This is a genomic window from Burkholderia pseudomultivorans (genome assembly GCF_902499075.1).
GTDB classification, from domain to species: domain Bacteria; phylum Pseudomonadota; class Gammaproteobacteria; order Burkholderiales; family Burkholderiaceae; genus Burkholderia; species Burkholderia pseudomultivorans.
The window spans coordinates 1-56,232 of record NZ_CABVPP010000013.1 but is presented as its reverse complement, the minus strand read 5'-3'; the positions used below and the strand labels follow the sequence as shown (position 1 = coordinate 56,232).

52 protein-coding genes and 1 tRNA gene (1 of these 53 only partly in view) are annotated in these 56,232 nt (G+C 68.9%); 24 read left to right on the top strand and 29 right to left on the bottom strand.

Annotated elements, in window-relative coordinates:
• The 11 genes from sugE to BST28156_RS11780 all read right to left on the bottom strand — a co-directional run.
• A protein-coding gene (gene sugE, locus BST28156_RS11830; RefSeq protein ID WP_060240825.1) for a quaternary ammonium compound efflux SMR transporter SugE crosses the window boundary here: on the bottom strand, positions 1-25 show its start. Its footprint begins 296 nt before the window's first position; only the first 25 of its 321 coding nucleotides appear in the window; the start codon lies at positions 23-25; its stop codon lies off the left edge, out of view.
• 151 nt (positions 26-176) lie between these two features.
• On the bottom strand, positions 177-464 hold the full coding sequence (locus BST28156_RS11825) for a putative hemolysin (protein WP_174902252.1): 288 nt from the start codon (positions 462-464) through the stop codon (positions 177-179).
• A 143-nt stretch (positions 465-607) separates the two neighbouring features.
• Positions 608-1,306 (bottom strand): two-component system response regulator KdpE, encoded by a 699-nt coding sequence (kdpE, locus tag BST28156_RS11820; RefSeq protein WP_040127870.1) that lies wholly within the window; start codon positions 1,304-1,306, stop codon positions 608-610.
• Positions 1,299-4,154, bottom strand: coding sequence for a DUF4118 domain-containing protein (locus BST28156_RS11815; RefSeq protein WP_174902251.1), 2,856 nt, complete (start codon positions 4,152-4,154; stop codon positions 1,299-1,301). Before BST28156_RS11815 ends, kdpE begins: the two co-directional genes overlap by 8 nt.
• A 151-nt stretch (positions 4,155-4,305) precedes the next feature.
• Complete coding sequence (gene kdpC, locus BST28156_RS11810; RefSeq protein WP_174902250.1) at positions 4,306-4,887, bottom strand: potassium-transporting ATPase subunit KdpC; 582 nt, start codon at positions 4,885-4,887, stop codon at positions 4,306-4,308.
• 22 nt (positions 4,888-4,909) lie between these two features.
• A complete protein-coding gene (gene kdpB / locus BST28156_RS11805) occupies positions 4,910-7,021 on the bottom strand; it encodes a potassium-transporting ATPase subunit KdpB (RefSeq protein ID WP_174902249.1) in 2,112 nt (703 codons plus the stop codon).
• 37 nt (positions 7,022-7,058) lie between these two features.
• Positions 7,059-8,864: a potassium-transporting ATPase subunit KdpA gene (kdpA, locus tag BST28156_RS11800; RefSeq protein WP_174902248.1), complete on the bottom strand. Its 1,806-nt coding sequence runs from the start codon at positions 8,862-8,864 to the stop codon at positions 7,059-7,061.
• Positions 8,861-8,953, bottom strand: a complete 93-nt coding sequence (gene kdpF / locus BST28156_RS11795) for a K(+)-transporting ATPase subunit F (RefSeq protein ID WP_017331558.1) — start codon at positions 8,951-8,953, stop codon at positions 8,861-8,863. Before kdpF ends, kdpA begins: the two co-directional genes overlap by 4 nt.
• 313 nt (positions 8,954-9,266) lie before the next feature.
• Complete coding sequence (locus BST28156_RS11790) at positions 9,267-10,241, bottom strand: quinone oxidoreductase family protein (protein WP_060240831.1); 975 nt, start codon at positions 10,239-10,241, stop codon at positions 9,267-9,269.
• Between the two features lie 198 nt (positions 10,242-10,439).
• Positions 10,440-10,826: a methylglyoxal synthase gene (locus BST28156_RS11785; protein WP_059519545.1), complete on the bottom strand. Its 387-nt coding sequence runs from the start codon at positions 10,824-10,826 to the stop codon at positions 10,440-10,442.
• A gap of 49 nt (positions 10,827-10,875) precedes the next feature.
• Positions 10,876-11,655 carry an SDR family oxidoreductase gene (locus BST28156_RS11780; protein ID WP_174902247.1) on the bottom strand — a complete coding sequence of 260 codons (780 nt, stop codon included), beginning with the start codon at positions 11,653-11,655 and terminating at the stop codon, positions 10,876-10,878.
• A 183-nt stretch (positions 11,656-11,838) separates the two neighbouring features.
• Between BST28156_RS11780 and upp the strand changes: the two genes are divergently transcribed.
• The 9 genes from upp to rng all read left to right on the top strand — a co-directional run bounded on the left by upp (position 11,839) and on the right by rng (position 19,709).
• Positions 11,839-12,489, top strand: coding sequence for a uracil phosphoribosyltransferase (gene upp, locus BST28156_RS11775; RefSeq protein ID WP_060240832.1), 651 nt, complete (start codon positions 11,839-11,841; stop codon positions 12,487-12,489).
• Between the two features lie 219 nt (positions 12,490-12,708).
• Positions 12,709-13,437: a YebC/PmpR family DNA-binding transcriptional regulator gene (locus BST28156_RS11770; protein ID WP_060240833.1), complete on the top strand. Its 729-nt coding sequence runs from the start codon at positions 12,709-12,711 to the stop codon at positions 13,435-13,437.
• A gap of 104 nt (positions 13,438-13,541) precedes the next feature.
• Positions 13,542-14,822: a phosphoribosylamine--glycine ligase gene (gene purD / locus BST28156_RS11765; protein ID WP_009691792.1), complete on the top strand. Its 1,281-nt coding sequence runs from the start codon at positions 13,542-13,544 to the stop codon at positions 14,820-14,822.
• A gap of 116 nt (positions 14,823-14,938) precedes the next feature.
• The gene (hemF, locus tag BST28156_RS11760) at positions 14,939-15,862 is read left to right on the top strand and encodes an oxygen-dependent coproporphyrinogen oxidase (RefSeq protein ID WP_174902246.1); all 924 of its coding nucleotides are present in this window, start codon (positions 14,939-14,941) and stop codon (positions 15,860-15,862) included.
• Between the two features lie 10 nt (positions 15,863-15,872).
• Positions 15,873-16,604, top strand: a complete 732-nt coding sequence (locus tag BST28156_RS11755) for a nicotinate-nucleotide adenylyltransferase (protein ID WP_244131456.1) — start codon at positions 15,873-15,875, stop codon at positions 16,602-16,604.
• Positions 16,605-16,608: 4 nt separating this feature from the next.
• Positions 16,609-17,058, top strand: a complete 450-nt coding sequence (gene rsfS / locus BST28156_RS11750) for a ribosome silencing factor (protein WP_174902245.1) — start codon at positions 16,609-16,611, stop codon at positions 17,056-17,058.
• A gap of 18 nt (positions 17,059-17,076) precedes the next feature.
• Positions 17,077-17,547, top strand: a complete 471-nt coding sequence (rlmH, locus tag BST28156_RS11745) for a 23S rRNA (pseudouridine(1915)-N(3))-methyltransferase RlmH (protein WP_060240836.1) — start codon at positions 17,077-17,079, stop codon at positions 17,545-17,547.
• A 51-nt stretch (positions 17,548-17,598) separates the two neighbouring features.
• Positions 17,599-18,231, top strand: a complete 633-nt coding sequence (locus BST28156_RS11740) for a Maf family protein (RefSeq protein WP_174902244.1) — start codon at positions 17,599-17,601, stop codon at positions 18,229-18,231.
• An 8-nt stretch (positions 18,232-18,239) separates the two neighbouring features.
• On the top strand, positions 18,240-19,709 hold the full coding sequence (rng, locus tag BST28156_RS11735) for a ribonuclease G (protein WP_009691303.1): 1,470 nt from the start codon (positions 18,240-18,242) through the stop codon (positions 19,707-19,709).
• A 78-nt stretch (positions 19,710-19,787) separates the two neighbouring features.
• Here the strand turns inward: rng and BST28156_RS11730 are convergent, their stop codons facing one another.
• From BST28156_RS11730 to BST28156_RS11700, 7 genes are all read right to left on the bottom strand, one after another.
• Positions 19,788-20,174: a BON domain-containing protein gene (locus BST28156_RS11730; protein ID WP_174902243.1), complete on the bottom strand. Its 387-nt coding sequence runs from the start codon at positions 20,172-20,174 to the stop codon at positions 19,788-19,790.
• Positions 20,175-20,205: 31 nt separating this feature from the next.
• Positions 20,206-21,327 (bottom strand): porin, encoded by a 1,122-nt coding sequence (locus BST28156_RS11725; protein ID WP_174902242.1) that lies wholly within the window; start codon positions 21,325-21,327, stop codon positions 20,206-20,208.
• Positions 21,328-21,472: 145 nt separating this feature from the next.
• Positions 21,473-22,774 carry an MFS transporter gene (locus BST28156_RS11720; protein ID WP_174902241.1) on the bottom strand — a complete coding sequence of 434 codons (1,302 nt, stop codon included), beginning with the start codon at positions 22,772-22,774 and terminating at the stop codon, positions 21,473-21,475.
• Between the two features lie 78 nt (positions 22,775-22,852).
• On the bottom strand, positions 22,853-23,824 hold the full coding sequence (locus BST28156_RS11715; protein ID WP_174902240.1) for a quinone oxidoreductase family protein: 972 nt from the start codon (positions 23,822-23,824) through the stop codon (positions 22,853-22,855).
• A 17-nt stretch (positions 23,825-23,841) separates the two neighbouring features.
• Positions 23,842-24,408: an RBBP9/YdeN family alpha/beta hydrolase gene (locus BST28156_RS11710; protein ID WP_174902239.1), complete on the bottom strand. Its 567-nt coding sequence runs from the start codon at positions 24,406-24,408 to the stop codon at positions 23,842-23,844.
• Positions 24,409-24,410: 2 nt separating this feature from the next.
• Positions 24,411-25,469 (bottom strand): beta-keto acid cleavage family enzyme, encoded by a 1,059-nt coding sequence (locus tag BST28156_RS11705; protein WP_174902238.1) that lies wholly within the window; start codon positions 25,467-25,469, stop codon positions 24,411-24,413.
• Between the two features lie 33 nt (positions 25,470-25,502).
• Positions 25,503-26,351: a TauD/TfdA dioxygenase family protein gene (locus tag BST28156_RS11700; protein ID WP_174902237.1), complete on the bottom strand. Its 849-nt coding sequence runs from the start codon at positions 26,349-26,351 to the stop codon at positions 25,503-25,505.
• A 143-nt stretch (positions 26,352-26,494) separates the two neighbouring features.
• Here BST28156_RS11700 and BST28156_RS11695 point away from each other — a divergent pair, with 143 nt between their 5' ends.
• Both BST28156_RS11695 and BST28156_RS11690 read left to right on the top strand, forming a co-directional pair.
• Positions 26,495-27,487: an AraC family transcriptional regulator gene (locus tag BST28156_RS11695; RefSeq protein ID WP_060240844.1), complete on the top strand. Its 993-nt coding sequence runs from the start codon at positions 26,495-26,497 to the stop codon at positions 27,485-27,487.
• A 3-nt stretch (positions 27,488-27,490) separates the two neighbouring features.
• Positions 27,491-28,522 carry an AraC family transcriptional regulator gene (locus BST28156_RS11690; RefSeq protein ID WP_174902236.1) on the top strand — a complete coding sequence of 344 codons (1,032 nt, stop codon included), beginning with the start codon at positions 27,491-27,493 and terminating at the stop codon, positions 28,520-28,522.
• Between the two features lie 101 nt (positions 28,523-28,623).
• On the opposite strand, the gene BST28156_RS11685 is transcribed toward BST28156_RS11690, so the two are convergent.
• Together BST28156_RS11685 and BST28156_RS11680 are read right to left on the bottom strand one after the other, a co-directional pair.
• A complete protein-coding gene (locus BST28156_RS11685) occupies positions 28,624-29,688 on the bottom strand; it encodes a beta-keto acid cleavage family enzyme (protein WP_174902235.1) in 1,065 nt (354 codons plus the stop codon).
• 80 nt (positions 29,689-29,768) lie between these two features.
• A complete protein-coding gene (locus BST28156_RS11680) occupies positions 29,769-30,611 on the bottom strand; it encodes a TauD/TfdA dioxygenase family protein (RefSeq protein WP_174902234.1) in 843 nt (280 codons plus the stop codon).
• A gap of 280 nt (positions 30,612-30,891) precedes the next feature.
• Between BST28156_RS11680 and BST28156_RS11675 the strand changes: the two genes are divergently transcribed.
• From BST28156_RS11675 to BST28156_RS11650, 6 genes are all read left to right on the top strand, one after another.
• Positions 30,892-30,968: transfer RNA gene (locus BST28156_RS11675), tRNA-Met, on the top strand.
• Positions 30,969-31,261: 293 nt separating this feature from the next.
• On the top strand, positions 31,262-31,597 hold the full coding sequence (locus BST28156_RS11670; RefSeq protein ID WP_060240848.1) for a YggL 50S ribosome-binding family protein: 336 nt from the start codon (positions 31,262-31,264) through the stop codon (positions 31,595-31,597).
• 456 nt (positions 31,598-32,053) lie between these two features.
• Positions 32,054-33,292, top strand: a complete 1,239-nt coding sequence (locus tag BST28156_RS11665) for a collagen-like triple helix repeat-containing protein (RefSeq protein WP_060240849.1) — start codon at positions 32,054-32,056, stop codon at positions 33,290-33,292.
• Between the two features lie 410 nt (positions 33,293-33,702).
• Positions 33,703-34,668 carry a PRC-barrel domain-containing protein gene (locus BST28156_RS11660; protein WP_060240850.1) on the top strand — a complete coding sequence of 322 codons (966 nt, stop codon included), beginning with the start codon at positions 33,703-33,705 and terminating at the stop codon, positions 34,666-34,668.
• On the top strand, positions 34,665-35,927 hold the full coding sequence (locus BST28156_RS11655) for an MFS transporter (protein ID WP_060240851.1): 1,263 nt from the start codon (positions 34,665-34,667) through the stop codon (positions 35,925-35,927). Before BST28156_RS11660 ends, BST28156_RS11655 begins: the two co-directional genes overlap by 4 nt.
• A gap of 26 nt (positions 35,928-35,953) precedes the next feature.
• Positions 35,954-36,520 (top strand): FUSC family protein, encoded by a 567-nt coding sequence (locus BST28156_RS11650; protein WP_060240852.1) that lies wholly within the window; start codon positions 35,954-35,956, stop codon positions 36,518-36,520.
• 60 nt (positions 36,521-36,580) lie between these two features.
• Here the strand turns inward: BST28156_RS11650 and BST28156_RS11645 are convergent, their stop codons facing one another.
• Complete coding sequence (locus tag BST28156_RS11645; protein ID WP_060240853.1) at positions 36,581-36,955, bottom strand: RcnB family protein; 375 nt, start codon at positions 36,953-36,955, stop codon at positions 36,581-36,583.
• 94 nt (positions 36,956-37,049) lie between these two features.
• Complete coding sequence (gene msbA / locus BST28156_RS11640; RefSeq protein WP_060240854.1) at positions 37,050-38,801, bottom strand: lipid A export permease/ATP-binding protein MsbA; 1,752 nt, start codon at positions 38,799-38,801, stop codon at positions 37,050-37,052.
• A 225-nt stretch (positions 38,802-39,026) separates the two neighbouring features.
• Here msbA and BST28156_RS11635 point away from each other — a divergent pair, with 225 nt between their 5' ends.
• The 3 genes from BST28156_RS11635 to BST28156_RS11625 all read left to right on the top strand — a co-directional run bounded on the left by BST28156_RS11635 (position 39,027) and on the right by BST28156_RS11625 (position 42,157).
• On the top strand, positions 39,027-39,779 hold the full coding sequence (locus BST28156_RS11635; RefSeq protein ID WP_174902233.1) for a glycosyltransferase family 2 protein: 753 nt from the start codon (positions 39,027-39,029) through the stop codon (positions 39,777-39,779).
• Positions 39,780-39,898: 119 nt separating this feature from the next.
• Positions 39,899-40,741 (top strand): glycosyltransferase family 2 protein, encoded by an 843-nt coding sequence (locus BST28156_RS11630; RefSeq protein WP_174902232.1) that lies wholly within the window; start codon positions 39,899-39,901, stop codon positions 40,739-40,741.
• A 135-nt stretch (positions 40,742-40,876) separates the two neighbouring features.
• Positions 40,877-42,157, top strand: a complete 1,281-nt coding sequence (locus BST28156_RS11625; RefSeq protein WP_174902231.1) for an O-antigen ligase family protein — start codon at positions 40,877-40,879, stop codon at positions 42,155-42,157.
• Between the two features lie 130 nt (positions 42,158-42,287).
• Here the strand turns inward: BST28156_RS11625 and BST28156_RS11620 are convergent, their stop codons facing one another.
• The 3 genes from BST28156_RS11620 to dnaE all read right to left on the bottom strand — a co-directional run bounded on the left by BST28156_RS11620 (position 42,288) and on the right by dnaE (position 48,621).
• Positions 42,288-43,463 (bottom strand): glycosyltransferase family 9 protein, encoded by a 1,176-nt coding sequence (locus BST28156_RS11620; RefSeq protein WP_174902230.1) that lies wholly within the window; start codon positions 43,461-43,463, stop codon positions 42,288-42,290.
• 298 nt (positions 43,464-43,761) lie between these two features.
• Positions 43,762-44,832, bottom strand: coding sequence for a glycosyltransferase family 9 protein (locus BST28156_RS11615; protein WP_174902229.1), 1,071 nt, complete (start codon positions 44,830-44,832; stop codon positions 43,762-43,764).
• A 255-nt stretch (positions 44,833-45,087) separates the two neighbouring features.
• Positions 45,088-48,621, bottom strand: a complete 3,534-nt coding sequence (gene dnaE / locus BST28156_RS11610; RefSeq protein WP_174902228.1) for a DNA polymerase III subunit alpha — start codon at positions 48,619-48,621, stop codon at positions 45,088-45,090.
• 236 nt (positions 48,622-48,857) lie between these two features.
• Here dnaE and BST28156_RS11605 point away from each other — a divergent pair, with 236 nt between their 5' ends.
• Both BST28156_RS11605 and gluQRS read left to right on the top strand, forming a co-directional pair.
• Positions 48,858-49,712 carry a sulfurtransferase gene (locus tag BST28156_RS11605; RefSeq protein WP_060240861.1) on the top strand — a complete coding sequence of 285 codons (855 nt, stop codon included), beginning with the start codon at positions 48,858-48,860 and terminating at the stop codon, positions 49,710-49,712.
• A gap of 22 nt (positions 49,713-49,734) precedes the next feature.
• A complete protein-coding gene (gene gluQRS, locus BST28156_RS11600) occupies positions 49,735-50,628 on the top strand; it encodes a tRNA glutamyl-Q(34) synthetase GluQRS (RefSeq protein WP_174902227.1) in 894 nt (297 codons plus the stop codon).
• 126 nt (positions 50,629-50,754) lie between these two features.
• Here the strand turns inward: gluQRS and BST28156_RS11595 are convergent, their stop codons facing one another.
• The 4 genes from BST28156_RS11595 to purT all read right to left on the bottom strand — a co-directional run bounded on the left by BST28156_RS11595 (position 50,755) and on the right by purT (position 54,480).
• The gene (locus tag BST28156_RS11595; protein ID WP_481967625.1) at positions 50,755-52,218 is read right to left on the bottom strand and encodes a DEAD/DEAH box helicase; all 1,464 of its coding nucleotides are present in this window, start codon (positions 52,216-52,218) and stop codon (positions 50,755-50,757) included.
• Positions 52,219-52,602: 384 nt separating this feature from the next.
• Positions 52,603-52,983, bottom strand: a complete 381-nt coding sequence (locus tag BST28156_RS11590) for an MliC family protein (RefSeq protein WP_174902225.1) — start codon at positions 52,981-52,983, stop codon at positions 52,603-52,605.
• Between the two features lie 76 nt (positions 52,984-53,059).
• Positions 53,060-53,245 (bottom strand): DUF6726 family protein, encoded by a 186-nt coding sequence (locus BST28156_RS11585; RefSeq protein WP_060240865.1) that lies wholly within the window; start codon positions 53,243-53,245, stop codon positions 53,060-53,062.
• Positions 53,246-53,265: 20 nt separating this feature from the next.
• Positions 53,266-54,480 carry a formate-dependent phosphoribosylglycinamide formyltransferase gene (gene purT / locus BST28156_RS11580; RefSeq protein WP_060240866.1) on the bottom strand — a complete coding sequence of 405 codons (1,215 nt, stop codon included), beginning with the start codon at positions 54,478-54,480 and terminating at the stop codon, positions 53,266-53,268.
• A gap of 208 nt (positions 54,481-54,688) precedes the next feature.
• On the opposite strand from purT, the gene BST28156_RS11575 reads away from it, so the two are divergent.
• Both BST28156_RS11575 and BST28156_RS11570 read left to right on the top strand, forming a co-directional pair.
• Positions 54,689-55,234, top strand: coding sequence for an META domain-containing protein (locus tag BST28156_RS11575; RefSeq protein ID WP_060240867.1), 546 nt, complete (start codon positions 54,689-54,691; stop codon positions 55,232-55,234).
• A gap of 177 nt (positions 55,235-55,411) precedes the next feature.
• A partial coding sequence (locus BST28156_RS11570) for a DNA translocase FtsK 4TM domain-containing protein (protein ID WP_496350113.1) occupies positions 55,412-56,232 on the top strand: 821 nt, incomplete at its 3' end.

Below are 56,232 nucleotides of genomic sequence, written 5' to 3'. Positions count from 1 at the left end.
CTATAAACAACCATACCCACGCCATCTCGACGTACTCCGTATCGGATGGGGCCGTCCCCGTTGAAACGAATGACCCGGGGTCGTCCCCGGGCGGCGCGAGTATAACAAGTTGCTTACGAATGCGCCGCGCGTGCGGCCGATCGGTACGGCAGCCGCACGCGATCGGCCGCGCAAGGTCAGTTGGACACGCGCTTCGGCGCGACGCCGCCGACGCAGCGGTCGTCGCGGTACAGCGCCCACTCCTCGCATACGCGGCCGTCCTTGAATACGCACATGCCGACCTGCCCGCGCGGCAGGCTGCGGATCACGTGCCGGCCGCCGAGCTTCTCGCAGTTGACCGACGCGGGGTTGGCCAGCGCCGGCCGGGACGTCTGCGCGGGCTGCTGCCCCGGCGGCAGCGGTTGCGCAAGCGCGCCGGACACGGCAGATGCCAGTGCGCAGGAGACAGCGAAACGGACGAGCATGGCACGCTCCTCGTTTATTGTTCCGGAACGGTCAGCATAACGGGGAATGCGCGCCGGGTGTGGGGATCCGAGCACGTCGATGCGCGGCGGACCCGGCGCCGCGGAAGTCGAGCAAAATCCGCGCCGTGCCGCCGCGCCGCCCGTCACGCGGCGCCGACGAGCCGGTAGCCGACGCCCGTCTCGGTGACGATATGCTCCGGCTGCGCAGGATCGCGCTCAAGCTTCTGGCGCAGGTGCGCCATGTAGATGCGCAGATAGTGATGGCTCTCGACATGCGACGGCCCCCACACGTCGCGCAGCAGCTGGCGGTGCGTGAGCACGCGCCCCGCGTGCCGCACGAGCGTCGCGAGCAGCCGGTATTCGAGCGGCGTCAGGTGCACGATCTCGCCGTCGCGCCACACCTGGCGCAACGCGAGATCGACGCTCACGGTGCCGAAGCTCACCTTCGGCGATTCGTTCGCGCCGCCCTGGTTGCGCCGGCGCAGCTGCGCACGGATCCGCGCGCGCAGCTCGGACACGCCGAACGGCTTGGTCAGGTAGTCGTCCGCGCCGGCGTCGAGCGCGGCGACCTTCTCCTCTTCCTGCGTGCGCGCGGACAGCACGATCACCGGCACCTCGGACCAGCCGCGCAGTTCGCGGATCACGTCGAGCCCGTCGGTGTCGGGCAGGCCGAGATCGACGATCACGAGATCGGGCTTGCGCGTCGCCGCGTCGATCAGCCCCTGCTTGCCGGTCTCGGCCTCGAACACGGCGATGTCCTCCTCTTCGAGCGCGGCGCGCACGAAACGGCGGATCTGCTTTTCGTCCTCGATCAGGACGACGGTCAGGCTCGGTTCACTCATGGTCTGGCGATGATTCGGAGGAGGATGGCGCGGGCAGCGCGTCGGCTTCGTCGTCGGGCGCGGCGGGCGTGTCCGGCGGCGTGTCGACCGGCAGCGTGAACCAGAAGCGCGCGCCGCTTACGCGGCCGTCGGGCGCGGTGCGGTTGAGCGCGCCGATTCTACCGCCGTGCGCCTCGACGATCGCGCGGCAGATCGCGAGGCCGAGCCCGATGCCGGGCGTCGCCGATTCCTTCTCGCCGCGCGTGAACTTGTCGAAGATCCGCGTTTCCATGCCGGCCGGCAGGCCGGGGCCGTAATCGTCCACATGCACGCGCACGAACGGTCTCCCGTCGGGCTCGCCGTCGTCGGTCACGCGCTCCGCGCCGATCTCGATCGGCGTGTCGGGCGGCGTGTACTTCGCCGCGTTCTCGAACAGGTTGGTGAACAGGCGCTCCATCAGCACCGCGTCCATCTGCAGCAGCGGCAGGTCGGGCGGCAGCGCGACGCGCGCCGGATGGCGCGCGAGCACGCGCCTGCATGCGGCGAGCGCCGCGCCGACCGTCTCCTCGAGCAGCGACCACTGGCGCTTGAGCTGCAGGCTGCCGGCCTGCAGCCGCGCCATGTCGAGCAGGTTCGTGACGATGCCGGTCATCCGCAGCGCCTCGTCGTGGATCGCGTCGACGAGCTCGCCCTCGCGCTGCGCGAGGCGCCCGGCCGCGGCCGCGTCGCCGGCCGGTGCGGCCGCTCGACCGTTCGCGAGCATCGACGAGAAGCCGACGATCGTCGTGAGCGGCGTGCGCAGGTCGTGCGAGATCGCCGACAGCAGCGAGTTGCGCAGCCGCTCGGATTCCATGCTGACGAGCGCGTCGCGTGCGATCTCGACGTAATGCACGCGTTCGAGCGCGAGCGCGATCTGCGCGGCGAACGCATCGAGCATCCGCTGCTGCTCGGGCACCTCGAGCTCGCGCGGCTCCTTCGACGCGACCGCGAGCACGCCGCGCGTGCGCATCGGCGCCTTCAGCGGCAGGTACAGCGCGGTCGTCGCGGGCAGCGTGTCGGTGCCGCGGCCGGCCGGCTTCTGCTGGTCGTACACCCACTGGCCGACGTCGCTGTCGAGATCGGCGCCGGTCAGCGTGACGGCCGCGTCGGGATCCTCGATCTTCTGCTGCACCTGGTCCGCGCTGTCCGGCAGCAGGATCGCGACGCGCGCGCGGAACACCTCGCCCACGTGGCGGCTGCCGATCTCGACGATCTGCTCGGTCGTCAGCGCGGCGCCCAGCTCGCGCGCCATCGCATAGATCGCGCCGGTGCGGCGTTCGCGGCGCTGCGCGAGGTCGGCCTCGCGGGTCAGGCTCGACGTCAGGTGACTGATCACGAGCGACGTCAGCAGCATCCCGAAGAAGGTCAGCAGGTACTGCGTGTCGCTGACCGACAGCGACATGCGCGGCGGCACGAAGAAGAAATCGAACGCGGCCACCGACAGGAACGACTGCAGCACGCCCGGACCGCGGCCGAGCCGCACGGCCGAGAACACCACGCCGAGCAGGTACAGCATCACGAGATTGGTCAGGTCGAGCCGCTCGGCGACGAAGCTCGCGACCACCGTGATCGCCGCGCAGATCGCGGCCGCGTACGCATAGTGGCGCGGCGGCGAACGATGGCCGCCGAGCCGCGCGAATGCGTCGCGCCAGTCGCGCACGCGCGCATCGAGCGGCGCCGCGCGCACCTCGTCGCTCGCCGACGCGCGGATCAGCATCAGGTCGACGTCGCCCGCGCGCTCGGCGAGCCGGTCGCCGAACGGCCGTGCGAACCAGCGCGCGAGACCGGTCTTCTGCGAGCCGCCGGCGACGACCTTCGACACGTTGCGCACCTTCGCATAGCCGATCAGCGCGGCGACCGCGTCGCTCCCGGCGAGCGTGGCCGTCTCCGCACCGAGTTCCGCCGCGAGCTTCAGCGCGTCGAGCGTGCGCTGCCGCTGCGCATCGGGCAGCCGCTGCAGGCGCGGCGTCTCGACATAGACGGCGATCCAGTCGGCCTTCAGGCTCGCGGCGAGCCGCGCGGCCGCGCGCACCAGCGTCGGCGCCTCGGGGCCCGGCCCGACGCAGACCAGCAAGCGCTCGCGCGCCTGCCAGATGCGCTGGATCGAGCGGTCCGCCCGGTACTCGCGCATCTGCGCGTCGACGCGATCGGCAGTGCGCCGCAGCGCGAGTTCGCGCAGCGCGATCAGGTTGCCCTTGCGGAAGAAATTGCGCACCGCGCGCTCGGCCTGCTGCGCGAGATAAACCTTGCCGTCGCGCATCCGCGCGAGCAGTTCCTCGGCCGGCAGGTCGACCAGCGTGACCTCGTCGGCCGCGTCGAACACGCGGTCGGGCACGGTCTCCCACACGCGAATGCCGGTGATCGCGCCGACCACGTCGTTCAGGCTTTCGAGATGCTGGACGTTGACGGTCGTATACACGTCGATGCCCGCATCGAGCAGTTCGTACACGTCCTGCCAGCGCTTCAGGTGCCGCGCGCCCTGCACGTTCGAATGCGCGAGCTCGTCGACGAGGATCAGCTGCGGCGCGCGCGCGAGCGCGGCGTCCAGATCGAATTCGGCGAGCGTGCGACCGCGATAGTCGAGGCGCGCGAGCGGCAGCACGTCGAGGCCGTCGAGCAGCGCGGCGGTTTCGCCGCGGCCGTGCGTCTCGACGATGCCGACCACGACGTCGACGCCGTCCTGCTTGCGCTGGCGTGCGGCCTGCAGCATCGCGTAGGTCTTGCCGACGCCGGCCGATGCGCCGAAGAAGATCTTGAGCTGGCCGCGCCGCTGCTTTTCTTCGTCGCGTTGCAGCTTGTCGAGCAGTTGGTCGGGATCGGGGCGGTTCATGCTGGCGGAAGGCGGAGCGCCCGGGGACGCGCAAGTGAAAGCATTGTCGATCCAAATCGCCACAAAAGGCAAAGACGGCGCGCGCGCCGTCGAAAAACCCGCGTCCGGCGCGGCGCGGGCCGCACCGGACGGCTCGTGCCGCGCCGCGCGCTCAGTGCGCGGCCTGTGCCGCGTCGAGCGCGAGGTTCAGCTTCAGCACGTTCACGCGCGGCTCGCCGAGCACGCCGAACTGGCGCCCCGTCGTGTTCGCGGCGACGAGCCGCGCAACCGCGTCGGGCGCCAGCTTGCGCACCTTCGCGACGCGCTCGACCTGGTAGGCGGCGGCGGCCGGCGTGATCTCCGGATCGAGGCCGCTGGCCGACGCCGTCACGAGGTCGACCGGCACCGGCTGCGACAGGTCGGTGCCCGCGTCGCGCAACGCGGCGATGCGCGCCTTCACCTGGTCGGCAAGCGACGGGTTCAGCGGGCCGAGGTTCGAGCCGCCGGAGCCGGTCGCGTTGTACGGCATCGGCGCGGTGGCCGACAGCCGCCCCCAGAAGTATTTCGGCGCGTCGAACTGCTGGCCGATCAGCGCGGAGCCGACGACCTGGCCGTTGCGCTCGATCAGGCTGCCGTTCGCCTGCGACGGGAACACGGCCTGGCCGAACGCGGTCAGCGCCGCCGGATACGCGAGCCCCGTGACCGCGGTCAGCACGGCAAAGATCACGACGAGCGGACGAATCAACGATTTCATGATGGTTCCTTCGAGTGGCGCATCAGGCCCAGCCGAGCGCGGCGAGCGTCATGTCGATCAGCTTGATGAACGGGAACGGCAGCAGCACGCCGCCGAGGCCGTACACCAGCAGGTTGCGGCGCAGCAGCGAAGCGGCGCCGAGCGGCCGATAGGTGACGCCCTTCAGCGCGAGCGGAATCAGCGCGACGATGATCAGCGCGTTGAAGATCACCGCCGACAGGATCGCCGACGCCGGCGAGCTCAGATGCATGATGTCGAGCACCTTCAGCTGCGGATAGGTCGTCACGAACGCGGCCGGGATGATCGCGAAATACTTCGCGATATCGTTCGCGATCGAGAACGTCGTCAGCGAGCCGCGCGTCATCAGCATCTGCTTGCCGATCTCGACGATCTCGATCAGCTTGGTCGGGTTCGAGTCGAGGTCGACCATGTTGCCCGCTTCCTTCGCGGCCTGCGTGCCGGTGTTCATCGCGACCGCGACGTCGGCCTGCGCGAGCGCCGGCGCGTCGTTGGTGCCGTCGCCCGTCATCGCGACGAGGCGCCCGGCCGCCTGGTGCTCGCGGATCGTCGCGAGCTTGGTTTCCGGCGTCGCTTCCGCGAGGAAGTCGTCGACGCCCGCCTCCGCCGCGATCGCCGCGGCCGTCAGCCGGTTGTCGCCCGTCACCATCACGGTCTTGATGCCCATCTTGCGCAGCTCCGCGAAACGCTCCTTGATGCCGCCCTTCACGATGTCCTTCAGCTCGATCACGCCGAGCACGCGCGCCGCGCCCTGCTGCAGGTCGGCGACGACGAGCGGGGTGCTGCCGCGGCGCGCGACGTCGTCGACCGCGCGGCGCACTTCGTCGGGAAAGCGCCCGCCGTGCGTCTCGACATAGCGCTTGATCGCGTCGGCCGCGCCCTTGCGGATCTCGCGGTGCGGCGCCCCGGAGGAAGTCCCCTTGGGGGACAGGTCGACGCCGCTCATGCGCGTCTGCGCGGAGAAGCCGAGGAAGGTCGCATGCAGCTGCGCCATGTCGCGCTGGCGAATGTTGAAGCGCTCCTTCGCGAGCACGACGATGCTACGGCCCTCAGGTGTCTCGTCGGCGAGCGACGACAGCTGCGCGGCGTCGGCCAGCGCCTCCTCCGTCACGCCGGGCGCCGGCACGAACAGCGACGCCTGGCGATTGCCGAGCGTGATCGTGCCGGTCTTGTCGAGCAGCAGCACGTCGACGTCGCCCGCTGCCTCGACCGCGCGGCCCGACGTCGCGATCACGTTCGCCTGCATCATCCGGCTCATCCCGGCCACGCCGATCGCGGACAGCAACCCGCCGATGGTGGTCGGGATCAGGCACACGAGCAGCGCGACCAGCGCGGTGATCGTCACTACATGGCCGGCCTTCATCGCGTCGACCGAGAACATCGAGAACGGCAGCAGCGTCGCGGTCGCGAGCAGCATCACGATCGTCAGCGCAACCAGCAGGATCGTCAGCGCGACCTCGTTCGGCGTCTTCTTGCGCTTCGCGCCTTCGACCATCGCGATCATCCGGTCGAGGAACGCCTCGCCCGGGTTCGCGGTGACCTGCACGACGATCCAGTCGGACAGCACGCGCGTGCCGCCCGTGACGGACGAGAAGTCGCCGCCCGACTCGCGAATCACCGGCGCGGATTCGCCGGTGATCGCCGATTCGTCGACCGACGCGACGCCGTCGACGACTTCGCCGTCGGCCGGAATCACGTCGCCGGCCTCGACCAGCACGACGTCGCCCTTGCGCAGGTCGGACGCGGTCGTGATGCGGATCGGCGACTTCGGATGCGGCTCGTTGAGCTTCTTCGCCATCACGTCCTTCTTCGCGCTGCGCAGCGACGCGGCCTGCGCCTTCGAGCGCCCTTCGGCGAGCGCCTCCGCGAAGTTCGCGAACAGCACCGTGAACCACAGCCACAGCGCGATCGCGAGGATGAAGCCGGCCGGCGCCTCGGCCTGCCCGGTGAGCGCGGCGATCCACAGCACCGTCGTCAGGATGCTGCCGACATAAACGCAGAACATCACCGGGTTGCGGAACTGCGTGCGCGGCGTGAGTTTCTTGAACGACTCCACGATCGCCGGGCGCACGAGCGCCGGGTCGAACATGGAGCGGGTAGCGGAATGTTGAGTCATTGCGATCTCTTCGATGCCTTGTCGTTTCGGCCGCGCGTCATGCGCCCAGCCACATCATCAGATGCTCGACGCCCGGGCCGAGCGCGAGCGCCGGCACGTAGGTCAGCGCGCCGACCAGCAGCACCGTGCCGAGCAGCAGCACGACGAACAGCGGGCCGTGCGTCGGCAGCGTGCCGCTCGTCGCCGCGATGCGCTTCTTCGCCGCGAGCGAGCCGGCGATCGCCAGCACCGGCACGATCGTGCCGAAGCGGCCGAACCACATCGCGATCGCGGTCATCCAGTTGTAGAACGGCGTGCCGACCGTCAGGCCCGCAAACGCGCTGCCGTTGTTGTTCGCAGCCGAGCTGAACGCGTAGAGGATTTCCGAGAAGCCGTGCGGGCCGGGGTTCGCGATGCCGGCCCTGCCCGCGCCGGCAAGCACGGCGATCGACGTGCCGACCAGCACCAGCAGCGGCGTGAGCAGCACGACGATCGACACCATCTTCATCTCGTACGACTCGATCTTCTTGCCGACGTACTCGGGCGTGCGGCCGATCATCAGCCCCGCGACGAACACCGCGAGCAGCGCGAATACGAGCATCCCGTAGAGCCCCGAGCCGACCCCGCCGAACACCACCTCGCCGAGCTGCATCAGCAGCATCGGCACGAGGCCGCCGAGCGGCGTCAGCGAATCGTGCATCGTGTCGACCGCCCCGCACGACGCGGCCGTGGTCGCGACCGTGAAGATGCCGGTCTGCGCGATGCCGAAGCGCGTTTCCTTGCCTTCCATGTTGCCGCCCGGCTGCAGCGCGCTCGTCGACTGGTCGACGTGCAGCGCGGCCAGCGTCGGATTGCCGGCCTGCTCCGCGCCCACCTCGACGCCGATCGCGACCGCAAACGCGACCGTCATCGCCGCGAGCACCGCGATGCCCTGCCGGCGATCGCCGATCATGCGACCGAACACGAGACACAGCGCGGCCGGGATGATCAGGATCGCGAAGGTCTGCAGGAAGTTCGCGAACGGTGTCGGGTTCTCGTACGGATGCGCGGAGTTCGCGTTGAAGAAGCCGCCGCCGTTGGTGCCGAGCATCTTGATCGCTTCCTGCGACGCGACCGGGCCCATCGCGAGCGTCTGCTTCGTGAGCGGCGTGGGCACCGTCACCGCATTGCCCTTGTCGTCCTTGACCGGGTTGCCCTGCGCGTCGAGCTTCGGCGCCGCATAGGTGCTCGCCTGCAGCACCGGCACGTCCTGGTATGCCTTCATGTTCTGGATCACGCCCTGGCTCATCAGCAGCGCGGCGACGAGCGCCGCCATCGGCACCAGCACGTACAGCGTCACGCGCGTCAGGTCGACCCAGAAGTTGCCGATCGTCTGCGCGCTGTGGCGCGCGAAGCCGCGGATCAGCGCAATCACGACGACGATGCCGGTCGCCGCCGACAGGAAGTTCTGCACGGTCAGGCCGAGCATCTGCGTCAGGTAGCTGACCGTCTGCTCGGGCGTGTAGTCCTGCCAGTTCGTGTTGGTGACGAAGCTGACGGCCGTGTTGAACGCACCGTCGACCGTCATCGCGCCGAACTGCTGCGGGTTGCCCGGCAGCAGGCCCTGCACGCGCAGCAACGCATACAGGAACAGCGCGCCGAGCGCGTTGAACGCAATCGTCGCGATCGCATACTGCTTCCAGTTCATCTCGGTGCCGGCGTCGACGCCCGCGATGCGGTACAGCACGCGTTCGAGCGGCCCGAACACGCGCACGACGCGCGAGCTGCCGTCCATCACGGCCGACAGGTAGCGCGCAACCGGCACGGCCGCGGCCAGCAGCACGACGATGAACAGCAGCGCCTGCAACAGGTTGTTCGCGTTCATTCGATGTCCTCCGCGCGCAGCAGCGCATAGACGAGATACGCGAACAACAGGGCGGTCGAAGCGCCCGCCAGCCAGAGCATCCAGGTCATGCTCGCCCCCCGCGGCCGTATTGCGCGAGCTTGTCGCAACCGGCGATCAAACCGAGGATCAGCGCGGTGAAGAGCACCAGTGCGCCGATGAAAACCCCATCCATTTTTGTGTTCTCCGTCGTCGAAATCGGACGACTAGAACCTTAGGGGAACGCGCGTAAAGGGCGGGTCAAAGGTGATCGGGCGGGTATAAAAAGCGTGTAAACGGACGGATGCGGGCGGAGCGCATCGAGCGGGACGGACGGCGCAGCCGCGCCGTCCGGAAGGCGGAAGGAAGGCAGGCGCCGGCGGCATGTCGGCGCGCCGCGCTGGATCAGGGAATCAGCAGCGTCGACCCGGTCGTCTTGCGCGACTCGAGATCGGCGTGCGCGCGGCCGACTTCCGCGAGCGGATAGCGCTGGTTGATGCTGGTCTTCACCTTGCCCGACAGGATCACGTCGAACAGCTCGGCGGCGGCCGCTTCGAGATCGGCGCGCTTCGCGATGTACGAGAACAGCGTCGGCCGCGTGAAGAACAGCGAGCCGCGCGACGAGAATTCCTTCGAGTCGATCGGCGGCAGCGGGCCCGACGCGTTGCCGAAGCTGACGAAGTAGCCGAGCGGCGCGAGGCTGTCGAGCGAGCCGAGGTAGGTGTCCTTGCCGATCGAATCGTAGACGACCGGCACGCCCGCGCCGTTCGTGATCTCCTTCACGCGCTGCGTGAAGTTCTCGCGCGTATAGACGACCGGATGATCGCAGCCGTGCGCCTTCGCGAGTTCGGCCTTCTCGTCGGAGCCGACCGTACCGATCACGGTCGCGCCGAGCGCCTTCGCCCACTGGCACACCAGCAGGCCGACGCCGCCGGCCGCCGCATGGATCAGGATCGTGTCGCCGGCCTTCACCGGGTACGTGCGGCGCAGCAGGTAATGCGCGGTCAGGCCCTGCAGCATCACCGACGCCGCGTCGTCGTAGCCGATCCCGTCGGGCAGCTTCACGACGCGCTCGGCCGGCAGCACGCGTTCCTGCGCATACGCGCCCGGCGGCTGCGCGACATACGCGACGCGGTCGCCGACCTTCAGCGCACTCACGCCGTCGCCGACGGCCGTGACCTCGCCGGCCGCCTCCATCCCGAGCCCGCCGGGCAGCGGCTGCGGATAGAGGCCGGTGCGGAAATACACGTCGATGTAGTTGAGCCCGACCGCATGCTGGCGGATCCGGACTTCGCCCGCGTTCGGCGCGCCGACCTCGACATCGACCCACTTCATCACGTCCGGGCCGCCCGGCTGGTCGTATCGGATTGCTTTCGGCATCGTTTCGCTCCTCGTTCTCAATCGGTCAGGTGACATTCGGATCGCCGACGCACCCCGCCGGATGCGAAGTCCGACGGGCCGGCGCGTCGCGACGCTCGATTCTCGCGCGTCGCGGCGACCCGTGCATGGCCCTGACGGCAGCAGGGGCAATTGAGGCGGCAGCCGCAGACGACGGGCCGGCGTTCGTCGAGGGGCGCCCTAGTCCCGCATTTTCCGCGCCAGGTCGTCGAGCAGCATCCGCGCGGTCGCGACGTTGGTCGCGACCGGCACGTTGTGCACGTCGCACGCGCGCACCAGCGCGGTGATGTCGGGATCGTGCGGCTGCGCGGTCATCGGGTCGCGCAGGAACACGACGATGTCGACGCGGCCTTCGGCCAGTTCCGCGCCGATCTGCAGGTCGCCGCCGAGCGGCCCCGACAGCTTGCGCTCGACCTCGAGCCCGTGCGCGGCCGCGATGCGCCCGCCCGTCGTGCCCGTGCCGACCAGCCGGCATTGCGCGAGCGTGTCGCGATATTCACCCGCGAGCGCGACGATCTCGTCCTTCTTCGCGTCGTGCGCAATCAATGCGATACGAGTGTTGCTCATCTCCAGATCCTTCGTTGTTCGGTTGTTATGGTCAGGGTCGCGCGGCACGTCAGAACGTGCCCGGATACGCGCCGCCGTCGAGCAGCCAGTTCTGCCCGGTGATATAGCCCGCGTGCGCGCTGCACAGGAATGCGCACGCCGCGCCGAACTCGTCGCGCCGGCCCAGGCGCCCGGCCGGGATCTCCTTCGCGCGCCGCGCGCGCATCTCGTCGACCGTCACGCCCTGCGCTTTCGCGGACGCAGACAGCGTGGTCGCGATCCGGTCGGTGTCGAACAGCCCCGGCAGCAGGTTGTTGATCGTCACGCCATGCGGCGCGACCTTGCGCGCCAGCCCGGCGACGAAGCCCGTCAGCCCCGAGCGCGCGCCGTTCGACAGTGCGAGCACGTCGATCGGCGCCTTCACCGCCGAACTCGTGATGTTGACGATCCGGCCGAAGCGGCGCGCGATCATCCCGTCGACGGTCGCGCGGATCAGCTCGATCGGCGTCAGCATGTTCGCCTCGAGCGCGCGGATCCAGTCGTCGTGCGAGAAGTCGCGGAAGTCGCCCGGCGGCGGGCCGCCCGCATTCGTCACGAGAATGTCCGGCTGCGGGCACGCGGCGAGCGCGGCCGCCCGGCCGTCGGGCGTCGTGATGTCGCATGCGACCGCGGCGATCGACACGTTCGACGCCGCGCGGATCTCTTCCGCGGTTTCCTCCAGCGTGTCTCGCGAACGCGCGACGATCACCAGATTCACGCCTTCGGCGGCCAGCGCTTCCGCGCAGCCGCGCCCGAGCCCCTTGCTCGCCGCGCACACGAGCGCGGTCTTTCCTTCGATACCGAGATCCATCGTCGATTCCTCTGTGGCGGCGCGCGTCGGGCGAACGGTCGTCCGCGACGCGCGCCGGGTAATGAGACGTCGATATTATCCGGATCATGCAGCGCGCCTTGGTAAAATTGCGGCCATCAGCGCGCCGCGGGCTTCCGTCCGCCGCCGCCCCCGATCCTCTTTTGCCGCCAAGGCGCCCCCGTCATGAAACAGGACAGCCGCTTCCCGAATCTCTTCATCACCGATCACCCGCTGATCCAGCACAAGCTCACGCACATGCGCGACAAGGACACGTCGACGCGCACGTTCCGCGAGCTGCTGCGCGAAATCACGCTGCTGATGGGCTACGAGATCACCCGCAACCTGCCGATCACGACCAAGCGGGTCGAAACCCCGCTCGTCGAGATCGACGCGCCCGTGATCGCCGGCAAGAAACTGGCGATCGTGCCGGTGCTGCGCGCGGGCATCGGGATGTCGGACGGCCTGCTCGACCTGGTGCCGTCGGCCCGCGTCGGCCATATCGGCGTGTACCGCGCCGAGGATCACCGCCCGGTCGAATACCTGGTGCGCCTGCCCGACCTCGAGGACCGGATCTTCATCCTGTGCGACCCGATGGTCGCGACCGGCAACTCGGCCGTGCATGCGGTCGACGTGCTGAAGCGCCGCAACGTGCCGGCCGCGAACATCATGTTCGTCGCGCTGGTCGCCGCGCCCGAGGGCGTGCAGGTGTTCCAGGACGCGCACCCGGACGTGAAGCTGTTCGTCGCGTCGCTCGACTCGCACCTGAACGAGCACGCATACATCGTGCCGGGCCTCGGCGACGCGGGCGACCGCCTGTTCGGCACCAAGAACTGACGCCGGCCGCGCCGGCAGCCGCGCCGCGCGCGGTGCGGCGCCCCGCCCCGGCCGTTCGGCCCATGCACGGCGGCCCCGAAGCGGCGGTCGCCGCGTGATAAAATCACGCTCCACTCGACACGCGCGGCCCCGCGGCATCACGCCCGCCCCAACGGCCGCCGATTCAACGACACATTGGCACAATCGCCCGCGCGAGCGCGCCCGGGCACGGAGAAAGGTATGGCTGGTCATTCGAAATGGGCCAACATCAAGCATAAGAAGGCAGCGGCCGACGCGAAGCGCGGCAAGGTCTGGACTCGCCTGATCAAGGAAATCCAGGTCGCGGCCCGCCTCGGCGGCGGCGACGTCAACTCGAACCCGCGCCTGCGTCTGGCGGTCGACAAGGCGGCCGACGCGAACATGCCGAAGGACAACGTCAAGCGCGCGATCGATCGCGGCGTCGGCGGCGCGGACGGCGCGAACTACGAGGAAATCCGCTACGAAGGCTACGGCATCGGCGGCGCGGCGATCATCGTCGACACGCTGACCGACAACCGCACGCGCACCGTCGCGGAAGTCCGCCACGCGTTCTCGAAGTTCGGCGGCAACATGGGCACCGACGGCTCGGTCGCGTTCATGTTCGATCACGTCGGCCAGTTCCTGTTCGCGCCCGGCACGTCGGAAGACGCGCTGATGGAAGCCGCACTCGAAGCCGGCGCGGACGACGTGAGCACCAACGACGACGGCTCGATCGAGGTGCTGTGCGACTGGCAGGCCTTCTCGGCAGTGAAGGACGCGCTCGAGGCGGCCGGCTTCAAGGCCGAGCTCGCCGAAGTGACGATGAAGCCGCAGAACGAAGTCGAATTCACCGGCGACGACGCGGTCAAGATGCAGAAGCTGCTGGACGCGATCGAAAACCTCGACGACGTGCAGGACGTGTATACGAACGCCGTCATCGTCGAGGAATGAGATGCCGGCTGCCGCTCGCTCGCGATGGCGGCGGCCCGACCGATTCCGCGGCCGGCGCGCCTGAGCGTGCCGGCCGCCCTGTTTTCTAGTCTGCGGGGAATCCCATGAAACTACTCGTCGTCGGTTCCGGCGGCCGCGAACATGCGCTGGCGTGGAAGCTCGCGCAAGCGCCGCGCGTCCAGATGGTCTACGTCGCGCCCGGCAATGGCGGCACGGCGCAGGACGAGCGTCTGAAGAACGTCGATATCACGTCGCTCGACGAACTCGCCGACTTCGCGGAACGCGAAGGCGTCGCGTTCACGCTGGTCGGGCCGGAAGCGCCGCTCGCGGCCGGCATCGTCAACCTGTTCCGCGCGCGCGGCCTGAAGATCTTCGGGCCGACCCGCGAAGCCGCGCAGCTCGAAAGCTCGAAGGATTTCGCGAAAGCGTTCATGAAGCGCCACGGCATCCCGACCGCCGACTACGAAACCTTCTCCGACACGGCCGCCGCGCACGCGTACATCGACGCGAAGGGCGCGCCGATCGTCGTGAAGGCCGACGGCCTCGCGGCCGGCAAGGGCGTGGTCGTCGCGATGACGCTGGAAGAAGCGCACGCGGCCGTCGACATGATGCTGTCGGACAACAAGCTCGGCGATGCCGGCGCACGCGTCGTGATCGAGGAATTCCTCGACGGCGAGGAAGCCAGCTTCATCGTGATGGTCGACGGCAAGCACGCGCTCGCGCTCGCCTCGAGCCAGGACCACAAGCGCCTGCTCGACGAGGATCGCGGCCCGAACACCGGCGGCATGGGCGCGTATTCGCCCGCGCCGATCGTCACGCCGCAGATGCACGCGCGCGTGATGCGCGAGATCATCATGCCGACCGTGCGCGGGATGGAGAAGGACGGCATCCGCTTCACCGGCTTCCTGTACGCGGGCCTGATGATCGACAAGGACGGCAATCCGCGCACGCTGGAATTCAACTGCCGGATGGGCGACCCGGAGACGCAGCCGATCATGGCGCGCCTGAAAAGCGATTTCTCGAAGGTCGTCGAGCAGGCGATCGCGGGCACGCTCGACACGGTCGAGCTCGACTGGGACCGCCGCACCGCGCTCGGCGTCGTGCTGGCCGCGCACGGCTATCCGGACGCGCCGCGCAAGGGCGACCGCATCAACGGGATCCCGGCCGAGACCGAGCAGGCCGTGACGTTCCATGCAGGCACCACGCTCGCCGACGGCGACAAGCTGGTCACGTCGGGCGGCCGCGTGCTGTGCGTGGTCGGCCTCGCCGATTCGGTGCGCGAAGCGCAGCAGCATGCGTACGACGCGATCAACCAGATCAATTTCGAAGGCATGCAGTACCGCCGCGACATCGGCTACCGCGCGCTCAATCGCAAGAGCGCGTGACGCTGGCCGCGGGTGCGCCGCGACGCGGCGCACCCCTGTCCTCTGCCGGGGTTCGATAGAATGCCCGGCAGAAGCCTTTTTTACGGCCCCCGCAGGCGGGGGCGCCCAGTCCACACATGACCGATTCGACCTACGACGTGGCGCGCGTGCGCACGTATCTCCAGGACCTGCAGACGCGCATCGCCGATGCGCTCGGCGCACTCGACGGCACGCCGCTCGCGACCGACGCGTGGCAGCGCGGCCCCGCCGAGCGGCTGCGCGGCGGCGGCTGCACGCGGATCCTCGAAGGCGGCCGCGTGTTCGAGCGCGCGGGGATCGGCTTTTCCGACGTCGCGGGCGACGCGCTGCCGCCGTCGGCGAGCGCGGCGCGCCCGCAGCTCGCCGGGCGCGGCTTCGAGGCGCTCGGCGTGTCGCTGGTGCTGCACCCGCGCAACCCGTACTGCCCGACCGTGCACATGAACGTGCGGATGCTGATCGCGACGAAGCCCGGCGAAGCGCCGGTCTTCTGGTTCGGCGGCGGCATGGACCTGACCCCGATGTACGGCTTCGAGGACGACGCCCGGCATTTCCACCAGACCTGCAAGGACGCGCTCGACCCGTTCGGCGCCGAGCTGTACCCGCGCTTCAAGAAATGGTGCGACGAGTATTTCTTCCTGAAGCACCGCAACGAGATGCGCGGCATCGGCGGGATCTTCTTCGACGATTTCTCCGAACCCGGATTCGAACGGTCGTTTGACATGATGCGCAGCGTCGGCGACGCGTTCCTGTCGGCCTACCTGCCGATCGTCGAGCGCCGCGTCGACCTGCCGTACGGCGAGCGCGAACGCGAGTTCCAGGCCTATCGCCGCGGCCGCTACGTCGAATTCAATCTGGTGTTCGACCGCGGCACGCTGTTCGGCCTGCAAAGCGGCGGCCGCACCGAGTCGATCCTGATGTCGATGCCGCCGGTCGCGAACTGGCGCTACAACTGGCAGCCCGAGCCGGGTTCGCCGGAAGCGCGCCTGTACAGCGACTTCATCGTGCCGCGCGACTGGGTCTGAGCCCGTCGCGCTGCCCCGCCCCAACAAGAGGACGCGTTTTCTGGACACCACCGCCCGCCCCGCCCCGCTGCCGCGTCGTATCGGCCTGCTGGGCGGCACGTTCGACCCGATCCACGACGGCCATCTCGCGCTCGCGCGCCGTTTCGCCGAGGTGCTCGACCTGACCGAACTCGTGCTGCTGCCCGCCGGGCAGCCGTACCAGAAGCGGGACGTGTCGGCCGCCGAGCATCGGCTCGCGATGACGCGTGCGGCCGCCGCGTCGCTGTCGCTGCCGGGTGCGAGCGTCAGCGTCGCGACCGACGAGATCGAGCACGAAGGCCCGACCTACACGGTCGACACGCTCGCGCGCTGGCGCGAACGAATCGGTCCCGACGCATCGCTGTCGCTGCTGATCGGCGCCGACCAGCTCGTGCGCCTCGACACGTGGCGCGACTGGCGCAAGCTGTTCGACTACGCGCACATCTGCGCGGCGACGCGCCCGGGCTTCGACCTCGGCGCGGCGTCGCCGGCCGTCGCACAGGAAATCGCCGCGCGGCAGGCCGGCGCCGACCAGCTGCAAGCCACGCCGGCCGGCCGGCTGCTGATCGACACGACGCTCGCGTTCGACATCGCCGCGACCGACATCCGCGCGCACCTGCGCGAATGCATCGCGCGTCGCGCCCGGATGCCCGACGCGTCGGCCGAGCATGTGCCGGCCGCCGTCTGGGCCTATATTCTTCAACATCGTCTCTACCATTCCTGATTCCATGGATATCCGCAAACTGCAGCGCGTGATCGTCGACGCCCTCGAAGACGTCAAGGCGCAAGACATCAAGGTGTTCAACACCAGCCATCTGACCGAACTGTTCGACCGCGTGGTCGTCGCGTCGGGCACCTCGAACCGCCAGACCAAGGCGCTCGCGTCGAACGTGCGCGAGAAGGTCAAGGAAGCCGGCGGCGACGTCGTCAGCTCCGAGGGCGAGGACACCGGCGAATGGGTGCTGGTCGACTGCGGCGACGCGGTCGTGCACATCCTGCAGCCGGCGCTGCGCCAGTACTACAACCTCGAGGAAATCTGGGGCGACAAGCCGGTGCGGATCAAGCTCGGCGGCGGCAAGGGCCCGAACGGCGCGGCCGCGGCAAGCGACGACGAAGACGACGAGGAAGAAGCCGCACCGGCCCGCCCGGCGCGCAAGACGGCCGCCCGCCGCCGCTAAGCTGCCTGAATCGTCCCGATGAAGCTTTACATCCTCGCGGTCGGCCACAAGATGCCCGGCTGGATCGCGTCCGGCTTCGACGAATACGCGAAGCGGATGCCGCCCGAGCTGCGCATCGAGCTGCGCGAGATCAAGCCCGAACTGCGTTCGGGCGGCCGCAGCGCGGAAAGCGTGATGGCGGCCGAGCGGCAGAAGATCGAGGCCGCGCTGCCGAAGGGCGCGCGCATCGTCGCGCTCGACGAGCGCGGCCGCGACTGGACCACGATGCAGCTCGCGCAGGCGCTGCCGGGCTGGCAGCAGGACGGTCGCGACGTCGCGTTCGTGATCGGCGGCGCCGACGGGCTCGATCCCGAACTGAAAGGCCGCGCCGACCTGCTGCTGCGCATCTCCAGCATGACGCTGCCGCACGGTATGGTGCGCGTGCTGCTCGCCGAACAGCTTTACCGCGCGTGGAGCATCACGCAGAATCACCCCTACCACCGCGCCTGACGCGTCGTCCTCGCGACGCGCGCCGCGCGCGCTCAACGAGATAACGACACCATGCCGTCCAGCCCTTCCTCCGAACGCTTCCCGACCCTTTATCTCGCTTCGCAAAGCCCGCGCCGCCAGGAGCTGCTGCAGCAGATCGGCGTACGCTTCGAACTGCTGCTGCCGCGCGCCAACGAGGACGCCGAGGCGCTCGAGGCCGAACTGCCCGGCGAGGCCGCCGACGCGTACGTGCAGCGCGTGACCGTCGCGAAGGCCGAAGCCGCGCGTGCGCGGCTCGTCGCGAGCGGCAGGCCGGCCGCGCCGGTGCTGGTCGCGGACACCACCGTGACGATCGACGGCGCGATCCTCGGCAAGCCGACCGACGCGGCCGACGCGCTCGCGATGCTCACGCGTCTGGCCGGCCGCGCGCACGAGGTGCTGACTGCGGTCGCGGTGATCGGCGCCGACGGCGCGCTGCTGCCGCCCGCGCTGTCGCGCTCGTCGGTGCGCTTCGCGGCCGCGCCGCGCGACGCGTTCGTGCGCTACGTCGAGACCGGCGAGCCGTTCGGCAAGGCCGGCGCGTATGCGATCCAGGGACGCGCGGCCGAGTTCGTCGAGCGAATCGACGGTTCCCATTCAGGTATCATGGGTCTGCCCCTTTTTGAGACCGCCGCGCTGCTGCGCGCCGCCCGCGTCGCTTTCTGAACCGCACCATGAACGAAGAAATCCTGATCAACCTCACGCCGCAGGAAACGCGGGTCGCACTCGTCCAGCAAGGCGCGGTGCAGGAGCTTCACGTCGAGCGCACGCTGTCGCGCGGACGGGTCGGCAACATCTATCTCGGCAAGGTCGTGCGCGTACTGCCCGGCATGCAGTCGGCGTTCATCGACATCGGCCTCGAACGCGCGGCGTTCCTGCACGTCGCCGATATCTGGCAGCCGCGCATCGCGGGCGAGCCGCCGTCGGCCGCCGCCCACCAGCCGATCGAGAAGACCGTGTTCGAGGGCCAGACGCTGATGGTCCAGGTGATCAAGGATCCGATCGGCACGAAGGGGGCGCGGCTGTCGACGCAGGTCAGCATCGCGGGCCGCACGCTCGTCTACCTGCCGCAGGAGCCGCATATCGGCATCTCGCAGAAGATCGAGAGCGAGGCCGAACGGGAAGCCGTGCGCGCGCGCCTGACCGCCGTGATCCCGCCGGACGAGAAAGGCGGCTATATCGTGCGCACGATCGCCGAGGATGCGACCTCGGACGAGCTGGCCGGCGACGTCGCGTACCTGCGCAAGACCTGGGCGACGATCGTCGCGCAGGCGCAGCGGCTGCCGGCGACCAGCCTGCTGTACCAGGATCTCGACCTCGCGCAGCGCGTGCTGCGCGACTTCGCGAACGACGACACGACGCGCATCCAGGTCGATTCGCGCGAAACCTACCAGCGCCTCGCGGATTTCGCGGCCGAGTTCACGCCGGCCGTGAGCCCGAAGCTGCACCACTACACCGGCGAGCGGCCGCTGTTCGACCTGTACAACATCGAGACGGAGATCCAGCGCGCGCTGTCGCGCCGCGTCGACCTGAAGTCGGGCGGCTACCTGATGATCGACCAGACCGAGGCGATGACGACGATCGACGTGAACACCGGCGGCTACGTCGGCGCGCGCAACTTCGACGACACGATCTTCAAGACCAACCTCGAGGCCGCGCATACGATCGCGCGGCAGCTGCGGCTGCGCAATCTCGGCGGCATCATCATCATCGACTTCATCGACATGGAGAATGCCGAGCATCGCGACGCGGTGCTGTCCGAGCTGAAGAAAGCGCTGTCGCGCGACCGCACGCGCGTGACCGTCAACGGCTTCTCGCAGCTGGGGCTCGTCGAGATGACGCGCAAGCGCACGCGCGAATCGCTCGCGCACGTGCTGTGCGAGCCCTGTCCGACCTGCCAGGGCAAGGGCCAGGTGAAGACGTCGCGCACCGTGTGCTACGACATCCTGCGCGAGATCCTGCGCGAGTCGCGCCAGTTCAATCCGCGCGAATTCCGCGTGATCGCCGCGCAGCAGGTGATCGACCTGTTTCTCGACGAGGAGTCGCAGCATCTCGCGATGCTGATCGACTTCATCGGCAAACCGGTGTCGCTGCAGGTGGAGTCGAATTTGAGTCAGGAGCAGTACGACATCGTGTTGATGTAAATCCGCTGAATGCCGGCGCGACCTCGCGCGCCGGATCGGCGGCAGCCATACGCACGCCGAGCTCCCGGCGAACGCCGCTCACTGGCCGAGCGGTCGCTGCACGGCCAGCCGGTTCGTCACCGACGTCACGCCGGCGACGTCCGTTGCAACCTGCTCGACCGTCTCGATCTGCGACGCTTCGGCAACCGTGCCGTTCAGCGTGATCGCGCCGCCCTTCGCGGTCACGCTGATGCTCCCCGCGTCGATCTCCTTGTGCCGGGCGAGCGCCGCGTACACCTTGCGCCGCAGCGCACGATTCGCCTGTCGCACCGCCTTCGCACTCATGCCCGCGGACGCGGCGCGCCCCACGCCGGCCGGCGCGCTCGCCGGCATCCCCGCCGACGCGCCAGACTGCGCCCATGCGCCGATCGATGCCGCCGCGACGGCAACGCCGAGCGCTGCTCGAATGCCATGCCTCTTTTTCATCTTCATTGTTCTCCGTTTCGCTTTCGCATCGTCAGAAGGTGTGCCGCATGCCGATCATCGCGGCCGTCGTCGACACGCCGGGCGCGACAGGCTGGCCGTACGTGATCGTCTGGTTCATCGTGCCGCGGTTCGCGACGTAGCCGACCTGTGCATAGACCATCGTGCGCTTCGACAGGCTGTATTCGGCGCCCGCCGCGTATTCGCTCGAATGATTCGCACCGTTGTTGCGATCCTTCAGGTAGTAGTAGCCGGACGTGATCCGGAAGAACGGGCTGAACTGGTAGCCGAGGCCGCCGGAAATCATTTCGTAGTTCGTGCGGCTCGTGTTCGACGGATTCTTGCCGATCCCGTACGACGCCGACACCGACAATCCGCTGAACGTGTACTTCGCGCCGAAGTAGTAGAAGCGATTGTTGGCCAGACCGGTCGGCGTCGCCGCCGCGGTATTGGTGTCGTGCGCGTTGTAGTAGACCGCCGCGAGATTGAGCCCGTAGTTCGAATACTTGAGCACCGCCGACTCGCGCGTGCCGCCCTGGATCTGCCCCGGCACCCCGCCCGGCGCGTATTCGAGCCCGATCGACGCGCCGTAGAACTTCGGCGACTGGTAGACGAGCGCGTTGCTGTCGTACAGCGCGCCGATCGGCACGTTCGAGTTCGTACCGGGCCAGCCGGCCGCCTGGTTCAGTCCGAGCCATGCGCTCAGGATGCTGCCGAAATACTGCGCATTGCGGACGTCGGTGTCGGCCATCGCGTAGATCATCGGCGTGAACTGCCGCCCGGCGTCGAACGTGCCGAACGGCCCCGAGATGCCGATGGTCGCCTGCTGATTGAACACCGCGGTACCGCCCGTCGTGTCCGCGAGCCCGAGCTTGCCGGTGCCGCTGTTGAACACCCCCTGCAAGCGGAAGTTCACCTTGTAGCCGCCGCCGATGTCCTCGCTGCCCTTCAAGCCCCAGAAGCTCGAATAGATACCGGCATCCTTGAAGCCGAACAGGTGTCCGTTGTTCTTCGCGGTCGGTGCGAACGACGCCGCCGACGTACTCTGATAAACGAGACCCGAATCGATCGCACCGTACAGCGTGACCGACGATTGTGCATGCGCCGCGCACGCGAACATCGCGAGTGCCGCCCCACCGCTCCATTTCAGTTTCACTGACGTCTCCTCCATTCCCTGTGCCGACCGGACCGATCCGGCCGGATGCCTGCTTGTTATCGTTTGTTATCGTGACGCGCGGAATCGCCGACCCGGCAATTCCGGTCTTCGTCGGGTGCTGCGTGTGGGGGTGGCGTGTGCCGCGCTACGCGGCAACCCGCCGCCGATCGTCCGGGTAGTGGCGCTTGCCGATCACGAACAGTGCGGTCGACACGATGGCCGCGAGCGGAATCAACTGCAGCGCCGCGTGCAGGCCGATCCGGTCCGCGATCATCCCGGTCAGTACCGGGCCCGCCGCGAGGCCGAGCAGATTGTTCGCGAGCGACCACACCGCCATCGCGGTCGCGTGAATCGAAGGCGGCGTCAGATCGGCCACCATCGCGCCGGACGGCCCGACGCTGCCCGCCGCGAGGAACATGCCGATGCCGATCAGCACGAGCTGCGCCATGCCTGGATGCAGCAGGAACGCGCAGCCGAGCGCGGCGAACGAGCCCATGCAGTACGCTGCCGCGACCGTCCACTTGCGCGGTGCATGGCGCCGGCTGATGCGGTCGGTCACGATGCCGCAGACGATCATCCCGACGCCCGTCGTCAGCACGAACACCGCGGCGAGCGCACTCGCGCGATCGACGTGCAGCCCGTAGTAGCGGCCGAGAAAGCTTGGCAGCCACGCGTAGAGCGCGCCCGGGAGGAGCAGTTGCAAGCCGCAGCCGACGTACGCGTAGACGATCGACTTCGATGCGAACAGCGCCGGCCCGAGGCTTTTCAGCGTGATCTTCGGCCGCGCACGGCGCAGCGCCGCGAGTGCGGCGACGTCGCCGTCGGGTGCGAGACGCTTCTCGGTCACGACGATCCGATACAGACCGGCGAGCGCAAGCCCGAAGATCGCCATCGTCGCGAACGACCAGCGCCAGCCGAAGTGCGCGGCGACGATCCCGCTCAACGCCATCCCGAGCATCGAGCCGAACGCACCGCCCGCCAGGAACGAGCCGGACAGCGTCGCACGCAGATGCGCGGGGAACACGCTCAGCACGACCGCGAGCCCGACACTGCCGTACGCGGCCTCGCCGACGCCGACGACGAACCGCGCGGCAAACATCTGGCCGTAGTTCGCGGACACCGCACAGCCGAGCGTCGCGACGCTCCAGATCACGGCCATCAGGATCAGGCTGCGCACCCGCCCCCAGCGATCCGCGAGCAGCGACAGCGGAAACGTCAGCAGCCCGACCATCAGCGACACGACGCTGCTCAGCGAGCCGAGCCGCGTATCGCTCAGCAGCCACTGCGCCTTCAGCAGCGGGAAGACCGCGTTGAGCACCTGCCGCGACATGTAGTCCGCGAGCAGCAGGCCGAACGTCAACGCGAAAACGCTCCACGCATATGCCCGGGATACGGTCGGTGCGGGCGCAAGGGCGTCGCCCGGGGCCGTGATCGCATGCATTCCCATCTTCGTCTCCTTGATTCGTTATCGCCGCGAGACTACGCTCGTGTCGCGACGGCGTCCGTCACGCCCGCACCGACCGCCTCATGGCACGAGGATGGTCGAACCGACCGTCTTGCGCGCTTCGAGCGCGCGGTGCGCGTCGGCCGCGTCTTCGAGCGCGAACGCCTGCTGCGGCTCGCTCACGATGTTGCCGGCCAGCACGTGGTCGAACAATTCCGTCGCCATGTCGAGCATGTGCGGGCGCGGGTGGATGTAGTGGATCATCGCAGGCCGCGTCATCCAGATCGAGCCCTTGGAGGCGAGCAGTTGCGAATCGACGACCACCGGGCCGGACGACGTACCGTTGCTCACGAAGTGGCCGCGCGGCTGCAGGCAGCTCAGCGAATCCATCAGCGTGTCCTTGCCCACCGAGTCGTAGACCACGCTCACACCCTTGCCGTCCGTCAGCTCCTTCACGCGATCGACGATGTTTTCGCGCGAGGTCACGATGGTGTGCGTGCAGCCGTTGGCTTTGGCGAGAGCGGCTTTCTCGTCGGTGCTCACGGTGCCGATCATCGTCACGCCGAGCGCGCGCGCCCACTGGCAGGCGATCAGGCCCACGCCGCCGGCGGCGGCGTGATACAGGATGGTTTCACCGCCGTTCAACGGGTAGACCTGGCGGAACAGGTACTGAGCCGTCATGCCCTTCATCATCAGCGTGGCGGCGGTGCGGTCGCCGATGCCGTCGGGCAGCGGGATCAGCACGGCCGCGGGCATCACGCGCGCTTCGGCGTACGCGCCCTGCGGGCCGATCAGGTAGCCGACGCGGTCGCCGGGCTTCAGATAGTCGACGCCGGGCCCCACGGCCTCGACCACGCCCACGGCATCGGAGCCCAGACCGTTGGGCAGGTCCAGCGGATAGCGCCCGGTGCGGAAATAGATGTCGATGAAGTTCAGCGCAACGAAGCTGTGACGCACGCGCGCCTCGCCGGGGCCGGGGTCGCCCACCTCGACGTTTTCGAGCTTCAGCACCTCGGGGCCGCCGGTTTCGTAAAAACGTACTGCCTTGACCATGATCGTGTCTCCTCGGTTCAAACCGACAGCTCGGCAATGAATTCATGCGCGCGCGGCCATTCGCCATAGCCGGACGCGGGGTTGAGATGGCCCACGTTGCCGAGGTCCACCAGGCGGCTGCCCCAGCAGCGCGCCATGTATTCCACTCGTTCATGGCGCGCGAGCGGGTCGTTGCGGCTGGCGGCCACGATGCTGGGAAACGGCAGCGGTTGCAGGGGCACCGGAAACCAGCCGCCGTCTCGCAACTCATCGAGTGTCGGGTAGCCGTCGGGCATCGGGCGCTCGAATTCCGGCGGCGCGGCCAGCAGCGCGCCCTGCACCGCGCGGCGCGTACGCTGCGCCCAGTGCGCGAGCATCACGCAGCCGCCGCTGTGCGCGACGATCACGATCGGGCCGTCGATGGCGCCGGCTTCGCGCTCGATGGCTTCCACGCGGGCCGCGCAGTCCAGCCCTTCACGGCTGCGGCCCATCGGCGGCACGGTGCGTACGCGCGGCAATTGCGCGGCCAGCAGCGTTTGCCAATGGGTATCCACGTGATCGCGCAGACCGGGGACGATGAGGACGGTGGGCGTAACGGTGGGCATGCTCAGGCGACCTTGCGCAGGAAGCCCTGCTGGCGACCGGGGGCGTTCGGCGCGAAGCCGTTGGCGGCCAGGGTTTCGTCGACCGTGTCGTAGAACACGCCGATCTTGCAGATCTCGCGCGCCTGTTTCGCGGTGGCGATCGGGCGGCCGAACTCGCGCGAGATACGCACCAGCTGCTCGATCTGTTCGACCGTGCCGATCTTCGTGGTACGCGACTGGTTCCACAGGTTGTCCTCGGTGCCGGTGCGCACGTGCAGGCCCATCGCGATGCCCATCATGTTGACCGGCAGCACGTTGAGCACCGAACTTTCCACCGTCAGCACCGCGCCGTCGGGCACGCCGCGCAAGAAGTTGGCCAGCGTGTAGACGTTGGGCGAATCCATGCCGCCGCCGATCGCCACCCAGTTCAGCACCAGCGGGCCCTTGTAGATGCCGCGGCGAATGAGTCGCTCGACCGATTCGAAGCTGTTCTGGTTGTAGCACTGGAACGCGCTCTGGATGCCTGCGGCCGTCAGGCGACGAATGTGCTCCTCGGCCCAGCCGGGCTGCGCCGGCACGGTCATTTCCTTGTAGGCGCCGTAAACCACCGGGTCTTCCAGCGAACTGCCCTGCCAGTCGCGATAGTCGAACTGCTCCAGGAAGTTCATCTGCGACGTGTTGATCGTCACGGTCACCTGGTCGGGCTTCGGGTCCAGCTCGGCCAGCATGTGGCGCGTGTCGTCCGACAGCCACTTGGCCGCCGCGCCTTCGGTTTCCGGTGCAAAGCTGATCGAGCCGCCGACCTGGATGATCATGTCAGGCACGCGCGCGCGCACGCCGGCGATCAATTCGTTGAACTTGGACAACCGCTTGCTGCCCTTGCCGTCCAGCTCGCGCACGTGCAGGTGCAGCACGGTTGCGCCGGCGTTGTAGCAATCGACGGCCTTCTGGATCTGCGCCTCCATCGTGACCGGGATGTCCTCGGGGAAATCCGACGGCACATACGACGGCGCATAAGGCGCGGCGGTGATGATCAGCGGCGGCTGGTTTTCCGGGAACAGATGGCCGTCGAGGAAGTTCATGGTGGTATCTCCTGGGTATTCGGATGGTGAGATTCAGTAAGGCCGGGTGCCGACGATTCCGGCGCGCTCCATCTTCCGATGGCAGGGCGGGTAGTCCATCACCGCGTAGTGCTGGGTGGCACGGTTGTCCCAGATGGCGATGTCGCCCTGCTTCCAGCGCCAGCGCACCTGGTATTCGGGGATGGCGGCCTGGCTGATCAGGTACTGGAGCAGGTCGGAGGCGCCGCGCGTGAAGTCCTGCCCGACGCGCACGTTGCCGGGGTTGTGGTAGTTGGTGAAGTGCGTGGTGAAGCCGCACACGAACAGCACCTTCTCGCCCGTCTCGGGATGGGTGCGGACCACCGGGTGCTCGGCGTCGGGGAACCGGGCCTTGAGCGCCAGGCGCTGTTCGATCGGCATGACTGCGCCGAAGGTGGCTTCGATGCTGTGGCGCGCCCGCAGCGGCGCGATCAGGTCCTTGACGTGCCGCGGCAGCTTTTCGTAGGCCAGCACCATGTTGGCCCACATGGTGTCGCCGCCGACGGGCGGGCATTCGATGCAGCGCAGCACGGCACCCATTTGCGGGATTTCACGCCACGTCGCATCCGCGTGCCAGCCATTTTCGTAGTGATCGTTGGGCGCGTCGGGCGACTTGTAGATGCGCACCAGGCCCGGGTTCTCCGGGTCGCTGCCCACCACCGGGTGGTCTTCGAGTTCGCCGAAGCGGCGCGCGAACGCCACGTGGTCGGTGCGCGCGATGTCCTGGTCGCGCAGAAACACGACCTTGTGCTTCAGCAACGCGGCCCGGATTTCGGCAAACAGTGCGTCGTCGCGTGTGGCGTCGGCCAGGTTCACACCGGTGATTTCGGCACCAATGGCGCAGGTGAGTGGTTCGATACGCATCGCTTGTCTCCTTCACGGTGCGGGGTGTGGATCGGTCGTCCAATAGGTGCCATCTTAGAAATACGGGTGTTCCCCCGCTTTGCATTTCGTGCCACTGGCTATACTCTTCATGCCAGCCTGGGTTTTCCCCAAGGGGGGCGAAAATGGTGACTTTGGTGCGCGCGGCGGCATTGACCGGCTTTGCCGAAGTCATGCGCGCCCTCGGCGGTGACGCGGATAAAGCCCTGCGCGTCGCGGGACTGCGGCCTGCGCTCGTTCGCGAGCCCGATCAACTCATCGACGCCGCCGTGGCTGCGCAAGTCATCGAAGACGCGGCCGAAGCCGTTCGGTGCGACACGCTGGGCCTGCGCATGGCCGAGTCGCGCCAGCTTTCGCACTTCGGCGTGGTGAGCCTGCTGCTGCTGCACCAGCCTACGCTGCGCGATGCGTTGGCCACACTGATTGCCTACGCGCATGTGCTGAACGAATCGCTCGCCATTCAGATGGAAGACGCGGACGGCGTGGTCATCCTGCGCGAAGACATCGTGGCCGCGCGGCCCATGCAGCAGTCCGTCGATCTCGCCATCGGCGTGCTCTACCGCATGTGTGCGGCGCTGCTGCACGAGCGCTGGCGGCCGCAATGCGTGTGCTTTTCCCATTCGGCCCCGCGCGATCTATCCGTACACAAGCGGCTGTTCGCCTGCCGCCTGCAGTTCGACGCGGAATTCAACGGCATCGTTTGCCGGGCGGCCGACCTGGACGAGCCGAACCCGTTGGCCGACCCCACGCTCGCCCGCTACGCGCAGACGCTGGTGGATGCCCAGATCAGCGCCCGCGATGCCAGCATCGGCCAGCAGGTGCGCCGCGCCATCTACCTGCTGCTGCCCTCGGGCCGGGCCACCTGCGCGGGCGTGGCGCAAGGGCTGGGGCGCAGCATGCGCACGCTGCAGCGCGCGCTGGATGCCGAGGGGCTGTCGTTCACCACGCTGCTCGACGAAGTGCGGCACGACCTTGCCCGGCGTTACCTGGCCAACCCGCACTACGGGATGGGGCAGATCGCCACGATGCTGGGCTATGCGAGCCACAGCGCCTTCACGCGCTGGTTCAGCGCGCAGTTTGGCTGCCCGCCGCAGGCGTGGCGCAACCGCAACGCATAGGCGATGACGAAGAATCCGGGCCGTCTCATCCGCAGTGCCAGCCTGAACGGCTATGTCGAGCTGGTACGGACGCTGGGCGCAGACCCACGGGCGCTGCTGCGCAAGGCGGGACTCTCGGCGCGGTTGCTGCAGGACCCGGAAACGCCGCTCCCCAGCGATGCAGTGCGCGAGGCGCTGAACCTTGCCGCCGAGGCGACCGGCGCCGAAGACTTTGCGTTGCGGCTGGCGGCACGCCGTTCCCTGTCGAACCTGGGGCCGATCAGCCTCGTGTTGCGCGAGGCCGCCACGCCGCGCGAGGCGCTGGACGCGCTGTGCCGGTACCGCAAGCTGCTCCACGCTTCGCTCCTCACCCGTGTCGAGGACGACGGGGACAACACCATCGTCCGTGAAGACCTGCTGCCCAGCGCCGGTTTGCCCATGCGCCAATCGATGGAACTGGCGGTAGGCGTGATGTTCCGCACGCTCAAGGAGTTGACTCCCCCCGGCTGGCGACCGCGCAAGGTCTGCTTTACGCACGCGCCGCCGGCCGACGCGGCCGCGCACCGGGCCTTTTTCGGCTGCAAGGTGTTGTTCGACCAGCCGTTCAACGGCATCGTCTGCGCGGCCGCGGACTTGCGACAGCCGCGTGGCGAGCAGGAACCCGGGATCGCCGGCTTTGCCCGCGACTATCTGGAATCCGCGCTGCAGCGGCGCGGCAACCGCGCCGGCGAAACGTGCCGCGAGTTGATCCTGGCGCTGTTGCCGGTAGGCCGCTGTACGGCGGACGCGGTGGCTCGCCGTCTGCGTATCGACCGGCGCACGTTGCACCGCCATCTGGACGCGGAAGGGCTGACCTTCAGCGCGTTGCTCGACGAAGTGCGGCGGGAACTCGCGCTGCACCACCTGCGCGGCAGCAACCTCGCCGCAGCCGAGATTGCGCACCTGCTGGGCTTCTCCGCGCCCAGCGGTTTCAGCCACTGGTTTCGTGCGCATTTCGGCTGCAGTGTCGTGCAGTGGCGCAAACAGCAAGTCAGGGACGCTGACGAAGCAGCCTGACGCGTGACGATGCGATGCCGCGATGGCCATCGCGGCGTGCGCGTCGTCCGCGTCCGCGCGTTTCGCGAAGTTCGTCGCACCGGCGTGCATCGCGGCCCCGCTCAAGCGATCGCGCCTTTGCGCAGAAAGCCCTGGTTGGCGCCATTGCGATTGGGCGCAAAGCCGTTGGCGGCCAGGGATTCGTCCGCCGTATCGTAAAACACGCCGATCTTGCAGATTTCGCGTGCCTGCTGCGCCGTCGCGATCGGGCGGCCGAACTCTTCGGAGAGGCGCACCAGTTGTTCGATCTGCGACACCGTGCCGGCCTTGCCGGTGCGCGTCTGGTTCCACAGGCAGTCCTCGGTGCCGCAGCGCACGTGCAAACCCATGGCTATCCCCATCATGTTGACGGGCAGCACGTTGCGCACGTTGCTTTCCACCGTCACCACCGCGCCGTCGGGTACGGCACGAATGAAGTTGGCGAGACTGTAGACGCTGGGCGTGTCCATCCCGCCGGCGATGGCCACCCAGTTCATGACCAGCGGCCCCTTGTAGAAGCCGCGTCGCATCAGCCGCTCCACCGACTCGAAACTGTTGAGGTTGTAGCACTGGAAGGCGCTCTGAATGCCCTTGGCCGTCAGCCGGCGGACGTGCTCTTCGACCCAGCCGGGCTGCGCCGGCACCGTCATTTCCTTGTAGGCGTTGAAGATCGCGGGGATCTCGCGCGAGGTGCCCTTGAAATCCGCGTCTTCCGCCTGATCGGTGACGTTCATCTGCGAGGTATTCACCGTCACCGTCACCTGGTCCGGCACGGGTTCGAGCTCGGCCAGCATGTGGCGCGTGTCGTCGGACAGCCACTTCGCCGCTTGCCCTTCGTTTTCGGGCGCGAACGAGATCGAGCCGCCGACCTGGATGATCATCCCGGGCACCGCGTTGCGCACGCCGGCGATCAACTCGTTGAACATGGACAGGCGCTTGCTGCCCTTGCCGTCCAATTCGCGCACATGCAGGTGCAGTACCGTTGCGCCGGCGTTATAGCAGTCCACGGCCTTCTGGATTTGCTGTTCCATGGTGACCGGGATGTCCTCGGGAAAATCGGACGGCAGCCAGCCCGGCGCGTACGGCGCGGCCGTGATGATCAGCGGTTGCTGGTTTTCGGGAAACAGGTGGCCGTCGAGGAAGTTCATGATGACGCTCCGGTGGAAGGACTGCGAACGAAATTGGCCTGTGGCGTTTATCCGCCAGGTGCCGCCAGTGAAGTTTCCGATCAGTAAGGAACGTCGCCCACGATCCCGGCGCGTTCCATTTTTCGCGGCGCGGGAAAGTAGTCGTTGCACGCATAGTGCTGCGTGCTGCGGTTGTCCCAGACGACGATGTCGCCCGGCTTCCACGACCACCGCACCTGGTATTCGGGAATGGTCGCGCGGCTTACCAGGTAGTTCAGCAGCAGCGCGGCGCCCGGGGTCTTGTCGATACCGTGGCGCACGTTCTCGGGCGTGCTGTAGTTCGCGAAATGCGTGCTGAAGCCGCCCACGTACAGCACCTTCTCGCCGGTCTCGGGGTGGGTGCGCACGACCGGATGCTCCGCGGGCGGATACTCGCGGCCCAGCTTCGCGCGGTCTTCGGGCGTCATCACCGCGCCAAAGGTATGCTCGATGCTGGCCTTCGCGCGCAGCCTGGAGATGGTGCGCTTGATGTCCTCGGGCAACTCCTCGTACGCCTTCACCATGTTCACCCAGATCGTGTCGCCGCCGAGCTCCGGGCATTCCATGCAGCGCAGCACTGCGCCCATGGCTGGATTGGGCCGCCACAGGCCGTCGCTGTGGTAGGTGTTCTCGTAGCTGTGTGGATTGTCGCTGCGGTAGATGCGCACGAGGCCGGGATGATCGGGATCGCTGCCGACCACCGGATGGTCTTCCAGCGGGCCGAAGCAGCGCGCAAAGGCCACGTGCTCGGCGCGCGTAATGTCCTGACCGCGGAAAAACAGCACGCGGTGTTTCAGGAGCAGGTCCTTGACTTGCGCGAACTGCCCCGGGATACGCGAGACTTCGCCCAGGTCGATTTCGCTGAGTTCAGCGCCGATGGCGGGGGTGAGTTGCCGGACTTTCATGGTTCGTCTCCATCCTCTCTTGACTGGACACCGGCGCACGATCGATGCCTTGGTACAGGCCGGCACGCATCGCGGCCTGTGCGCTGTGGTTTGCCGCAAGTCTGAAACATCGAATCGCCGCGTGGCTTGCGATTTCGGGACATTGACTTGCGAAATCGGGGCATTGCCGGACCGGGCACGATGCGATCTCGTGTCGACGCAACACACCTCGCTGCGCAACGAGCTGCGAATGCAGCATCGATCGTTTGACTCGCCGCAGCATTCGACGTACACTTCGCGCCGCGGGGTGGAGCAGTCTGGCAGCTCGTCGGGCTCATAACCCGAAGGTCACAGGTTCAAATCCTGTCCCCGCAACCAATATCGAAGCCCGCTCTGCGACAGCAAGCGGGCTTCTTGCATTGCGCGGGCCGATTCGCATCGGCCGTCGATCGCGGTATCCCGCGACGCGGCCCACATGCAAGTCGAGATTCGCAGAACCACAGAGGCCGACCCGACCTGTATCATGCTGTCCCATCCCCCACGGGCAGCCAGCGCAAACGTGCCGGCAGCGCCGTGCGGCACCTCGATGCCGCGCCGGGTCGATCGCGCATCGCGACGCGCAATCGACCGTCGCGGCCCTTCCGTTACCCTTTTCGCCTTCATCAAGCACCATGAGCCAACGCCATAACCGCCGCCAGCGCAAGAAGCTGCACATCGCCGAATTCCAGGAACTCGCCTTCAACGCAACCGCGCAGTATCGCAACGAGCTGAGCGACCTCGAACGCGGCCAGCTGATCGACGCGTTCATCGATTTTGTCGAAGCGAACGGCCTGCTGACCGTCGCGTCCGCCGACGAAGGCATCGGCGCGTACGTGATCTCCGGCGCACCGCGCGGCACGACGACCGACGCCGATCGCGAAGCCGTGCGCGCATGGCTGGCCGCGCGGCCGGAACTGACCGACGTCCAGGTCAGCGAATTCTCCGACGCGTGGTACCCGGACGCCTGAGCGTCCGACGATCCGACGTGCGCGCCTGCCCGCCATGCGGGCGGACCCGCACGTCGCTGCATGCAGCACCTCCAGGCGACGCCCCGCACTCCCCCTCTTCGCCCCTCGATCGACCCACGCAATTCGCAATGCGTCGATAGTGATTACCCCGATTTCAGCAGTGAATCGGACGCTTACTTCAATTTAACGATGATTAAAAGAAGTCTTGCGCCGACAGACCTACTCTGATCGCAAAGAATCCCGCGGTTTCCGGCACGATCGGCAAGCAACACGAAAGAATTCGATCCGCTCGTCCGGCCAGCGCTCGGGGTTCCGACGCGGGCGAGAACACAACACGGCGACAGGTCAATCAGGGAGACAACACTCGACACGCCAGCCGTCTTGCCTGTGCGGCGACGACAAGTTGCCGCACGCGAAGGCCGCCTGATCCATTGCTTCAATCGATACGAGGACGACATGAACACGCCGACCATCCATCAAGCAGGATTCCGAATGATTTTGATCGCGGCGGGCGCTGCAGCGCTGATGTCGCTGTCCGCATGCGGCGGCTCCGGCACGCTGAGCCAGGGCACCGGCGGCTCGGGTTCGGGTTCGGGCGATACCACCGCCACCACGGGCGGCGCGGGCAGCGGTTCGGGCAGCGCATCCGGCAGCGGATCGACCGTCGGCAGCACCGGCGGCACGAGCGGCAACTCGGGCACCGGCACCTCCGCCAGCGGCACCTCCGCCAATGCGCTCGGCCAGACGATCGACGCGTCGGGCAATATCGTGACGGCGGCCGGCGGCGCCGTCTCGGGCGTCGGCACCGCGCTCGCGGGCCAGTCGCTGCCGGGCACGAACGCGGCGACCACGCAGGGTCTCGGCACCGTCGTGCAGGATGCCGGCGCAGCCGTCACGACGCTCGGCAACGGCATCGGCTCCGGCCTCGGCCAGCTTGGCGCATCGTCGAACCCGGTCGGCACGACGGTCGCGAGCACCGGCGGCGTGGTCACGGAGGTCGGCAACGCAGTCGCGGCAACGGGCGGCGTGGTGTCGAGCCTCGGCGGCAGCGGGTCGGCGCTGGCGCCGCTCGCGCCGGTCACGTCGCCGGTCGGCGGTGCGGTCACGACGCTCGGCAATACGATCGCCGGCGGCGGCGCGACGCTCGGCACGCAGCTGTCGAGCGGCCCGGTCGCACAGGTGACGGGCGCCGCGAGTTCGGCGATCACGCCGATCACGTCGACGGTCGGCTCGGTCACGCAGACCGTCGCGTCGAGCACGCCGCTCGGCGCGCCGCTGACGAACCTCGTGACGACCGTCGGCAACGGTGTCGCGGGCGCCGGCACGATGCTCGCGAAGACCGGCGGCAATCCTGTCACGACCGGCGTCGGCAACGTCGTGACGGCGACCGGCAACACCGTGTCGACGGCGGGCACGACGCTGCTCGGCGGCGGCGCGGCGACGACGAATCCGCTCGCACCGGTGACGGGGCTCGTATCGACCGCCGCCGGTGCGCTCGGCGGCGCGACGGGCGGCGGCAATCCGGCAGGCGCACTCACGTCGGCGGTCGGCGCCGCGACGGGGGCAGTGTCGGGTGCGGGCGGCAGTTCGCCGGTCGCGGGCCTCGCGGGCGGCAGCGCCGGCGGCGCGCTGTCGAAGACGGGCGGCGGGCTGCTCGCGCCCGTGACGACGACGCTCGGCGCGCTGGTCAAATAAGCCGGCGGCACGCGCAGCGCCCGGATCGTCGCTGCCACGATCGGGCGCTGAAGCCGGAATCGGAGCCGATGCCGATGCCGATGCCGATGCCGATGCCGATGCCGATGCCGAGCCTAGCATCATGCAGACGCCCACATCCGCACGTGCGTCGGCCTGACGTTCCCGACGCAACGGTCCGCCGCGCCCCGACTCGTCCCGGCGCGGCACGCCGATGCGCTCTTGCCGGGAACCGGCAAGCCGCACCGGACCGCCCTTCCCAGCCCCAACCCCGCCCGCTGTCCGCCGCCGAATTCGGGACTGAAAGCTAGACACGTTAAACTCTCACCTCGCGTGGTGCGCCGCCCGCACCCGCCATCCATCGCCAGCCGCGTGCCTCCGGGCCCGCCCCCCGACCCATGGAGTGAGTGTCAATGAGCGGCGGACTCCCGTTTCCCGCATCCCGCAAGTCGTTCCCGTCCTCGACGGTCTTCCTGATTCTCGCCGCCGCCGCGCTGCTGTCCGGCTGCGGGCTGCTGCCGGTCCAGAACCCGCCCGCGCCGATCAGCGAGGCGCTGGTCGAGCCTGTCGAGGAAACGGCCGGCGAGCCGCTGACGATGCCGCCCGTGCCCGCGCCGACGCACCCGGAGGAACCGGAAGCGCCGAAGAAGCCGCACCGCGAAGCCCCGCGACCGAAACCGGTGCAGCGCCCCGAATCGCCGACACCGCCGCCGCCTCCGCCCCCGCCGATCGTCGGGACGCGCCCGCTCGACCGCACCCAGATCCATGCGCTGCTCGACAGCGAAGTCGCGCGACGCAACGGCAAGGTGATCGGCCGCGCGGTCGACATGGTGACCGACGCGAGCGGCAAGCCGCGCGAGATGATCGTCAACCTGCAGGGCTTCATGGGCGTCGGCGACCGCAAGGTCAGCTTCCCGTGGAACGTGTTCCGCTTCACGCCGGGCGGCAAACAGGAGCCGATCGTGCTCGACGTGCCGTCGGGCGACCTGCCGCCGGCCGCGCGGCCCAAGGCCGTGCCGCTGTCGGGTTCCGCAGCCGCGTCGCCGACGACGCGGCTGCCGATGCTCGACAGCGACGTCGAGCGCCCGAACGGCACGAAGATCGGCCGCGTCGTCGACGTGCTGATCGACCGCGCCGCCCAGCCGCAGGCCGTCGTGCTCGACCTCGGCGGCCTCGTCAATACCGACCGCCGTTCGATCGTCGCGAGCTGGGGCGCGCTGCGCTTCGTCACGCGCGACAAGGCGCTGCATCCGCAGCTCGACCTGAACGACGCACAGATCAAGGCGGCGCCGCCCTACGCGGCCGACAAGCCGATCGTCGCGATCTACCCGCCCGTTGCACCGGCAGCACCGGCTTCATCTGCGAGTACGACCCGATGACGATCAAGCATTCCGTCAGCGTTCGCAGTCTGCGGGCCCTCGACTGGCTCAACTTCTTCGTTGCAAACGTTCAAACCGGGTTCGGTCCGTTCATCGCGTCCTACCTCGCGTCGCACAAGTGGACGCAGGGCGAGATCGGCATGGTACTGTCGATCGGCACGATCAGCGCGATGGTCAGCCAGGTGCCTGGGGGCGCCGCCGTCGATGCGCTGAAGAACAAGAAAGGCGCGGCCGCGTGGGCGATCGCCGCGATCATCCTGTCCGCGGTGCTGCTCGCATCGAGCCCGACGATCGTGCCGGTGATCGCCGCCGAAGTCTTCCACGGCTTCGCGAGCTGCATGCTCGTGCCGGCGATGGCCGCGATCTCGTTCTCGCTCGTCGGCCGCGCGGATCTCGGCGACCGGCTCGGCCGCAACGCGCGCTGGGCATCGATCGGCAGCGCGGTGGCGGCCGGCCTGATGGGCCTCACCGGCGAATACTTCTCCGCGCGCGCGGTGTTCTGGCTGACCGCCGTACTCGCGCTGCCCGCGCTGTTCGCGCTCGCGATGATCCAGCCGACGCACGAGGTGATCCCGCAATCGTCGTCGAAACACGACGACAGCGACGAAAGCGGCGAGCGCGAAACGCTGCTCGAACTGCTGCGCGACCGCCGGATGCTGATCTTCGCGGCGTGCGTCGTGCTGTTCCACCTGTCGAACGCGGCGATGCTGAACCTCGCGGCCGGCGAAGTGACGGCCGGGATGGGCGAGAACGTGCAGCTCGTGATCGCCGCGTGCATCATCGTGCCGCAGGCGATCGTCGCGATGCTGTCGCCGTGGGTCGGCCGGTCCGCGCAGCGCTGGGGCCGACGGCCGATCCTGCTGCTCGGCTTCTCCGCGCTGCCGGTGCGCGCGCTGCTGTTCGCCGGCGTGAGCAGCCCGTACCTGCTCGTGCCGGTGCAGATGCTCGACGGCATCAGTGCAGCCGTGTTCGGCGTGATGCTGCCGCTGATCGCGGCCGACGTCGCCGGCGGCAAGGGCCGCTACAACCTGTGCATCGGGCTGTTCGGCCTCGCGGCCGGGATCGGCGCGACGCTCAGCACGGCTGCGGCCGGCTACGTCGCCGATCATTTCGGCAACGCGGTCAGCTTCTTCGGACTCGCGGCCGCGGGCGCGCTCGCGGTGCTGCTGGTCTGGCTCGGGATGCCCGAAACGCGCGTCGAGAACGGCGACGCGGCCGCCGACGAGCCGGCCGCCGCCTCGCCCGAACAGGCGCACTGACGCACCCCGCTTCTTGGCGACACACGATGGATACGATCAGGACACTCAACGAGGCCCGCCAGCAGATCCAGCAGTCGATCTTCGATCTGTTCAAGGGACTGACGTTCGGCGAGCGGCTCGCACAGGGCGCGCTGATGGCGTTCCAGGCCGTGTGCGGCGCGTGCCTCGCGTATGCGATCGGTCGCGCGCTGCACACCGAGCAGGCCGTGTGGGCGGCGATCACCGCGATCGCCGTCACGCAGCACAACTACTCGGACACGATGTCGCTGTCGCGCGACCAGTTCGTCGGCGCGATGGTCGGCGGCGTGCTGGGCTTCGCGGGCGCAGCGCTCGGCGGCGACCGGCTGGTCGCATACGCGATCACGGTCGCGGTCGTGATCGTCTGCTGCTGGTGCCTGAACGTCGGCAGCGCGGCACGGCTCGGCGGCGTCACCGCGACGATCGTGCTGCTGTTTCCGGGCAACGGCCCGCTATGGGACATTCCGCTGATGCGGCTCGGCGAAGTCACGCTCGGCACCGTGTGCGCGCTGGGCGTGTGCTGGGGGATGTCGCAGGTCGAGCGACGCTGGTTTCGCCGTTCGGCGACGAAGTGACGCGGCTGCCGGGCCGGTGCCCGACAGCCGGATGACGGAACGACCGACTGCCGGCGTACGTTACGGGCCGACGCGCAGCACGAGGCCCGAGCCGATCTGCACGAGCAGATAGTCGCCGCCGATGCCGACCCAGTGATAGCCGCGCGGCGGCGGGCTCAGATGGTAGCCGCGCCAGTCGTCGACCACGTACTGCCGGTCGCGGAATTCGCTGGGCAGCCGATCGCCCTTGTGCCAGTCGCGATGCGGCTGGTCCGCCCAGCGCGGCGGCACGTTGTCCTCATGACGCATCTGGCCGGGCGGCATGTGCTGCTGCCCGCGGCCATGCTGCATCTCGGGTTTGCCATGATCGTCGTGGTGATCCTGCGCCATGGCGGCCGGCGCGGCGAAACCCGCCGCGATCAGGGCCGCCAGCATCATGCCGTGCGTCTTCTTCATTCTGCCTTCCCTCCGTGTTGTCACATCAAACGAGGCAACTACGCCGTGAAGACTAGCACACCATCATGAAGGCAAGGTACGGGGCGACGGCCGGTCAGGCCGCCTGCTGCTGGTACTGGATCCGGTGGAGATGCGCATAGAGGCCGCCGTGGCGCAGCAGCTCGTCGTGGCTGCCCGATTCGACGATCTTGCCGGCCTCGAGCACGAGGATGCGATCCGCGCGCTCGATCGTCGACAGCCGGTGCGCGATCACGAGCGTCGTGCGCCCTTCCATCAGCCGTTCGAGCGCGGCCTGCACGTGGCGCTCCGATTCCGAATCGAGCGCCGAAGTCGCCTCGTCGAGAATCAGGATCGGCGCGTCCTTGTAGATCGCGCGCGCGATCGCGAGCCGCTGGCGCTGGCCGCCGGACAACCGCATCCCGTTGCCGCCGACCAGCGTGTCGAGCCCGTCGGGCATCGCCGCCACCGCGTCGGCCAGGTTCGCGGCCTCGAGCGCCGCCTGCACGCGCGCGCGGTCGGGCGTCTGCCCGTATGCGACGTTCGCGGCGATCGTGTCGTTGAACAGCACGACGTCTTGGCTCACCATCGCCATCTGGCTGCGCAGCGCGTGGATGTCGAAGTCCGAAACCGACACGCCGTCGAGCAGGATCGCGCCGCCGGTCGGATCGAAGAAGCGCGGCAGCAGGTTCACGAGCGTCGTCTTGCCGCTGCCCGACGGGCCCGCGAGCGCGATCATCTCGCCCGGCGCGACCTTGAACGAGATGCGGTCGAGCGTCGGCCGCTCGGCTGCGCCGTAGTCGAACGACACGTCGCGAAACTCGATTTCGCCGCGCGCATGCGGCAGCGGCCGGCCGCCGCCCTGCGGCTCGGCCGGTTCGTCGATCAGCCCGAAGATCAGCTCGGCGGCCGTCATCCCGCGCTGCAGCGGCTGGTTCACGTCGATCAGGTGCTTCAGCGGCGAAATCACCAGCAGCATCGACGTGACGAACGCGACGAAGCCGCCGACCGTCGTCTGGTCGTTCGACGACTGCACGACCGCGATCGTGATCACGACTGCGAGCGCGATCGACGCGAGGAACTGCGTGAGCGGCTGCGCGAGGCCGCCCGAGATCGTCATGCGCATCGCGTAGCCGCGCAGGCGCTTGCTCATCGCGGTGAAGCGATCGATCTCGTACGGCTCGCCGTTGTGCACCTTGACGACCTTGTAGCCGCCGACCGTCTCCTCGACGATGTACGACAGTTCGTTGGTCAGCGTCTGGTGCTCGCGGTTCAGGCGGCGCAGGCGCCGGTTGATCTTGCTGACGAGCCAGCCGATGCCCGGCAGGATCACCGCGACGATCAGCGTGAGGCGCCAGTTCAGGTAGAACAGGTAGCCGAGCAGGAACACCACCGTCAGCGAATCGCGCACCAGCGTGACCATCACGCCGGTCAGCACCGACAGGATCTGGTTGACCTCGAACACGATCGCGTTGATCACCGTGCTCGCGGTCTCGCGCTGGAAGAACGACGCGCCGGTGTGGATCATCCGCTGGAACATCTCGAGCCGAAGCTGCAGCAGGATGCGGTTCGATACGTAGTTGAGCAGGTAATTCGACGCGTACTGCGACACGCCGCGCACGAGCGCGAGGCCGATCACCGCGATCGGCACGTACCACTTCGCGCGGTCGCTGCCGTGCGAACCGAAGCCGTGGTCGAGCAGCGGCTTGAGCAGCGCGGGGATCCCGGCTTCCGTCGCCGCGACGACGCCCATCGTCATCACGGCGAGCACCACGATGCCGACGAGCGGCCGGATATACGGCCACAAGCGCTTGAGGACGGTCACCGGCGACGTGCCGGTGCCGTCCATCGGTTTGCGAAGAGTGTTCTGGGTTTCCAAGGCGATCCTTCTTGAGCCGCGACGCGGCGCCCGGCGCGGGGTCCGCCCGGGGTCCTGCCCCGTCGGGCGGGTGCCGAAAATGGCCCAACATTATAGCCGCACCGCTTGCCGCCGCACGGCCGCTGCCGATGCGGCCGGCGCGCGGGCCGCGGGTATACTGCCGCTCACCGTTTCTCCGCCCTTTCGACGATTTTCATGGCTGAACCCACCCTCGGCGTCGCCCTCATCGCCCTCAACGCGTCCGCGCGGCTCGCGCAGTGCCTCGATGCGCTGACGTTCGCCGACGACATCGTCGTGATCGACGGCGGCAGCACCGACGACACCGTCGCGATCGCGCAGGCGCACGGCGCGCGCGTAATCGTCGAGCGCGACTGGCCGGGCTTCGGCCCGCAGAAGAACCGCGCACTCGACGCGCTCGGCACCGACTGGATCCTGTCGCTCGACACCGACGAAGTCGTCAGCCCGGAACTCGCGCAGTCGATCCGCGACGCGATTCGCGCGCCGGCCGCCCAGGTGTATGCGCTCGATCGGCTGTCGAGCTTCTGCGGCCAGTGGATCCACCACAGCGGCTGGTATCCGGACTGGGTGCCGCGCCTGTTCCGGCGCGGCGCCGCGCGCTTCTCGGACGATCTCGTGCACGAACGCCTGGTGTTCGACAGCGCCGCGCAGCGCCTGCCCGGCAAGCTGATGCATTATTCGTATGAGGATTTCGAAACCGTGGTGCGCAAGCTCGACGCGTATTCGACGGCCGGCGCGCGCCAGCGCCGCGCGGCCGGCCAGCGCGGCGGCTTCGGCAAGGCGCTCGCGCGCGGCGCGTGGGCGTTCGTGCGCACCTACCTGCTGCGGCGCGGCTTCCTCGACGGCCGCGCCGGCTTCATGATCGCGGTGTTCAACGCGGAGACGGTCTATTACCGCTTCCTGAAGCTGGGCCACGACGCGGCCCGCTGACCTTCCCGCGCACCGCCGGCGCGCGGCGGCCGCGGCGTTACAATGCCGGCCTGCCCGTGCACCGCACGCCTGCGGAGCGGCCGCGCCGCCCGCCACGACGAACCGCGAATCCGACTGCCATGTTCTCCATCATCATCCCGACCTGGAACAACCTGCCGTACCTCAGGCTCGTCGTCGACAGCCTGCGCCGCCATTCCGCGTACGATCACCAGATCATCGTGCACGTGAACGACGGCTCGGACGGCACGCTCGACTGGGTGCGCAGCGAAGGCATCGAGCACACGGCGTCGCCGGCCAACATCGGCATCTGTCATGCGGTGAACCTGGCCGCCGCGCGCGCGACGCGCGACTACGTCGTCTACATGAACGACGACATGTTCTGCTGCCCCGGCTGGGACACGGCGCTGGTGCGGCGCATCGAGCAGATGCCGACCGACCTGTTCATGCTGTCCGGCACGATGGTCGAGCCGGTCGATACGGGCAACCCGTGCGTCGTGGTCGCCGATTTCGGCCGCGACGCCGGGCAGTTCGACGCGGCGGGCCTCGTCGCCGCCGCGCCGCGCCTGGCGCGCGCGGACTGGCTCGGCTCGACCTGGCCGCCGACGCTCGTGCACCGCGACTGGTGGAACCGGATCGGCGGCTACAGCAGCGAGCTGTCGCCTGGGATGAGCAGCGACAACGACTTCTCGATGAAGTGCTGGGACGCCGGCTGCCGGATCTTCATCGGCGTCGGCGACAGCCTCGTCTACCACTTCCAGCAGAAGAGCACGGGCAAGATCGTCAAGAACGACGGCCGCCGCCAGTTCCTCAACAAATGGGGCATGACGCAGGCGACGTTCGACCGCTATTACCTGCATCGCGGCGAGCCGGCCGGCACGCGCGTCGCGCTCGACACGCCCGTCGTCGAGGGCAGGCTGAAGCGCGCGCTGCTGCGTTCGCGAATCAAGCGCGCCCTTGGCTGATTCAACCCCGTAAACGGCGCGGAAACGCACGTCGCTTCGCGTATACTGCGCGGTTCGTCCCGCCGCGTGCTGCCCGGGACGCGCGGCGCGCAGCACGGTGCCCGCATGCCGCATTCGTCCATTCGACAGGTTCCGATGCTTTCGTTTTCCGCTTCCGCCACGCGGCGCCTGACCGCCGCCCGCGCCTTCGCCGTCATCGCGCTCTGCATGGTGCCCGTCTCGACCGCGCTGACCAACGTGTTCTGCGCGCTGTTCGCGGTCGCGCTCGTGATCTCGCCCGAATTCTGGCGCGACCTGCGCACCTTCGTCACCGAACCCGCGTCGCTCGCGGCGCTGCTGATCCTGGCCGCACTGGCCGTCAGCGTCACCTATACGGTCGCGCCGCACGACAAGGCGTGGAACTGGGTCGCCAAGTACGACAAGCTGCTGCTGCTGCCCTTCGCCGCGCTCGCGTTCCGCCAGTCGAACTGGGCGCCGATCGTGCGGCGCTGCTGGTTCGGCACGCTGTGCGCGATCCTGCTGCTGTCGACGACCAACTACCTCGGCTTGACCGCGATCGGGCCCGCCCACGCGACCGAACTGCCGCTGTCGCGCGCGTGGGTGTTCAAGAACCATATCGCGGCCGGCATGTTCGGCGCGCTGCTGTTCTACCAGGCGGCCGATCTGGCGCTGGCGGCCCGCACCGCGCTGTCGCGCGCCGCGTACGCCGGCGTCGCCGCGTGGGCGCTCGTCAACGTGTTCGTGATGCTGCAGGGGCGCACCGGCCAGGTCGTCGCGCTGCTGCTGATCCTCGTCGTCGCCGTGCGTTTCGTGCTGCTGCTGCGCAAGCAGTCGGCGCTGCGCGCGGGACTCGCCGCCGGCGCGCTGGTGCTGGCCGGCGCGGCGCTGGTGGTGGCCGCCTGCACGGTGCACGGCGGCCGGCTCGTGAAGGTCGCGTCGGAAGTGCAGCAGTACCGACAGAGCGACGCGGCGACGTCGACCGGGCTGCGTCTCGAGTGGTACAAGAAGGGGCTCGAGCTGTACCGGATGCGCCCGGCGATCGGCTATGGCGCAGGCGGCCTCGAGTTCGAATTCCAGAAGCTCGCGGCCGGCAAGACGGCTGCCGAAGGGCAGCTCACGTCGAATCCGCATAACGAATACATGCTGATGGCCGTGCAGCTCGGCTCGCTCGGCGTGCTGCTGTTCGTCAACCTGATCGTGCAGATCGCGCGCGGCAGCCGCACGCTCGATCCGCGCTCGCGGCAGCTGCTGCTCGGGTGGCTCGCGATCTTCACGGTCGGCAGCCTCGCGAATTCGCTGCTGCTCGATTTCGCCGAAGGGCACCTGCTGGTGCTGCTCGCGGGCATCCTGCTCGGCTGCGGCGGCCGCGACGAAGCGCTGCCGCGCGAAACCTCGGCGATCCGGCGCAGCGCGTAATCGTCGGGCGCTCGGGGCGGCGCTGTGTCGGCCCCGGCTCGCGCCCGCGCGGGGCCGCTTCGACGTGGCTCCGGCTGCCCCCTCCACTGCGGGCGCGTTCCGGCGACACGATGAAGCGCCCGGCGGTGCGTCAGTCCGATCCGCCGCGATGCAGCCGCGACGTGTCGACGACGGCTTCCGCGCCCGGCGGCTTGAGTCCGAGCATCTCGGCGGCCGCGGCCTTCACGCGCTGCGCGCCGAGATTGACAAGGCAATCGCTGCGGCTGTCGACGTGACGCTCGCAGCCCTCGTGCCGGCACGGCACGCAATCGCCTTCCCCCTGGATCAGCCACACGTTGCCGTGCCGCCCCGAGCCGCGCAGCGGCCACGGATTCTCGGTCGCCGGCCAGTGCTGCGGCCACGGCCCCCAGCGCACCGGATCGGACGGCCCGAACAGCGCGATCGTGTCGGTGCCCGTCGCCGCCGCGACGTGCGTCGCGCCCGTGTCGGGCCCGATGAACAGCCGCGCGCGCCGCACGAGTTCGGCACTCTCGCCGAAGCTCAGCCGGCCGACCAGGTTCAGCACGTCGCCGCCGGCCTGCGCCGCGACCTGTTCGCCATACTCGCGCTCGCGATCGGCCGGACCGCCCGACAGCGCGACCGCGAAGCCGTGCCCGCGCAGCCAGTCGATCATCTCGACCCAGCCGTCGAGTCGCCATTGCTTGTAGCGGAACATCGGATACGGATGCAGCACGACGAGCGGCTTGCCGTCGCGAAGCGCCGGCGACTCCGCGAGCCGCGCGTCGAAGCGCGCACGCCGCGCGGGATCGTCGCCGATGCCGGGCGCGACGACCTCGGATACCGGCTCGATGCCGATCACGGGCGCCAGCGCGAGCGTGCTGACGACCGTATGCGCGGATTCATGGTGGTTGATCGCGATCCCGTTCAGCATCATCCGCGTGAGCCACGTGACGCGGTCCGGATCGACGAGGCCGACGCGCTTGCGGCCGGCGAACCAGCTGTAGAAGCGCGGCCGGTCGGAACTCAGCGCCGCACACGCGAGGTCGTAGCGACGCCACATCGACAATGCATCGCGCAGGCGCTCGCGGAATCCCGCGCGCTGTGCGACGACGATCACGCGCCGCACGTCCGGGTTGTGTTCGAGCACGCCTTCGGTGCCGCGAAACACCAGCATGTCGATCTGCGCGTCGGGCCAGCGGGCCTTCAGCGAGCGCACGAGCGGCGTCGTCAGCAGCACGTCGCCGATACGGCGCGGCGCGGCGACGAGGATGGTTCTGGGCGGGCGGGCGGAGGAAAACAGGGCCACGGCAGTCGGTCCGTCTAGCTGGCTGAACAAGGCTGGCAATGTACAGGATTTTGCAGCAGCCGGCGCGGCATGGCGAACGCGGGTGCGCGGGTGCGCGGGTGCGCGGGTGCGCGGGTGCGAGGTGGCGCGGTGGCGCAGTGGCGCAGTGGCGCAGTGGCGCAGTGGCGCAGTGGCGCAGTGGCGCAGTGGCGCAGCGGATCGTGCGCCGGTACGCGCCGGCGCGGTCGCGAGGCCGGGCGATGGCTGCAGTGCGTGCCAATCCCGGGCTTGGCACGACTCGCCCGCTGCGCCGCGCGTGCTACACCGCGAGCGCTTCGACCGCCACCGTCCCGGCGGACGCATCGATCACCGGCCCGGCGCGCTCCACGGCCGGCGACAACAGGTCGCGCACCGCGCGCTCGACCGCGTCGACGCCGATCGCATCGACGCTCGCGCCCGCCCGCAGGATCGCGTGCGGCACGCCGAGCGGATGCCAGCGCAGATACTTTTCCGGCCGGTCCTCGAACAGCGCGGCGACGGGCACGCGCAGCGCCGACGCGAGATGCACGGGCGCGCTGTCCGCCGACACGATCGCGTCGAGCAGGCTCGCGATCGCCATCAACTCACCGACCGACGACGGCACGACATGCCGCGCTTGCACGCCCTGCCACGCGTCGCACGCGTCCGCCGACGCGAGCGCGGGATCGCGAAACACGATCACGTCGGCGAACGGCGCGAGCCGCCGGCCGAGCTCGCGCCACCGGTCGGCGGCCCAGCGCCGCTCGGCAGCCTTGTTCGACACGAACAGGCCGACGCGCGGCTTCGTGCGCGGTCCGAGCCGATCGCGCCACGCCTGTTGCAGCGTGCGGTCGGGATGCACCGTCAGCGCGAGATCGTCGATCCCGACACCGCCGAGCTCGGGGACGAGCCGGAACCCCGACAGCGCCTCGTGGCAGATCGGCCGCGTCGCGACATGGTCGGGCTTGCGATCGTCGAATTCGGTATTGGCATCGTGCCAGCGGCAGTCCTTTGCGCCGAGCTGCCGCGCGAACTGCACGCTGCTGCGGTGCATGCCGCCGTTCGGCACGACCACGAGGTCGAACCGCAGGCGACGCAGGCGCCGGACCAGCCGCATCCGGTCGAACAACGCGCGCAGCCGTCCCGGCCGGTCGTTGCGCTCGCACTGGCGGCTGTACACGTACGTGTGGACTGCATCCACGTCCGGATTGCCGGCCAGCACGGCCGCGTTGTAGCGGTTCGCGACCACATGCAGTTCCGCGCCGGGCCAGCGCCGTTTCAACGCGCCGAGCAATGCCGTCGTGCACAGCATGTCGCCCAGAAAATCAATCCGGATCACGAGGATCCGTCCCGTCGAGTTCCCGTAGGCCATTGTTGTAATAGTGGCTGTCAGTGTTTTTATCGTCGTGCGCCGCCTGCGGCACGCGCCTGTTGCGCGATGCCGGCGTCGTCACGCGTGGTCGCGCGCGACGTCCGGTCTTTCCCCGCCGGATCGTCGCGCGCGCGACGGATTGTATAGCGTCAGGATGACGCACCCAAGCACCGGATCACATGAAAACGGCCCGGCGCATCGCACGATGGCGATGCGCCGGGCCGCTTGTCGCGACGCGTCGGGAACAGAACGCGATCAGTAGGTGATTTCGACCGTGCTGCCGTCGAAGGCCGCGCGCAGCTCCGCGAGCAGCGTGTCGCTCGGCTTCACGCGCCACGCATCGCCGAGCCGCATTTCGCCCTGCGCGCGCGCATTGCTGTAGTGGATCTGCACCGCGAGCCCGTTGGGCAGCGGCGCCTGCGGACGCCGGCCGCCGTCGCGTCCGCCGCCGCGCGGCGCGGGCGCCTCGACCGCGCTCGCGGCCGCCGGGTCGTCCTTCGACACATGCGGTTCGAGCACGCGGCGCAAGGCCGTCGCATCGGCATTGCCGTTCATCGTCAGCCGCACGGCCTGTGCGTAGCGGCTGCGCGCGCGCTCGAGATCCATCACCGTATCGGCCGTGAAGCGGATGCCGCCGGTGAACGCATCGTTGCGCGCCTGCCCCTGCACGATCAGCAGTTCGTCTTCCTTGAACAGCGCCTTGTTCGCCTCGAACTGCTCGTTGAAGATCGTGATTTCGCACTGGCCGGTGCCGTCGTCGAGCAGCGCGATCAGCATCTTTCCGCGCTGGGTCATCTGCGTGCGCAGCGACGCGATGATGCCCGCGACCAGCTTGTCGCGCCCTTCCTTCAGCTCGCCGACCTTCTGCCGCACGAAGCGGCGCACCTCGTCGCGATACGCGTCGAACAGGTGGCCCGACAGGTAGAAGCCGAGCGCGCCCTTTTCTTCCTGCAGGCGTCGCTTGTCGTCCCACGCGGGCTCGTCGACGAGCGCATGCGCGTGCGGCGACTCGGCGCCCATGTCGAACAGCCCGGCCTGCATCGCGTTCGCCTCGGCCTGGTCGGCCGCTTCCATCGCGAGCGGCACCGACGCGAGCAGCTGCGCGCGGTTGGTGTTCAGCGAATCGAATGCGCCGGCGCGGATCAGCGCCTCGATCGTGCGGCGGTTCACGATGCGACGGTCGATGCGCTCGCAGAAATCGAACAGGTCCGTGAACGGCTTTTCCTCGCGTGCGCGCAGGATTTCCTCGATCGCGTTCTGGCCGCTGCCCTTCACCGCGCCGAGCCCGTAGCGGATCGTGCGCGAGCGCTTGCCGTCGGCTTCGGCGACCGGCTCGAACCGGTAGTGCGACTGGTTGATGTCGGGCGGCAGCACGACGAGGTTGTTCACGATGCAGTCGTCGAACAGGATCTTCACCTTGTCGGTGTCGTCCATCGCGAGCGTCATGTTGGCCGCCATGAATTCGGCCGGATGGTGCGCCTTCAGCCACGCGGTGTAATACGCGAGCAGCGCGTACGCGGCCGCGTGCGACTTGTTGAAGCCGTAGCCCGCGAACTTCTCCATCAGGTCGAAGATCTCGTCCGACTTCTCGCGCGACAGCCCGTTCTTCGCCGCACCCTCGGCGAAGATCTCGCGGTGCTTGACCATCTCCTCGGGCTTTTTCTTGCCCATCGCACGACGCAGCAAGTCGGCGCCGCCGAGCGAGTAGCCGCCGATGATCTGCGCCATCTGCATCACCTGCTCCTGATAGACCATGATGCCGTAGGTCTCTTTCAGGACGGGTTCGACGCGCGGATCCGGATACTCGACCTTCTCGCGGCCGTGCTTGCGTGCGCAGAAGCTCGGGATCAGGTCCATCGGGCCCGGACGGTACAACGACACGAGCGCGATGATGTCCTCGAAGCGGTCGGGCTGCGCGTCCTTCAACATGCCCTGCATGCCGCGGCTTTCCAGCTGGAACACCGCGACCGTGTTGGCCTTCTTGAGGATCTGGAACGACGCCGGATCGTCGAGCGGCACCTGCGACAGCGACCAGTCGGCCTTCGACGGATCGAGACGGCGGATGTAGCGCTCGGCCCAGTCGAGGATCGTCAGCGTGGTCAGGCCCAGAAAGTCGAACTTCACGAGGCCGACGGCTTCGACGTCGTCCTTGTCGTACTGGCTCACGACGCCGCCGTCGTCGCCCTGCGTGTACAGCGGGCAGAAATCGGTCAGCTTGCCGGGCGCGATCAGCACGCCGCCCGCGTGCATCCCGACGTTGCGCGTCAGGCCCTCGACGCGCTGCGCGAGGTCGAGCAGCTGGTGCACCTCGTCCTCGTTGTCGTAGCGCTCCTGCAGCTGCGGCTCTTCCTTCATCGCGTCGGCAATCGTCACGTGCTTGCCGGGCTTGAACGGGATCAGCTTCGCGACGCCGTCGGTGAACATGTAGCCGAGGTCGAGCACGCGGCCGATGTCGCGCACGGCCGCCTTCGCGGCCATCGTGCCGAAGGTCGCGATCTGCGACACCGCATCCGCACCGTACTTCTCCTTCACGTACTGAATCACGCGGTCGCGGCCGTGCTGGCAGAAGTCGATGTCGAAGTCGGGCATCGACACGCGTTCCGGGTTCAGGAAGCGTTCGAACAGCAGGTTGTAGCGCAGCGGGTCGAGGTCGGTAATGCCGAGCGCGTACGCGACCAGCGAACCGGCACCCGAGCCGCGGCCCGGCCCGACCGGCACGCCGTTGTTCTTCGCCCAGTTGATGAAGTCCGCGACGATCAGGAAGTAGCCCGGGAAGCCCATCTTCGTGATGGTCCCGCATTCGAACTCGAGGCGCTTGTAATACGTGTCGCGCTGCGCGTCGCGCTCGGCTTCGTCCGGATACAGCTGCGCGAGGCGCTTTTCGAGCCCCTCCTTCGACAGCTGGACCAGGTAGTCGTCGAGCGACATGCCGTCGGGCGTCGGGAACAGCGGCAGCTTCGGCTTGCCGAGCTCGAGCTTCAGGTTGCAGCGCTTCGCGATCTCGACGGTGTTCGCGACCGCCGACGGCAGATCGGCGAACAGCGCGACCATCTCGTCCTGCGTGCGGAAGTACTGGTCGGTCGTGAAGCGCTTCTGGCGCCGCGGGTTCGCGAGGATGTCGCCTTCCGAGATGCACACGCGCGCCTCGTGCGCGGTGAAATCGTCGTCGGTCATGAACTGCGTCGGATGCGTCGCGACGACCGGCAGCTTCAGCGACGCGGCGAGCGTCGCGGCCTGCTGGATGTACGCTTCCGCGCCCGGCTGCCCGTAGCGCTGCAGCTCGATGTAGAAGCCGCCCGGGAACACCTTCGCCCAGCGCTGCGCATGGCGGCGCGCGGCCTCCTCGTTGCCGGCCGCGAGCGCGAGGCCGATATCGCCCTGCTGCGCGCCCGACAGCGCGAGCAGGCCCTCCGACAGTTCGCCGTCGAGCCAGCCCGGGTCGAGCTCCGCGCGGCCGCGATACTGGTTCGTGAGCCACGCCTTCGACAGCAGCTCGCACAGATTCAGGTAGCCGCGCTTGTCCTTCACGAGCAGCAGCAGGCGCGACGGCTTGTCGCGATCGTCCGGATTGGTGATCCAGACGTCGCAGCCGGCGATCGGCTTGATGCCCTTGCCGCGGGCTTCCTGGTAGAAACGGACGAGGCCGAATGCGTTGCCGAGATCGGTCAGGGCGAGCGCGCCCTGGCCGTCCGCGGCGGCCGCCTTGACGATGTCGTCGAGACGCACGATGCCGTCGGCAATCGAGAATTCGGAGTGAACGCGAAGATGGACGAAGCGAGGATCTGACATGGGCGCTATTGTAGCCGCGTCGCCGCATCGGCTGCCCAAAAAATCCCCGCGCCGGCCGTTCGGCCGATGCACGCGACGCCGCGTCGCGGACCCGGCCGAACGGCAGAGTGCCGGCGCGCGCGCAGTTTGCGGGATAATACGGGTTTTCGAATCATCGCCCTGGCTTCGCACCCTTTTTTGCTGCGAGCCGCCGTGCGTCCGCCGCACGGCCGCGGCCGTTTTTGCGTCCGATCATCATGACCATCGTCAACCTCGCCGCCTACCATTTCGTGTCGCTCGACGCGAACGAGCAATGGCGCCCGCTCGTCACCGCCCGCTGCAACGAACTCGGCCTGCGCGGCACGATCCTGCTCGCCCCGGAAGGCATCAACCTGTTCGTCGCCGGCCCGCGCGAAGCGACCGACGCCTTCATCGACTACATCCGCCGCGATCCGCTGTTCGAAGGCAAGTTCGCGACGCTGCAGTTCAAGGAAAGCCTGTCCGACTCGCAGCCGTTCCGCCGCATGCTGGTGCGCCTGAAGCGCGAGATCATCACGATGAAGAAGCCGGCGATCAAGCCCGAGCTCGGCCGCGCGCCGTCGGTCGACGCGCGCACGCTGAAAACGTGGCTCGACCGCGGCCACGACGATGCCGGCCGCCCGGTCGTGATGCTCGACACGCGCAACGCGTTCGAGGTCGACGTCGGCACGTTCGACGACGCGCTCGACTACCGGATCGACAAATTCAGCGAATTCCCCGAAGTGATCGACGCGAACCGCGCCGATCTCGAAGGCAAGACGGTCGTGTCGTTCTGCACGGGCGGCATCCGCTGCGAGAAGGCCGCGATCCACATGAAGGAAATCGGCATCGAGAACGTGTACCAGCTCGAAGGCGGGATCCTGAAGTATTTCGAGGAAGTCGGCGGCGCGCACTATCACGGCGACTGCTTCGTGTTCGACTACCGCACCGCGCTGAACCCGCAACTGCAGCCGACCGAGAACGTCACCTGTTTCGCGTGCCGTGCGGTCGTCACGCCGCAGGCGCAGCAATCGCCGAGCTACGTGCCCGGCAAGTCGTGCCCGGCCTGCGCGCAGGCGGCCAGCGCCGCGTAATCGCGCGCGGCCCCGCGCCCCGATGAACGGCTATCGCGGCCGCTTCGCGCCGTCGCCCACCGGCCCGCTGCATTTCGGCTCGCTGGTCGGCGCGCTGGCGAGCTGGCTCGACGCGCGCGCGCACGGCGGCGCGTGGCTCGTGCGCATCGAGGACATCGACGCGCCGCGCACGGTGCCCGGCGCGGCCGACGACATCCTCGCGACGCTCGCGCATTTCGGCATGACGCCCGACGAACCGCCCGTGTGGCAGAGCACGCGCGACGCCGCCTATGCGGCCGCGCTCGAGCGGCTCGTCGCCGCCGGGCGCGTGTATCCGTGCGGCTGCACGCGCAAGGAAATCGCCGATTCGCTGCGCGCCGCGCACGAGCGCCACACGACGCTCGCGTATCCGGGCACCTGCCGCACGGGCCTGCACGGCAAGCCTGCGCGCGCGTGGCGGCTGCGCGTGCCGGACGGCGACGACGCGGTCATCGCGTTCGACGACCGCTGGCAGCACCGGCAGTCGCAGGATCTGGCGACCGAAGTCGGCGATTTCGTGCTGAAACGTGCGGACGGACAGTGGGCGTACCAGCTCGCGGTCGTCGTCGACGATGCGGACGCGGGCATCACGCATGTGGTGCGCGGCGCCGACCTGCTCGACTCGACCGCACGGCAGATCTATCTGCAGCGCTGCCTCGGCGTGCCGACGCCCGCCTATCTGCACGTTCCGGTCGTCGTCGACGCGAACGGCGAAAAACTCAGCAAGCAGACGGGCGCGACCGCGCTCGAACGCGACGACCCGCTGCCGGCGCTGCAGGCCGCGGCCGCACATCTGGGCCTGGCGGCCGACGGCGCGCTGCCGGGGGCGACACTGAACGCGTTCTATGCGGCGGCGACGCACGCGTGGGCGCGACGCTTCGGGCCGCAGGGCGGTTGAATCGGGCGCGATCGCGCCGGCGCCCCACCCCACCTTCGCCGCGCCAATAAAAAAACGGGCCCATGCCGACGCATGCACCCGTTTCTCCGGCGGCGCCTGCGCGCCGCCCCGCCCATCCTCGACGCCTTACGCCGACGGCTTGCGCGGCATGCCGAAGCCGCCCAGCAGCGCAGCGACCTGACGCTTCGGCCCTTTCTTCTCGGGCTGCGCGGACTTCGTCTCCTCCGGCTGCTTCGTCGACACCGACGGCTCGTACGGCTTCAGGAAGAAGTCGTCGACCGGCGCCTCGTGACGGCGATGATGGCCGCGCTCCGTCCCCGACGAGCGGCGTGCCGACGCGCCGCGATGCTCGTCGCGATCGCGCCGTCCGCCGCGTTCGCCGCCACGCTCGCCGCCGCGCTCGTCGTGACGATGGCGCGCCGGCTTGTCGAGCGCAAGCGTCTGCACCTCGAGCGGACGCTTGATCAGCTTTTCGATATCCGCGAGCTGCTTGCGCTCGTTCGGGCTGCACAGCGACAGCGCATCGCCGGTCGCGCCCGCGCGGCCCGTGCGGCCGATCCGGTGCACATAGTCTTCCGCGTTGAACGGCAGGTCGAAGTTGATCACGGCCGGCAGTTCGGCGATGTCGAGGCCGCGCGCGGCCACGTCGGTCGCGACCAGCGCCTCGATCTCGCCGCGCTTGAACGCGTCGAGCGCCTGCATCCGCTCGATCTGCGACTTGTCGCCGTGAATCGCCGACGCGACCACGCCGTCGCGTTCGAGATTGCGCGCGAGCCGGCTTGCGCCGATCTTGCTGTTGCAGAACACGATCACCTGCTTCAGGCCGCGATCGCGCAGCAGCTGCACGACGGCCGCCTGCTTGTCGCCCTCGGCGACGTCGTAGACGATCTGCGTGACGTTCGCGTTGGTCGAGTTGCTGCGCGCGACCTCGATCGTCTGCGGGTTGCGCAGGTAGGTCGACGCGAGCTTCTTGATTTCCGGCGAGAAGGTCGCCGAGAACAGCAGCGTCTGGCGCTCCTTCGGCAGCAGGTTCAGGATCCGCTGCAGATCGGGCAGGAAGCCCATGTCGAGCATCCGGTCGGCTTCGTCGAGCACCAGGATCTGCACCTGGCCGAGATTCGCGGTCTTCTGCTGCACGTGGTCGAGCAAGCGGCCCGGCGTCGCGATCAGGATCTCGACGCCGCGGCGCAGCTCGGCCATCTGCGGGTTCATGTCGACGCCGCCGAACACGACCGCGCTGCGCAGCGACGTGTGCTTCGCATACGCGTGCACGTTCGCGGCGACCTGGTCGGCCAGTTCGCGGGTCGGCGTAAGGATCAGCGCGCGCACCGGATGGCGCGCGGGCGATGCGCTGGTGTTGGCCTGCGGCAGCAGGCGCTGGATGATCGGCAGCGAGAAGCTCGCGGTCTTGCCGGTGCCCGTTTGCGCGGCGCCCATGACGTCGCGGCCGGCGAGCACGACCGGAATGGCCTGCGCCTGGATCGGCGTCGGCGTCGTATAACCCTGCTCCGCAATGGCTTTCAGGATGTCGGCGGCAAGGCCGAATTGATCGAAGGTTGCGTCGACAGGCTTGGCGACAGAATCGGACATGGTGGCGTTTCGCTCAAAAGGCGCGGCGGGGACATCGCGCGTCAGGCCGGCCGGGCCTGCGCTCATCACATTTCGGAAGTAGACGGAGCCGCGGCGCGCCGCGCGGCGCCGCTCTGGCGCTTGGGACCGGTTCGATTCGAACGCCGGGCACCAGGCCGTGCGGACTCCGTTCGGCGCGAATGCCGGCGGAAAGGGCCGTATTGTAGCACTGCGCAGCAATCTGTCCGTGACAACGCCGCGAACGGCCGATACGGCGGTCCGCCCGAGCGGCGGGCCCATCCCTGCGCGACCGCGCGGCCGCCGGCGCGCAGGCGGCGACGGACGGCGGAAGGAAACGGCTCGCCGCGTTCGATCCCCTATTTCCGGGCCGCTGCGCCCGGTCGATCAGCTCTTCTTCTTTTTCTTCTCGACCTGCACGCAGTCGCTGAGCAGCGGCGGCGACTTCTGGTCGGCGATCTCGTCGCGCAGCGTCGCTTCCTTGCCCTTCGTCCACCATGTATAGCGCCCGGCCTGGTAGCGCACGCCCGACGCCGACACGGTATCGACGAACAGCAGCCGCTGCCCGTTGACCGGCACCAGCGCGAAGCTCTGGCCGTTGCCTGCAAGCCAGTACGACACGCGCACCGGCTGCTTCTGGTTCGCGCACTGGTAGACGGCGGTCTGGCGCGAATCGGCGTCGATCTCCTCGACGGTCAGTTGCGCGGCGTGCGCGACGGAAACGGCGGTGCCGGCCAGCGCGAACGCGGCAAGGGTTTGGCGAATCATGCAGGTCCTCTCACGAGACGGGTGTGGATGCGCACCGCTCGCGGCGCGCGGTTGTTTTTGGTTGGATTCGACGGGATCAGGGGTCGATGACGTCCGCGCAGGCATCGGTCGGCGCGGCGGCGACATGGCCGACGACCGGCACGATCTTGAGCCCCGCCGACGCGACCCGGCACGGCGCGGCCGCGAGGCCGCAGCCCGCCAGCCCCGCGGCGAGCGCCAGCGCGGCGCCCAGCTTTCCGATTCGCAGCAGCATCGACGTCATCTCGTCCCCTCCTGGTTGGGTCAGCGGCCCGACACGGGTCGGACGGCCGCGGCGGCGCGCTTCGCGCGTTCACGGGCTTCGTCGACAGTCGCACCGGTCGCGAGCGCGACGCCCATGCGCCGCTTCGCAAAACTTTCCGGCTTGCCGAACAGCCGCAGGTCGGCGCCCGGCACCGCGAGCGCGTCGCGCACGCCCTCGAACGCGATGCCGCGCTCGTCGAGGCCGCCGTAGATCACGGCCGACGCGGCCGGCGAGCCGAGCGTCGGATCGACCGGCAGCCCGAGGATCGCGCGCGCGTGCAGTTCGAATTCCGACTGGCGCTGCGACGCGAGCGTGACGAGCCCCGTGTCGTGCGGGCGCGGGCTGACCTCGGAGAACCACACGTCGTCGCCGCGCACGAACAGCTCGACGCCGAACAGCCCGCGGCCGCCGAGCGCCTCGGTCACCTTGTGCGCGATCTCGCGCGCTTTCGCGAGCGCCGCCGCACTCATCGGCTGGGGCTGCCACGACTCGACGTAGTCGCCCGCCACCTGCACGTGGCCGACCGGCTCGCAGAACCAGGTGCGCGTGTCGAGCGTCGCGGGGTCGATCGCGCGCACCGTCAGCTGCGTGATCTCGTATTCGAAATCGATGAAGCCCTCGACGATCACGCGACCGTGATTCACGCGGCCGCCTGCCATCGCATAGTCCCATGCGGGCCTGATGTCGGCATCGGTGCGCACGACCGACTGCCCCTTGCCCGACGACGACATCACCGGCTTCACGACGCACGGCATGCCGATCTTCGCGACGGCCGCGGCGAACGCGTCGAACGATTCGGCGAACGCGTACGGCGACGTCGGCAGCCCGAGTTCCTCGGCCGCAAGGCGGCGGATGCCTTCGCGGTTCATCGTGAGCTGCGTCGCGCGCGCGGTCGGAATCACTTCGGCGAGGCCGGCCGCCTCGATCGCCGCCAGCGCGTCGGTCGCGATCGCCTCGATTTCCGGCACGATCAGATGCGGCCGCTCGGCCTCGACGAGCGCGCGCAGCGCGGCGCCGTCCGTCATGTCGATCACGTGCGCGCGGTGCGCGACCTGGTGGCCCGGCGCGTCCGCGTAGCGGTCGACCGCGACGACTTCGACGCCGAGTCGCTGCAACGCGATGATGACTTCCTTGCCGAGTTCGCCGGCGCCGAGCAGCATGACGCGCGTGGCCGACGGAGAAAGCGGCGTCCCGAGCCGCTGACCGATCTGCATGTGATTTCCCGCTTCTTTCTGTTGGTGGATCGAAACGGCTTCGATGTTAACACGCGCGCACGGGCCGGTTCGACGCGTTTCGTCGCGCCGCCGCGCCCGGTGCGCAGGCGGGCCGCGAACGTTTTCATGCGCACGGTGTCGGCTCGCTCGCGCGGGGCGGGTGCGTTACTCTTACGCCTTGTTCAGAATCCGATGAGGAACGAGGCTCATGTCCCACCTGTCCGCCACCGCCCGCGCATGCAACGGCCTGCTCCGCCCGCTGCGCGCGCCGCTCTGCGCGTTGACGCTTGCCACGCTTCTCGCCGCCTGCGCGATGCCGACCCACCCCGATTCCGCCGCCCCCGCACCCGACCCGTACAACCCCGCCGCCGTCCAGCTGCTCGACGACACGAGCTGGGAGCTCACCAGCTGGCAGAACGCCGACGGCACGTCGCGCACGGTCCCGCACGGCGACAACGGCGAGCCGATCAAGCTCGAGCTGTCGACGCAGTCGGGCATCCGGCGCGCGAGCGGGTTCGCCGGCTGCAACCGCTACATGGGCACCTACAACGTGAAGAACGGGCTGCTCAGCTTCGGCCCGCTCGCCGGCACGCGGATGGCGTGCCCGAACGCACTCGGCGGCCAGCTCGAACACGCGTACCTCGACGCGCTCGCGCACATCGCGAAGACCGGCGTGCAGATGCGCGATCCGCAGCAGTTGCAGATCGTGACCGACGCCGGCGCGACGCTGACCTTCACGCGCCGCGGCCCCTGAGGCGCCGAAGCCGACGCGCGGGGAGCAGGCCGACCGCCGCCTCCCCGTACGTCGCCCGCACGCATGGCGCGGCGTGAAACCGATATTTGCGCCGCCTTGTCCTAGAGTCTTGTTCGTCGGCTGGTTAAACTCGGCGGGTCGCGCCTCGCGCTCCCCGCCTCATTCCTGTTTCATAGCATGCACACGGTTGTCTTCGGCTGGTTCGGCGTCTCCGCCGTCTGGTTCCTCCTCCTCTTCTGGCGTCTCGTGCAGGCCATGCTGCCCGGCGGCGGCGGGCTCGCCGGCCGCGGCTCGATTCGTCTGTGGCTCGGCTTCGCGGCCGTATTCGTCGCGAGCTGCACGCTGACGAGCGCGCTCTCCGGCCCCGACACGAACGCGCTCGGCCATGCGTTCGCGGCCGGCTTCGCGCACGTGCTCGGCCCGATCGGCACGCCGGTCGCGATGGTCGTGCTGCTGTTCGCGGGGCTGCCCTGGCTGACCGGCATCGGCTGGCGGCAGTTCGCCGCGTGGGTCGATACGTCGTTCGGCGTCAAGCTGTCGCGCGACGGCGGCGACGACGATGCGCACGGCATCGCCGATCTGCCGCGCAGCGCGCTGCATCGCGACGACGACATCGTGCAGCCGACCACCGCGCACACCGTCAACTCGATGGCGCCGCGGCAGAACGGCCGCTATGCGCGCCCGACGCTGTGGAAACCCGATCCGCAGGCGCGGCCGCAACCGCGCCGCAAGACCGCGCCGCGTCCGCTGGTGGAACCCGTCGCGCCTTCCGGCTGGCTGAAACCCTCGGCGCCGGTCGGTCGCACGCCGGCGCCGCCGCCCGTCCCGGTCACGACCGGCGCGATGCCGCCGCCGACGACCGGCAGCACCGCCAGCCTCGCACGCGCCGCGGCGAACGCGCAGGTGCCGCGCCCCGATCCGGCCCCGCTTCCGGCCGGGTTCGAGCCGGTACGACCGCGGCCGACCGCCGTGCGCCCGACTGCGGCCGCCGCGCTCAA

What these genes read in the sequence shown, in the direction of transcription:
- BST28156_RS11605 (WP_060240861.1), top strand. Translation starts at nt 48,858, where the DNA reads ATGACCATCGTCAACCTCGCCGCCTACCATTTCGTGTCGCTCGACGCG.
- BST28156_RS11710 (WP_174902239.1), bottom strand. Translation starts at nt 24,408, where the DNA reads ATGCCCACCGTTACGCCCACCGTCCTCATCGTCCCCGGTCTGCGCGAT.
- BST28156_RS11680 (WP_174902234.1), bottom strand. Translation starts at nt 30,611, where the DNA reads ATGAAAGTCCGGCAACTCACCCCCGCCATCGGCGCTGAACTCAGCGAA.
- BST28156_RS11825 (WP_174902252.1), bottom strand. Translation starts at nt 464, where the DNA reads ATGCTCGTCCGTTTCGCTGTCTCCTGCGCACTGGCATCTGCCGTGTCC.
- hemF (WP_174902246.1), top strand. Translation starts at nt 14,939, where the DNA reads ATGACCGATTCGACCTACGACGTGGCGCGCGTGCGCACGTATCTCCAG.
- BST28156_RS11730 (WP_174902243.1), bottom strand. Translation starts at nt 20,174, where the DNA reads ATGAAAAAGAGGCATGGCATTCGAGCAGCGCTCGGCGTTGCCGTCGCG.
- upp (WP_060240832.1), top strand. Translation starts at nt 11,839, where the DNA reads ATGAAACAGGACAGCCGCTTCCCGAATCTCTTCATCACCGATCACCCG.
- rlmH (WP_060240836.1), top strand. Translation starts at nt 17,077, where the DNA reads ATGAAGCTTTACATCCTCGCGGTCGGCCACAAGATGCCCGGCTGGATC.
- BST28156_RS11705 (WP_174902238.1), bottom strand. Translation starts at nt 25,469, where the DNA reads ATGAACTTCCTCGACGGCCATCTGTTCCCGGAAAACCAGCCGCCGCTG.
- BST28156_RS11780 (WP_174902247.1), bottom strand. Translation starts at nt 11,655, where the DNA reads ATGGATCTCGGTATCGAAGGAAAGACCGCGCTCGTGTGCGCGGCGAGC.
- purT (WP_060240866.1), bottom strand. Translation starts at nt 54,480, where the DNA reads ATGCAGATCGGTCAGCGGCTCGGGACGCCGCTTTCTCCGTCGGCCACG.
- BST28156_RS11740 (WP_174902244.1), top strand. Translation starts at nt 17,599, where the DNA reads ATGCCGTCCAGCCCTTCCTCCGAACGCTTCCCGACCCTTTATCTCGCT.
- kdpA (WP_174902248.1), bottom strand. Translation starts at nt 8,864, where the DNA reads ATGAACGCGAACAACCTGTTGCAGGCGCTGCTGTTCATCGTCGTGCTG.
- BST28156_RS11715 (WP_174902240.1), bottom strand. Translation starts at nt 23,824, where the DNA reads ATGGTCAAGGCAGTACGTTTTTACGAAACCGGCGGCCCCGAGGTGCTG.
- BST28156_RS11815 (WP_174902251.1), bottom strand. Translation starts at nt 4,154, where the DNA reads ATGAACCGCCCCGATCCCGACCAACTGCTCGACAAGCTGCAACGCGAC.
- BST28156_RS11625 (WP_174902231.1), top strand. Translation starts at nt 40,877, where the DNA reads ATGCTTTCGTTTTCCGCTTCCGCCACGCGGCGCCTGACCGCCGCCCGC.
- rng (WP_009691303.1), top strand. Translation starts at nt 18,240, where the DNA reads ATGAACGAAGAAATCCTGATCAACCTCACGCCGCAGGAAACGCGGGTC.
- BST28156_RS11770 (WP_060240833.1), top strand. Translation starts at nt 12,709, where the DNA reads ATGGCTGGTCATTCGAAATGGGCCAACATCAAGCATAAGAAGGCAGCG.
- msbA (WP_060240854.1), bottom strand. Translation starts at nt 38,801, where the DNA reads ATGGACGGCACCGGCACGTCGCCGGTGACCGTCCTCAAGCGCTTGTGG.
- BST28156_RS11575 (WP_060240867.1), top strand. Translation starts at nt 54,689, where the DNA reads ATGTCCCACCTGTCCGCCACCGCCCGCGCATGCAACGGCCTGCTCCGC.
- BST28156_RS11645 (WP_060240853.1), bottom strand. Translation starts at nt 36,955, where the DNA reads ATGAAGAAGACGCACGGCATGATGCTGGCGGCCCTGATCGCGGCGGGT.
- kdpF (WP_017331558.1), bottom strand. Translation starts at nt 8,953, where the DNA reads ATGACCTGGATGCTCTGGCTGGCGGGCGCTTCGACCGCCCTGTTGTTC.
- BST28156_RS11785 (WP_059519545.1), bottom strand. Translation starts at nt 10,826, where the DNA reads ATGAGCAACACTCGTATCGCATTGATTGCGCACGACGCGAAGAAGGAC.
- BST28156_RS11665 (WP_060240849.1), top strand. Translation starts at nt 32,054, where the DNA reads ATGAACACGCCGACCATCCATCAAGCAGGATTCCGAATGATTTTGATC.
- BST28156_RS11595 (WP_481967625.1), bottom strand. Translation starts at nt 52,218, where the DNA reads ATGTCCGATTCTGTCGCCAAGCCTGTCGACGCAACCTTCGATCAATTC.
- BST28156_RS11630 (WP_174902232.1), top strand. Translation starts at nt 39,899, where the DNA reads ATGTTCTCCATCATCATCCCGACCTGGAACAACCTGCCGTACCTCAGG.
- kdpC (WP_174902250.1), bottom strand. Translation starts at nt 4,887, where the DNA reads ATGAAATCGTTGATTCGTCCGCTCGTCGTGATCTTTGCCGTGCTGACC.
- BST28156_RS11690 (WP_174902236.1), top strand. Translation starts at nt 27,491, where the DNA reads ATGACGAAGAATCCGGGCCGTCTCATCCGCAGTGCCAGCCTGAACGGC.
- BST28156_RS11585 (WP_060240865.1), bottom strand. Translation starts at nt 53,245, where the DNA reads ATGACGTCGATGCTGCTGCGAATCGGAAAGCTGGGCGCCGCGCTGGCG.
- BST28156_RS11655 (WP_060240851.1), top strand. Translation starts at nt 34,665, where the DNA reads ATGACGATCAAGCATTCCGTCAGCGTTCGCAGTCTGCGGGCCCTCGAC.
- gluQRS (WP_174902227.1), top strand. Translation starts at nt 49,735, where the DNA reads ATGAACGGCTATCGCGGCCGCTTCGCGCCGTCGCCCACCGGCCCGCTG.
- BST28156_RS11790 (WP_060240831.1), bottom strand. Translation starts at nt 10,241, where the DNA reads ATGCCGAAAGCAATCCGATACGACCAGCCGGGCGGCCCGGACGTGATG.
- BST28156_RS11695 (WP_060240844.1), top strand. Translation starts at nt 26,495, where the DNA reads ATGGTGACTTTGGTGCGCGCGGCGGCATTGACCGGCTTTGCCGAAGTC.
- BST28156_RS11650 (WP_060240852.1), top strand. Translation starts at nt 35,954, where the DNA reads ATGGATACGATCAGGACACTCAACGAGGCCCGCCAGCAGATCCAGCAG.
- kdpB (WP_174902249.1), bottom strand. Translation starts at nt 7,021, where the DNA reads ATGACTCAACATTCCGCTACCCGCTCCATGTTCGACCCGGCGCTCGTG.
- BST28156_RS11635 (WP_174902233.1), top strand. Translation starts at nt 39,027, where the DNA reads ATGGCTGAACCCACCCTCGGCGTCGCCCTCATCGCCCTCAACGCGTCC.
- BST28156_RS11700 (WP_174902237.1), bottom strand. Translation starts at nt 26,351, where the DNA reads ATGCGTATCGAACCACTCACCTGCGCCATTGGTGCCGAAATCACCGGT.
- BST28156_RS11670 (WP_060240848.1), top strand. Translation starts at nt 31,262, where the DNA reads ATGAGCCAACGCCATAACCGCCGCCAGCGCAAGAAGCTGCACATCGCC.
- dnaE (WP_174902228.1), bottom strand. Translation starts at nt 48,621, where the DNA reads ATGTCAGATCCTCGCTTCGTCCATCTTCGCGTTCACTCCGAATTCTCG.
- kdpE (WP_040127870.1), bottom strand. Translation starts at nt 1,306, where the DNA reads ATGAGTGAACCGAGCCTGACCGTCGTCCTGATCGAGGACGAAAAGCAG.
- BST28156_RS11660 (WP_060240850.1), top strand. Translation starts at nt 33,703, where the DNA reads ATGAGCGGCGGACTCCCGTTTCCCGCATCCCGCAAGTCGTTCCCGTCC.
- BST28156_RS11685 (WP_174902235.1), bottom strand. Translation starts at nt 29,688, where the DNA reads ATGAACTTCCTCGACGGCCACCTGTTTCCCGAAAACCAGCAACCGCTG.
- BST28156_RS11720 (WP_174902241.1), bottom strand. Translation starts at nt 22,774, where the DNA reads ATGGGAATGCATGCGATCACGGCCCCGGGCGACGCCCTTGCGCCCGCA.
- rsfS (WP_174902245.1), top strand. Translation starts at nt 16,609, where the DNA reads ATGGATATCCGCAAACTGCAGCGCGTGATCGTCGACGCCCTCGAAGAC.
- purD (WP_009691792.1), top strand. Translation starts at nt 13,542, where the DNA reads ATGAAACTACTCGTCGTCGGTTCCGGCGGCCGCGAACATGCGCTGGCG.
- BST28156_RS11615 (WP_174902229.1), bottom strand. Translation starts at nt 44,832, where the DNA reads ATGGCCTACGGGAACTCGACGGGACGGATCCTCGTGATCCGGATTGAT.
- BST28156_RS11590 (WP_174902225.1), bottom strand. Translation starts at nt 52,983, where the DNA reads ATGATTCGCCAAACCCTTGCCGCGTTCGCGCTGGCCGGCACCGCCGTT.